Source organism: Agrobacterium genomosp. 2 str. CFBP 5494 (genome assembly GCF_900013495.1).
In the GTDB taxonomy this organism is placed as follows: domain Bacteria; phylum Pseudomonadota; class Alphaproteobacteria; order Rhizobiales; family Rhizobiaceae; genus Agrobacterium; species Agrobacterium pusense.
Genome location: NZ_LT009720.1, coordinates 172,423 through 229,175 on the forward strand (window position 1 = coordinate 172,423; position 56,753 = coordinate 229,175).

Sequence of the window (56,753 nt, forward strand, 5' to 3'; positions counted from 1 at the left end):
GCTCGCCGGCAGCCGACGATTGGAGGCTATGTCACGTCGGCGTCACGCAGAACGGCTCGTCTCCTCGGCCGTATCGTTGGGCGGCCTAGGACGCGCACGGTCGGAAGACTAAGGCATTGTGCCAGTCCTCGGGTCGGCTGGAGCACACGGACAGAACAGGCCGAAGGTGCTCAGATGACCAAGATGGATCGCGGAGGTCGCTTCTGACGACGCAACTCCGCCGATGAGGGCACGGGCGATGCAGCCGGCGAGACTGTCTCGCCGTTCAACGTGCGCCAGCTCCAGGCCGTGTTCAGCGGAGCGCAGAGGAAGCACCCGAGGCTCGACAGGCAGTGACCGCTGTCGCACGGGTGCTCGGCGCCGCGTTGGGTATCGTTGTCGCAGGGCATGCGCACAAGGAGGTCGGCACAATCCCCAGCTTGAGTCATGAGCGCCGGGATGCCCTCCCTTGAAGCAGCACGCGCTTGATGCCCGCCATCTGTGAGAAACGCCGCAAGCCCGAACGCGATGGCGAGGAAAAGGATAAACCCGCGCCGCAAGGCGGTCGCCCAATTATGCGACCTTCTGAACGCCTTGACCATTGTCACGCCGGCGGCCACCACGGCTCATCCTTCGGTTTGCTTGAATGTAGAAACTGGGGGCAAATCTAGCGCAGATCCAGAATGATCACTTTGCGCTGCATCAAACACGTAGGGATCAATGCTTGCGAGGCCGCTCACCGAAACGACCTGCGCGCCAATCTCCGCAAATGAGTGTGCTGCTCGCGCGGAGAAGCGCGCTCGACTAGATAGAATTTACCCGTGGGCTGACTGTCCGGCGCGCTATTTCGTGTTCCTGATCATTCGCCGCAGCACGTCGTCGCGACGCCAGAAGTGATGCCACAGAGCAGCGAGGGCGTGAGTGGTCGCAACGACCAGAAGCATCCAGCTCAGCAGGCTGTGCAGGGAAGCGATGCGGAACGTCACGTACATAGCGATCGTGCCTGTGATCGGCAGTGCGAGCAATAGGCCGTAGAGCACCGCATGAGTGACCCCTGCGATCATGCGCTCAAGCACCGACATGCCCTGGATCGGAGGTGGTCGGCCATATGTGAAGCGCAGAATAAGTTGACTGAGCGCCAGCGCCATAATCAGCCATCCGCTCCAGGCGTGAACCTGATGCAGGAAAAGGTCGAAGGGTTTAGGTTTCAAGAAAAGGTGCGCCATGTGCGTGCGTTGGATCGCCCAGGCCGTGGGGACCTGGATGATACACAGGATAAGGACCATCCAGTGCATCAAGCGCTGGTAGATCGAGAATGCGCCGGCCGAACGGTGCCGGCGTATCCAAATGGACAGCCGCCACGTCAACTTTCGACCTCGAAAAGGTCGCCTGCATGCGCGGCATAGTCCAGTGGGTGGCGTCGCCTTAACGGCCTGTTTGCACCAACGTGATATCGGGCTTTGATGACCGAGACCTCGCTTGCCCACTTCAGACGTCACCGCTTTCCTGCTCAGATCATCGCGCATGCCGTATGGCTCTATTTTCGGTTCCCGCTGAGCCTGCGCGACGTCGAGGATCTGTTGGCGGAGCGCGGCATCAGCGTCTCATTCCAGACCGTCTCGGAATGGGCGGCGAAGTTCGGTTTGAGATTTGCTCATCAGCTCCGGCGGCGCTCGCGGGGCCACTTTGCCGATAAGTGGCAACTCGATGAGATGGTGGTGACGATCAAGGGGAAGAAATACTGGCTGTGGCGCGCCGTCGATGCGAATGGTTACGTTCTTGACGCCCTGCTGCAAAGCCGAAGGAACAAGAGGGCTGCCCTGCGTCTGATGCGCAAGCTGCTCAAGAACCAGGGTACCGCACCGCGTGTGATGGTGACCGACAAGCTGCGTTCCTATTCCGCCGCAAAATCCCAGTTGATGCCGGGCGTCGAACATCGCTCGCACAAAGGGCTCAATAATCGGGCCGAGAATTCTCATCTTGCAGTGCGACGACGAGAGCGGCGCATGATGTGCTTCAAGTCCGCGCGACAATGTCAGCGTTTCGTCTCAACTCACGGGCAGATCGCCAATCTCTTTCTTCTTCACCGGAAATACCTGACCGCCGCCGATCATCGCCAGCTTCGTGCTCACGCCTTCTCCACCTGGCGGGAAATCGCTTTGTCGATTGAAGCCTGAAACACGCGACACACGTCTTCACCGCGCGCTAAAAACGGTTAAGGCGACGCCACCGGAACGAGACATTCGGATCGGAAGACGCAGTGGCAGTCTCTCCTGGCTGACCATGGCCCTGGGTGATCCTGCTAATCTGTGAAGCATCTGGATTGATCGGTTGATTGGCGAGTGCGGTGGACGCCAAGGCTGCGAATGCCAAAGAGAGAGAGAGGATTTTGGACTTCATCGAAGTTTCCTTTTCTGGTGCTGCCGATTGCAGCCCGTAGAGAATGAAACGAGACGTTTTCAAGCCAATTTCATCAGCTTTACAAATTTGTCAGAAATCTCCAACTTCATCGCCGTAACAAAACCCTAATCTCCGTGATGACAGGTACTTGCTATCGAATAACGTCGCGTGTGCCTCGACAAAATTAGTGAGAACGCCATATGAAACTCCTTCTCATCGAGGACGATGACCGAACAGCGGCCTATATTGTAAAGGGCCTGGAATCAGCTGGTCATGTCGTTGACCGTGTGGCAAATGGTCGTGAAGGTCTCTCTGCGGGTTTCGACTCTTACGATATTCTGGTCGTTGACAGAATGGTTCCCGGATTGGATGGTTTGACCGTTGTTAAGAGCTTGCGAAGCGCTTCGGTGCGAACGCCAGTTCTGTTCCTAACAGCCATGAGCGGTGTTGATGATCGGGTTGAAGGGCTTGAAGCAGGTGGTGACGATTACTTGGTGAAGCCGTTTGCGTTTTCGGAGCTGATGGCGCGCATAAACGCGCTTGTTCGCCGTCCCCCAATCTCAGTCGAGAAAACCGTGCTGTGTGTTGGTGATCTCGAGATCGATTTGATGAAAAGAACCGCGAGCCGCGCAGGAAATCCTCTCGACCTATTGCCGCGTGAGTTTTCATTGCTTGAAATATTGATGCGCAATGAAGGGCGGGTACTTACTAAGACGATGCTTCTAGAAAAAATATGGAACTTCAACTTTGATCCGCAAAGCTCCGTGGTCGAGACCCACGTAAGTCGGCTGCGCGCAAAAATTGATAAGCCATTTGACAAACCTCTTTTGCACACGGTTCGCAACAATGGCTACAGCCTTCATGCGCGCAGGTAGCCTTCTAAAAAGCACAGCTATTCGGCTCGCCGTTCTATACATTTCCCTATTCTTCGTAGCCTACCTTGCGGCGAACGTCGTCGCTTACCAAATGGTTTTGAGATTTCTCGATGAACGTCTCAATTCCAATGTTATGGAGCGGTTCAGAGAAATATCTGTGGCGTTCGACACGCGCGGGCTGTCGGGCGCGACCGATATGATCAGGAACCATGGCCCAGCTATACAGGGTGCGGAGACAATCTACACTCTGCGTGGGAATTCCGGCGAAATATTAGCCGGAAATCGACGAATATCTGGTGCTCCAGAAGGTTTTTCGAATCTATCGCCACAAGATCAGCACGATAGCGATAACAACTACAAACTCTTTAGAGGGGCTCTTGGAAATAATGATCTGATCGTAGGGATAAGCTATACAGATACAAATCAGCTGGCCGGTATTGTTCTCGTGAGTTTCGGTTGGACCACAGCCATCGTACTCACGATCGGTCTCGGGGGGGCAGGGATTCTTGCATACAGAAGTCGGCAGAGGATAGCCGCGCTATCAGATACAGCCTACGCCATCGGGCATGGAGAGCTTTCCAAGCGCCTGCGAATATCGAGGAGAATGGACGATATTGACGTTCTCGCCAGTGAAGTCAATGTGGCAATTTCCCGTCTTGAGGCCAGCGTCTTGGCTTTGACACAGGTAACAACTGATATTGCGCACGATTTGAAGACCCCCATCGGGCGGGCCTTCCTAATCCTTGATGATGCGCTGGAGGCTGAAAACTTGGCGGATTCAAAAGCCTCGATCGAGACAGCATTGCTGGAGCTCAGATCGATTGCTGATACTTTTGATGCGCTTTTGAGAATTGCTCAAATTGAGTCTCGCAGTCGGACAGCGAGTTTCAAGATATTCGATCTTTCAATTCTAGCTCGGGACATTTTTGAAATCTACGAGAGTATCGCTGCGGACTCTGGTTATATTCTATCCATTAAAAGCGATACGGAAATATGCTCGATCGTTGGTGATGCAGACCTTGTCAGTCAATTGCTGACTAATTTGTTGGCAAACGCAATGAGACATACCCCAGTAGGATCGCGAATTGAAATGAGCGTGCGCCGGGAAGCGAGTTTCATTGAGCTGACCGTTAGTGACGACGGACCTGGTATACCGGTGAACGAGGTGCCGCGGGTATTCGACCGATTCTATCGATTAGAGAAAAGTAGAACCACATTCGGATCCGGGCTTGGTCTCAGTATGGTAAAGGCCATCGCTGATCTCCACCAAGCGCATACTAGTGTAGCGGACAACTCGCCCGGGCTTAAGCTTACTATTTCATTTCCTGCTGCCTAGAAGATACTAGTTGACATTGATAGCTTAACACACCGCCTCTGATATGAATTTTCGCTGATAGAAGGCGACGGCGATCGTCAACGACATGGCCATCAGCAACCATGTTGGAACTAAATTCATAGCTTGATACTGCGGAGTCTGAGTGAGTTGGCGATCACGCTCACCGATGAAAGGGCCATGGCCGCCGCCGCGATAATCGGAGAAAGCAGAAGGCCGAAGGTCGGATAGAGGAGGCCGGCCGCGACGGGGATGCCGGCCGCGTTGTATATGAACGCGAAGAAGAGGTTCTGACGGATGTTTCGCATCGTCATCCGGCTCAACTGCCTGGCGCGAACGATCCCCTGGAGGTCTCCCTTCAAAAGGGTCACGCCCGCACTCTCGATTGCGACGTCCGTGCCTGTTCCCATCGCTATGCCGACATCCGCGGCCGCCAACGCGGGAGCATCGTTCACACCATCTCCGGCCATGGCGACAATGCGCCCTTCGTTACGGAGGCGCGCGACGATCTTGCTCTTATCTTCCGGCAAGACTTCAGCCTCAACTTCGGCTATGCCGAGCTTCAGTGCGACCGCCTTGGCCGTTGTCGTATTGTCGCCCGTCAGCATGACCACCCGAACTCCTTCGCCCACGAGAGACTGAACGGCCTCGGGCGTGGTCTCCTTGACCGGATCGGCGATTGCGAGAAGACCTGCAAGTGCGCCATCAACCGCCATGAAGATTACGGTTGCGCCTTCGTCGCGTAACTCCTCGGCCTTGGAAGCCATCGCGGACACTTCGACATTGGACTCGCCCATGATCCGATGGCTGCCCAGGATCAGGCTCCTGCCTTCGACCGTACCTGTCACGCCCTTGCCCACCGGGCTGTCGAAGTCCCGTGCGTCGCCGACCGGAATACCCCTCTCATTGGCGGCGTTTACGATGGCCAGCGCCAGCGGATGCTCGCTTGACCGCTCCAAGGTTGCTGCAAGGCGGAGTAGTTCCACTTCGGAAATGCCGTCACTCGGCGCGATCGCCGTCACCTTGGGTCGACCTTCGGTCAAGGTTCCGGTTTTGTCGACGACCAACGTGTCGATCTTCTCGAAGCGTTCGAGGGCCTCTGCATTCTTGATGAGCACGCCTAGCCTTGCGCCGCGGCCGACACCGACCATGATGGACATCGGCGTGGCGAGGCCCAGCGCGCAGGGGCAGGCGATGATCAGCACGGCGACCGCCGCTGTGAGGCCATGGGCGAAACGCGGCTCCGGGCCGATCAGCATCCAAGTGATGAAGGACAAGATGGCGATCGCGATCACCACAGGAACGAACCACCCTGACACTTCATCCGCGAGCCGCTGGATGGGAGCTCGGGATCGCTGCGCCTCCGCGACCATCCGGACTATCTGGGACAGCATCGTGTCGCGTCCGACCTTGCCAGCCTCCATGACGAAGCCGCCAGTCTGGTTCATCGTGCCTCCGATGAGCTTGGCTCCGACTTGCTTTGTGACCGGCATGGACTCGCCTGTGATCATGGATTCGTCCACGGAGCTTCGGCCTTCGAGAAGGGTGCCGTCGACGGGAATCTTCTCCCCTGGACGTACACGCAGCCTGTCTCCCACGACGACCGAATCAAGACCGATGTCCTCGTCGGTGTCGTCGGCCTTAACCCGCCGCGCCGTCTTCGGTGCGAGATCCAGCAGCGCACGGATCGCGCCGCCAGTCTGCTCACGCGCCCGAAGTTCGAGAACCTGCCCCAGCAGAACAAGCACCGTAATGACGGCGGCGGCCTCGAAGTATACTGCGATCGTGCCCTGAGCCGAGCGCAGGGTTTCCGGAAACGCACCCGGCATGACCGTTCCGACGACGCTGTATATCCAAGCGACCCCGGTGCCCATGGCAATCAGGGTGAACATGTTCAAATGGCGCGTCACCAGGGACTGCAAGCCGCGTTCGAAGAAGGGCCAGCCCGCCCAGATAACGACAGGAGTGGCGAGGACCATCTGTATCCAATTCGACGTCTGCGGCCCAAGCAGCATATGCAGGTTCGTCAGATGCCCGCCCATCTCGAGCGCCAGCACGGGAAGGGCCAGCATGAGGCCGACCCAGAACCTGCGCTGCATGTCCATGAGTTCTTCGTTGGGACCCTCCTGAAGCGTTGGCGCTTCCGGCTCTAGGGTCATTCCGCAGATCGGGCAGTTGCCCGGCCCGATCTGCCTGACCTGTGGATGCATCGGGCAGGTGTAAACGGTTCCTTCGCCCGCAGGCGATGTCTTTAGTGGGATCGTCTTTCCCACCTCGCCGGGTTGGACGTGATCGTGATGGTGGGCATGTCCATGATGGTCGTGTGCCATGTCAGGTCTCCTGATCACATCGCGCCGTCGTAGGTAACGTAGGTCATCATGCCTGTCGCCATATGATAAAGGTGATGGCAATGAAGCGGCCATCGGCCAGGATTGATCGTGTCGAACTCTACGGCGACTTCTGCCATCGGAGTGAGAAGGACGGTGTCGCGAACGGCTCCCGCGACATCCTCGCCATTGATGCGCACGACCTGGAAATGGTGCCCGTGCAGGTGCATGGGGTGCGCCATCATCGACATGTTCCGCATCGTCAGGCGAACTCGCTTGTCCTTGGAAACTTTCAGCGGTGCACCCGGCGATATGCTCCAAGTGTATGCGGCCATGTCACCTCCCAGTGTCAGTGTGAACTGATGGTCGGGCACGCGCGGGGAAATAGGTCTCCTTGCGCGGAGCTGCTGCTCGAGACCGAGATCGAGAACAGGCCCTGGGCCTGAAGAGGTGGTGCCGATCTTCGCGACAGTCGCGCCGCTGGTTGCGAGGACAATTCCGGTCTGCTCCGTCGCGCCTTCGCGGAGAGCGAGGATCGGATATGAACCGGAACCTGCTGGAAGCTCGAGCCGGATGTCCAGGCGCTGGCCCATTGAGATCGGGAAGCGGCTTCCCGCCACGGGCTCGACATCGATGCCGTCCACGGCGATCAGATTGCCGACGATCGCTCCCGTATCGACCGTGAATGCAGTGGCAGTCGCTCCGTTGATGATGCGAAGCCGAACGCGCCCCCCTTTCTCGGTTCTGATGACCTCGGGATCGTCCAGCGTGCGGTCGTTGGCGAGATATGCGTCGTATTCGATGTCGTTCAGGTCTGGTGACGACATCCCTTTCATCGGCATACTCATCGTCGACATGCCTATCATCGGCATCTGGTGCCCCTGCATGTTCGTCATAGTCTGCATCATGTTCTGTTGGCCCGACTGCATCCCTCCGTGGCCGGAACTGCCGCCCTTCAAGGTTTCCAACAGCTCCTCGGGTGACTTGAAGGAAAAGTCATGTAGCAGGACCACGACTTCCTGTTCGTCCCGGCTTCTGTCTTCGGCCGTCCGGACGATGAGCGGTGCCGCAAGCAGGCTCTGCTCCTGAAGCGTATGGGCATGCATCCAGTGTGTGCCGCCGGGTCCGACAGGGAAGGCGTATTCCCGACTCTGTCCGGCAGGGAGCGGCGCGGCCGGATTTTCCGGTACGCCGTCCATGTCCCACGGCGGTGTCAAGCCGTGCCAGTGGATGAGCGTGTCCTCCTTGGACTCGTTGATAAGGCGGACATTGAAGTCCGAGCCTGCATCAAGGACCAGACCGGGCCTGCTGTTGCGGTCGGCCAGCCCGTAGACGGTGGCGGCCTTGCCGTTCACCTCCAGGGTTCTGGTTCCGATGATGAGATCCACGGCGGCTGGATTCGCAAACGCACTTCTGGAATTGAGGATGGGAGAGACGGCTGCCGCCCCTGCGGCCAGCGTCTTCAGAAATTGACGGCGATACATGATATGCCTCTTTGTCCTTGTCGGCATGCCGACATTGCTGATGATGGTTTTCCGCTGGAAGGCGGACGGATTCATGAGGCGGCGGACTGCGGGGGCTTAAGGGCAGGCGAGGGGGCTACCCCGGTCAGATGATCCTGCAGATCCGAGGTTCGGGTGAGCAGCATCGACACGGACGACAACTCGGTCGGCGTGGGAAGGATAAGCAGACAAACGGCGCAGATTGTGCTGCAGCAAGCCTGATCGGCAAGCACGGTCTTCGTTTTCGAATCATGGTCGCCGCTATGCTGATATCCGACGGAAACACTGGTCTCGGTAGAGCAGGTGTGATGAGCAGCCGCTTGGGAAGCGGGCGCGCTGAAGAGGACGGCGACGGCAACAAAGACCACGCAAATCCTCAACATCAGCGGTGAAAGCTTCCGCAGGTTCATCTTGTTCTGCCCAGTTTCGCACGGGAACAATCTACCGCGCTAGGATACGCTTGCGTTGATCTTCATCAAGTGGGTCGGAGATGCATCACGGCATCTCCGATTGGCATCAGTTAACAGCACGGGTCACATTGCGTGGCCGCCAATGAAGCCCAGGGTGGCCGCCGCCATCCAGATCGCCATAGCGATCATCATCAAGTTCTCGGTGAGCGAGATGAAACCCAGCGGGACATTGCTGGATCCGCCCACGCATGCGCATTTCAGCTCCCTCTTTTCGATGTAGACGGCCTTGAAGACCGACACTGCGCCAATGGTGCCGATGAAAAGGGCGACGGGGATGGAGATCCAGTTGAGGGCGCCCGCCACCATAAGAATGCCCGCGAGACCTTCCGCATAAGGGTAGACGTAGCCATAGGGAACCCACCGTTTCGCGAGCAGATCATAGTTCAGGAACATGGTGGCGAAGGTCTCGACGTTCTGGAGCTTCAGAAGCGCGAGCACGACCATCGAGAAGGCGATGAACCATTCAGCCGCTCTCAGCGTGAAAGGATCGCCGCTGACCGCATAGCTTGTCGCCATCGCTGTCAGCGCGGTCATGGCAAAGAGCACGATGACTGGGCGGTAGGTCGTCGCCTTGGGATCGGCAACCTTCTTGCCCAGAAACCTGCGCAGGTCATCATGTCCGCCGACGCGCCTGCCGTCGATGAACACTTGCGGCGTGGTTGCGACATCGTGCTCCTTCTTGAACGCGTCGGTCTCCTCGCGCGTCTCTAGGTGATGGTCTTCGACCTCGTAGCCGGAACGCTCGAGCAGATATTTGGCCTTCAAGCCGTAAGGGCACGTATGGCCCGGCATCACCATGCGGTAGATGGCCGCCTTCTTCGTGTTCTGGACCTTGTCCAACATTTCACGTCTCCTTTGTCTTGTGAAACCGTTGGTATGACCATACGTTGCGTACCGTGGTACGGAGTCAACAGCCAATGGACATGACGATTGGAAAACTCGCTGCGGCCGGAAACGTAGGGGTCGAGACGATTCGCTTCTATCAGCGGCGAGGGCTGTTGACGACACCGAAGAAGCACGTGGGTGTCCGGCACTACGGGGAGGATGATCTCCGCCGCCTCAGGTTCGTCAGACAGGCGCAGACCGCGGGGTTCACGCTTGAGGAAATCAAGGAACTCATGGATCTTGATGCCGGAGACGACCGGGAGACAGCGCGGAAGCTTGCTAAAGTCCGGCTCGAAGCTCTTGATGCCCGTATAGCCGAACTGGATCAGGCAAGGAACGCGCTCAAGCGGCTTGTTGGCGAGTGCGTATCCGGAAAGACCGGGCCCTGCCCGATCTTGTCGTCTTTCGGGATCTGACGCTAGGCGGTCACTTCGGCCTGACCGCGAGGTAGACATATGGCGCAGATCCATCCCTCGGGAACGCCATGACATCGTAGGATGCCCCTGGATCGGTGCCCATGCCCAGCGACCCCTTTGGCATTCCTGCGACGGCCAGACCCGCGAGAGCGGTTTTTTGCGCCAATAGTCTCTGGGCGGCTTCCAGAGGAACGTGTCCCTCCAGGAAGTAGCCTTCCACCATTGCCGTATGACATCCTTGCAAGGACGCGGGGATCCTCAGCTTCCTTTTAAGCGCATCCATGTTGTCCTCGTTCCTGAGGTTGACCGAGAACCCGGCATCCCCGAATGCGGAAGCCCAGGCTTCACAGCAGCCACAGTAGGGGTCCTTGTGGACGATCAGCTCGGGCATGCTGGCCCCAGCAGCGCCTGGGAGAAGCGCCGCCGATGCGGACATGCAGATGAATTCCCTACGTTTCATGATCTCTTTCCTCTCTGCCTCCGCAATATGCAGAGCCGCTAACTAGAAGCGGAAATTCTGTCGCGAAGCCGAGCCATGTGTTATACTCTGATTATGGTACCGGGAGGTGCCCATGTGCCGCATCTGTATTCTAGTCGCCGCAGTCGCCACCGTCGTCTCGGGCGCGCAAGCCCAGGAACGTCAGCCGTTCCATATCGCTAGATTTTCCGACAGCCGGACCATTGGTCTCGCAATAACGTCATCGATAACTCCGACCGACACACAATACGATTTCGAAGTCGGTATAGGTCTCACTGAGACATCTCCAGGTGGGGAGATACTCTTCGTTGACCACGGAATGCATTCAGTCCGTGTGCGATGCGAGGCGCCCGGTGTCGTAGAGGTCGGCGGCTTCAACCATTTCATGCCAACGCCCAGTTCGTTGGGAAATTGGATGCAGGACCTTTGGAGGTCGCTATGCCAAACTCCATCTTCATGATCTGTTCTGTCGTAAACTCCAAGATCTTATAAAAAGAAACAAGGTATTTTTGCAGCTGAGACTTTTACGGGAACCGTGCGCTTAGCGAGTCTGCTTGGTATTAAAATCCAAGTCTAAATAGGCGATATCGATCAGTTCCTTGCGTCCATTAAGCCGCACCTTTTCTTTTCGTAACCAGTGAGCGGATTTTTGTGCGCCGGGTACTTGATCTAGAACGATTGTGGAAACGACGAGAGGTGATTGAAGGTCCTTGGCAACTATATCTAGCCTCTTTGCAACATTCACAGGATCACCCATCACAGTAAACTCATCATGGAAACCACTTTCAAGAACTCCGCCTAAGACCGTCCCGTAGTGGAGACCAATTCCTGTAGCAAGCGCTGGCAGGCCTTGCTCAATATTCGCCATACGCCATTCGTGGAGTGCGCCAACTAGTTTCATTGCGCAAGCTAGTGCCCGGCTTACGTCATCTGGTTGCGATTTCGGCTGACCAAAGACGGCCATAACACCGTCTCCGATGAACTTGTCGACAGTACCACCGTAGGCGAATACTGTACCGGCCACGATACGTCGGTATTCCGAAAGGACCTTTGCTAATTCTTGCGCAGTTGCTGTTTCCGAATATCGGGTGAAGTCTCGAACATCGACGAACATGATAGCGGCGTTCCGACGCTCTAGATCCAGAACAGCACTTGCATTCTCAAGATCGGATACTACGGTGGGCGAGAAAAAACGAGACAGATTCATTCGTCGTTCGTCAATCATTAGGGCATGCCTGCAAGTTCGATCGTAATCTAAGACGAGTAGAATGAGCGCCAAAGCCGTAAAGCCGAAGCTGGCATTAAGAATAAATTCCTGGTTAAGCAGATTGTCTAGTAGCATAAGCGGTGTACTAGCCTGATGTCTGGATGCCATTATTGCAAGCATAGTAAGCCATGCTGTAGAAACGATCGTCGAGAACAAAACTATAAGGCGAACATCGAGCTTGAGCGCTGTATGATTTAGAAGAATGAACGCAATAACTAGGCTCGACGTTGTGAGACCATGATTGGCGTTTATTGGGTTTGCTAGAATGTGTTCGTAAAGGACAACCGTCACTAACATCGCATCGAGAATGACAAAGACTGCGTTCAGGCGCCGGTTCGCGGGTAATCGAATCGCGGCAATGACAGAGGCGCCGCTAACGCCAAGATACGATGAGCTGACGATCATATTAAAGGCGAAGCTGGTTTGATTTTCACCGACGATCAAATTCGCGATCAAGATTGAAAGGGCTACAAATCTTAGCGAAGCGGACCGAAGCTCATGCATCGCCTCTCGATCTCTAGGCGTTGTCCTTGGGGTCATCTTACTTTTTCTACGAATTACTAGGAAATTGTACTGAATGGGCCTCTGCCACATCTCACTCATGTAACCTCTAACGACTAAACAAGCTGGAAGGAGACCACTTCGTACTTCTAGGCATAATCTATGTCGATCAACTCAAATCGACCGAAGTCGTTACGGCGGCTGTCGAGGAAGTTCGACTGAATGACGAGCCTTCCTTGGAAGAGACTGCCAGGAACTCTGAAACCGTGTTCGAAATTGAACGCGTCGTTCCAGCCCGCGTAGAGGAAAATTTCTCTATCTGACGCGCCACACAGAGCCGACGTGAGCATTCGAACTGTCTTGTTGTCTGGGGGGCGATCAAGTGTAGTGAAGGTCGCACAGATCAGAAGCAGAGGTACAGACTTTACAACTCTTGGCGATCCAATAATTGCAACATCTCCGCAATGTGCGGATACATATTTATGTATCGGTGAGCTAATTCTGCGCGCTAATTGCTCTGCCGTCACTGTTACGCCGTTCTGTGAAGCCGCATTCGTGCGTGCAGTACAAGCCGCCGCGATCTCATCCACGGTTTCACATATTGTGACATCGCTCTGCTTGGAAGAGCGAAGATTTAAGTGAAGACCTATGTAGGCAGGCAGCTGAGTAGATTCTTCCAAGCCGAGATGCCGACGGTTGAGATACGAAGCTCTTTGGTTCGCGTAGGTGTAGAGCACAGCGATCCCGTCGCGCTCGAGCATATCGCGCATTGTCTTGTAGAGCTTGCCCGCCACTTTCATGCCCCTGAATTCGGGTGAAACAAAAAGATCAACGAGCTCGGCGGCTTGAACAGAGCGACCAGCCAGGCACAAAGTTTTAGAAAAACTCACAAGTTGACCAATTGTGATCCCGTCCGCAAAAGCAGATATTATAGTGACGCGTTCATATCCGCTCTTATACGCCCAAGAAAACCTCTCTGATGAGAGTTCTGGTCCAATTCTGCCGAACGCTTGAAAAGCCAAACGGGACGTCATCCGACCGTCGAACTCGTTCAAGGTCTCAGCTCTTACTTCAATGTTCATAGGGCACCGCCATCATGTCGGCGCGGCCTCGCAGAGGAGACCGCGCCATGTCGAGAGAGCTGAACGACTTCTTTTCACTTCACCTGCGTGACCGTCAGCTTGCCGTTGATGCGCTCAGCGACGAACTGGACCTTCGCGCCTTCCTTAAGCTTCGCAAGCAGCGCATCGTCCGTGACTTGGAAGACCATGGTCATCGCAGGCATTTCAAGCGTCTTCAGCTCCTCATGGATCAGCGTGACCTTCTTCGCCTTTGCGTCGACCTTCTTGACGGTACCATTCGTGAATTCCTGCGCGAACGCGCCGGCTGCGGAGGAAAGGGCGATCGCGGCGGCGACACCAATCTTGATAATGGATTTCATTTGTAAGATTCCTCTTCGGGTTACTTGGAGACAGCTACGTCGCCGTGCATTCCGGCGTCGTAATGCCCGGGAACGAGGCAGGCTATTTTGAACACGCCATCGTTGGTGAACTTCCAGACGATTTCGCCGGACTTGCCTGCGGCGAGACGGATCGCGTTCGGGTCGTCATGTTCCATTTCCGGGAACTTCTCCATCACGGCCTTATGCTCCATAACCTTGTCCTCCTGATCGAGAACGAACTCGTGATCGAGTTCACCTTCGTTCTTGATCGTGAAGCGTACGGTCTGACCCTTGCGGACTTTGAAGTTGTTCGGGGTGAAAACCATCTTGCCGTCCGGTGTCTCCTTCATGCTGACGTGGATGGTCTGCGTGACCTTGGACTTGTCGCCCGGCTCGCCAACGGCCATGGCCTCGCCATGTCCTCCTGCGTGGCTGCCCGATGCGAGAGCAGGAGTAGTGAGGGCGGTTGCCAGAAGCATGCCGATGATTGCATTTCTCATATTTGTTTCCTTTTTGGTTGTTCAGGAGGGGGTGTCAGCCGTGGTTCGAATGCTTCGAAGGTAGCTGCGTCTTCGCGTCTTTTGCCTTAGTCGCGTCGGGCAGGCTGCCCGTCCACTCCCAGGCCTGCGTGCCGGGCGGGTTCTCGTACCAGCCCGGATCGGTGTAATCGCCCGCCGAGATGCCCTCGCGGACCTTCACCACGGAGAACATGCCGCCCATCTCGATGGGGCCATGGGGACCCCAGCCGGTCATCATGGGAACGGTGTTCTCTGGGATTTCCATCGACATCTCGCCCATGTCGGCCATGCCGGCCGTGCCCATCGGCATGTATTCCGGGCGGAACTGTCGGATCTTCTTCGCGACCTCCTTCTTGTCGACCCCGATGAAGGTCGGAATCTCGTGGCCCATCGCGTTCATCGTGTGGTGCGACTTGTGGCAGTGGATCGCCCAGTCGCCGAGATACTTCGCGTCGAACTCGTAGGCTCGCATGGCCCCGACCGGGATGTCGATCGAGACCTCGGGCCAACGGGCCTCCGGCCGTACCCACCCGCCGTCCGTGCAGGTCACCTCGAAATCGTAGCCGTGCATGTGGATCGGATGGTTCGTCATCGTCAGGTTGCCGACGCGCACGCGGACCCTGTCGTTCTTCGACACGACCAGCGGATCGATGCCGGGGAAGACGCGGCTGTTCCAGGTCCAGAGGTTGAAGTCGGTCATCTCCATGACCCTGGGCACGTAGGAACCCGGATCGATGTCGTAGGCGCTCAGCAGGAATACGAAGTCCCGGTCGACGGGCATGAACGTCGGATCCTTGGGATGGACCACGAAGAAGCCCATCATCCCCATCGCCATCTGCACCATCTCGTCGGAGTGCGGGTGGTACATGAACGTCCCGGACTTCACGAGGTCGAACTCGTAAACAAAGGTCTTGCCGACCGGGATGTGCGGCTGCGACAGCCCGCCGACGCCGTCCATGCCCGACGGCAAGATCATTCCATGCCAGTGTACCGTGGTGTGCTCCGGCAGCTTGTTGGTGACGAAGATACGAACCCGGTCGCCTTCGACCGCCTCGATCGTCGGACCCGGCGACTGTCCGTTGTAGCCCCACAGGTATGCGGTCATCCCTTCGGCCATCTCGCGCTCGACGGGCTCGGCCACCAGGTGGAACTCCTTGACCCCGTTGTTCATCCGGAAGGGCAGGGTCCATCCGTTCAGGGTCACCACCGGATTGTAGTCCGGGCCGACCGACGGCTTCACAGGCGTCTGGGTCGCCGCCGATTCCATGACGGCCGCTTCCGGCAGGCCCATGTTCGTCGTCTGGCCCCAGGCCTGGGAGGAGACGAGGGCGGCGGACGCGGCGCCCGCGCCGAGCAATTGTCTTCTGCTGAACATTCTCGTTTCCTTTCTCAATGGCCGCCGGCCGCGGCGGGCTCGGCGGATGCGACCTCGGTCTCGGCTGCGGCAGAACCCGTGCTGCCGCCGTAGATCACGGGGGCGAGGTTCGCTTCGGCCAGCCAGAAGTCACGCTTCGCGTTGACGGCCAGGATGGTGGAGGTGATCTTGTCGCGCGTGTCCGAGATCAGTTCGAACGTGCTGGTGATCATGCCGTTGTAGTTGAGCATCGACTGCTGCTCGATCGCGCTGCGCAGCGGCAGGACGTTGTTGCGGTAGTGGCGGGCGATGTCGTAGTTCGACCTGTAGGCCACGTATGCCGACCGGGCTTCGGAACGTACATTGACCGCGAGCTGCGCCAACTGGTTGGCCGACCGCATGTAGGCGAGTTCGCCCTTGCGCAGCCTCGCCTGGCCGGAGTCGAAGATCGGGATCGTGAACTCGAGAGCTCCGGTCCTCGAGATGTCGGAAACGATCCTGCCGTCCTCCCGCTCGCGTTCCTTCTCCCAGGTGCCGACAAGCTCGATGTCGGTAACGATGCGCGTCGCGTTCGTCAGGTCGTAGGACTTCGCCGCCGCCTGAAGCTCGAGACGCGAGACCTGCAGGTCCATCCGTTTCCCGATGGCCTCGGCCTCGATGTCGTCGCGCTTGATGAGGGCCTTAGGAAGGTTGGGTAGACGGTTCGGTATCTGGAAGTCGATGTCGGTCCCTGACAGCCCCATGAGCCGGACAAGCTCCTCCTTGGCGAGCTTGGCGGCCAGCCGGGCCTTGGCGGTCTCCCCGGTCAGCTCGGCGTAGAAGACGTGCTCGCGGGCCTGGTCGCCCTTCGGCATCGAGCCGGCTTCACCGATCTTCTTCGCGAGCTCGGACGAGGCGTCGGCCGCCGCCTTCGCCTGATTGAGGTAGGCCACATTTTCCCATGCTGCGACAGCGTTGATCCACGCGCGGCGCGTCTCGGCCGCAAGCGAGATGGTGGCGATTGCTGCCTTGAGCTGCGCCTGCCGGAAACGGTTATCGGCGAGCTTGATGTTCCGATCGTAGGTCGCCAGCGCCAGGATGTTGGCGGCGGTGGCACCTTCGAGAACCCGGTAGGCCTCGAGACCCGGCGTACCGATGCCGGACAGCCCCACGGAGAACGTAGGAAACACTGATAACTGCGTCTGCCACGCGTCGGCGGCGCTATCGCCGAGATCAGCGTAGGAAGCCTGGAGCCCCTTGTTGTTCAGGAGCGCGACCTGTACGGCAGTCTCGACATCGATGGTCTTCTTCGCCATCAGCGCCTTCACCCGGTCACGCGTGGCTTGGGCCTGTTTTTGGTTCTGGATCCAAACGGTCTGCTTGGCCGTGGCCTCGCCGCTCTTCGCAGAAGCGTTCGCAAACCCAGCGTCAACTGCCGAGTAGTCGGTCGTCACACAGCCCGCGGTGACGAGAGGAAGTGCGATCGCAGACATCAGTTTGATCGATCTAAGCGTCATCGCGTTCAACCCTTCTTCGGAGCCTGGGCGTCATTGAGACCGCGCCAGGGCTTGGGATCGACAGGCAGCCGATGCGTGTAACCCCCAACAGGGCTCTGATACCGAGCAGGTCTGACGTCGGACACGGTGTCAGGGTTGTCGGTTGAGGCTACGACTTCGGGTAATGTGGAAGCGCATCCGCTCACAATAAGCGGCAAGGCAACCACCAGGAACAAACGTTGCATGGTGAAAATCCGAGAATAAGATCGTGATTGTGCCGCCGCACGTGATCGCGCAAAGACACAGCAAGCCCCGCGGCGCGGGTGCTACCTCTCAGATATTTGGGGGTCGATGAAGGCTCGGCGCTTGACCGACAGTGTCCGTGTCGTCAACGAACTCGCGGATCGCTACGACCGTCGGATGAGACATCGAGGAACCAGAACACGTGATTGCGGCAACGCCACAATAATCCTGACAGCACGAGGTCTTTGACTTCTCCGGCTTGCTGTGATCGTGCTGATCACCGTGATGACCCGCGTCACTCAGTGTGACTTGATCATGACCCTCGTGAGACGAATGTTGATCCAACTGCGAGACTTGAACAGAGGCATCGGGATGCATCGCTGCGTTGACGGTCGAAAAGCTATAGCCAGCCAGTGATAGAACCATCACCAGTCTGAACATCACCGCCAACGCTTTAGATGTGATTCGAAACATCCCGCTCATGCCTAAGAAGATCGCCAGAGCCTTCAAGCTTGTCAATCGTCGCCGCCTCTAACCACGAATTCGCGTCCTTTGTGTGGCATAGGCACAACGCACTTGGGTTGTAGGCGGCGGCCCGCTGCTCTGAGCACAGCGGACCCGATCATACTTAATACTATCGCCGCTCTCTGAATGAGAAGGCGGCAGCTTCCCGATCGTGATCCCGATACGTCCGCTCATGCTCCGCCCAAGCCGTCGGCCCCACCATCACGAAGATCAGTCGCGCAAAGATGTGCACGGCCGATTTGACTTGTCGTGCTGCCATATCGAGTAGCCCCTACGATAGCGTGCTTTGGTTCCGAGGAGAGCGTTGAAGAATCAGCGATTGTTTCGCAATTTCCGAGCTTCTTGCGCCGGATCGATGAAAGATACCGTGCCGTACTTCGTGTTGGTCCGCTTGACGACGCCGTTGTTGAGGACTTCAAATGTTACTGCGTCGGACTTGGCATTGGCCACGTCACCCGGTTTTCCGTGACCCTGAACGATCCTGTCGACGTCTGATGCGCGTGCGCTGAGGGGACCGTTAGCTGATGCGGTGGAGGCGGCTGCAGCGAGTGCTAAGAAGGCGATGGCGAGCTGAAACTTCATGATCTTTCCTCTGTGGGCGCTGCGGAGGTGCAGCACGAGGAAGGTAGATCGCCGGATTGTCAGCTACCTGTCCGGTACTTTACATCTTTGTAAAGTTAGAAGACCCAGATCGCCGCAACAAAGCCTAAATCAATGACTTCGGGTTCCGTATAGCAAATCATCTGGATGCGGCATGAAAATTCTTCTGATTGAAGACGACGAGAAGACGGGCACATACATCTCAAAGGGAATGACATCAGGGGGTAACGTCGTAGACTGGCTTCGCGACGGCAGAGAGGGCCTGAGCGCAGCGCTCGACGCCTCCTATGATGTGCTCGTTGTTGATCGGATGATCCTAGGACTCGATGGGCTGACGATGGTGAAGAGCCTTCGTGCGGCTTCGGTACGAACGCCGATACTATTTCTCACCGCTATGAGCGGCGTTGATCATCGGGTCGAGGGTCTGGAGGCCGGCGGTGATGACTATCTTGTAAAGCCCTTTGCGTTTTCCGAGTTGCTGGCGCGGATCAACGCACTCGTCAGGCGACCACCAATTTCTACAGAAAAGACGAGACTCAGGGTTGGCGACCTTGAGCTCGACTTGGTCAAGCGCACCGCGGAACGAGCGGGAACTCCGCTCGATCTGCTACCTCGCGAATTCGCTCTCCTAGAGCTTCTCATGCGCAACGAGGGCAGGGTGCTAACCAAGACGATGCTGTTGGAGAAAATCTGGAACTTCAACTTTGACCCACAAAGCTCAGTGGTAGGGACGCACGTCAGCAGGTTAAGGGCGAAGATAGACAGACCGTTTGATTTCCCGCTTCTGCATACCGTTCGCAACACCGGCTATTCCCTCCATGCGCGGCGGTAGCTTTCTCAAGAGTACAGCCGTCAGGCTCGCCATCATCTATAGCTCGCTATTTGTTGTCGCGTATCTCGGAGCGAATGTGATGGCTTATCAGATGGTTGTGGGCTACCTTGATGATCGTCTTGAAGCAGCCGTTATGGAACGTTATCGGGAGATCGAAACGGCATTCTTGGCCAGGGGTGTGTCCGGCGCAATCGACATGGTCAACAGCCACGGCCCTGCGATCAGCGGCCAGGAGACAATTTATACTCTCCGGGATGTGGCGGGCCGCGTGATTGCAGGCAACATTCCGCTCGAGAATGTGCCGGCCGGTTTCTCGTTTCTGACACCGGATAGCCAGCATGACAGAACGACCGGCTATAAGCTCTTCAGAGGCCGGCTCGGCGACAATGATCTCATCGTTGGAACGAGCGAGGGAGATACGGAGCAGCTGGCGCGAATTGTCCTCCTCAGTTTCGGCTGGACCACTGCGATTGTATTCGCTGTGGCCCTCCTTGGTGCGGCGATGCTGCGATATCGAACGGGAAACCGGATTTACGCCCTGTCACAGGCCGCTCATGCGATTGGGCATGGGGAACTGTCGCGTCGGCTGGCTGTGTCACAGCGTATGGACGAGATCGACGTGCTGTCCAGCGAGGTAAACGTAGCCCTGGGCCGTTTAGAATCCAGCGTGACCGCGCTCAAGCAGGTTACGACTGACATCGCGCATGATCTTAAAACTCCTATCGGACGCGTTTTCCTTGCCCTCGACGACGCGTTGGACCGCGAGCACCCGGATGAATTGAAACAAGCCGTTGGGTGGGCGCTGCAGGAATTATCATCGCTGGCCGCCACCTTTGACGCGCTACTGCGCATCGCGCAAATCGAGTCGAGAAGCAGGAGGGCGCAGTTCGTCGATATCGATGTCACCGAGTTGGCACTCGACATCCATGAGACGTACGAAGTCATCGCTCTGGAGGAGGGCCACGTTCTTCGTACCGTAACCCCGAACGACGCCTGTCGGGTTTGGGGCGATCTGGACCTAATCAGGCAGATGCTTGCGAACCTTCTTGCTAACGCCATGCGTCACACGCAGAAGGACAGCAGCATCTTAGTTGAGGTCACGTCGCACGAGCGCGGCGTCACCCTCTGCGTCAGCGACAACGGACCGGGCATTCCCGAGGCCGAGCGCGTCCGAGTGCTCGAGCGCTTTTATCGCCTCGACAAGAGCAGGACGACTGAGGGTTCCGGCCTTGGGCTTAGCATGGTGAAAGCGATCTGCGAGCTGCACGACGCCTCGATTAGCTTGTCCGACAACGAGCCCGGCTTAAGGGTGACAATCCTTTTTCCGCACGGCTAACCGGGTGCCGCTGAACGATCAGGGCGCTGCCGGGAGATCGCCGAAGCGGCCGAAGTCGAAGCTCGCCGACGCGGTCACCGGCTTGAATCCATTGTGGGCCGGATATCCCGTAGTGTAGCTCGCGGTGAAGGAACTCCGTGTCATCCGGTCCCCGACCGGCGGCGCCGTCAGGGCAGCCGCGAGCTCCTTGCGCTGCGGCGGCACGACTGGAGCCTGCGCCGTCTGCGCGCCCGTCGGGATGGATGCGGTTGTAATTTTGTCTGCCTGCGTCTCGCGTGGCGCCGTGGGCACCTTCTCCGCCGGCGCACCGCGCGACGCGAACACCGGAACCGGGATGGCATAGGCCGAAAGGTCTTTGAACGCGGCCTGTTCGCCGGTCGTCGGGGAGGGGCTGGCGATCACTGCGGCGAACGCCTCGTGCTCGGCAGGAGACGCCGGACGGAGCGCAGTCAGGAGAGCGCCCGCCTCTGGACGCCGCGCGGGAACCGGGGCGTCGAACTTGGGCGCCGGCTCAGCCGACGCAACGGCCACGGGCTCTTCCGCCTTTGCCACCTTCGCAGCACTCTTTGCGGTTGCCACCGCGGTGGTTTCGGCGACGTCGTCCTCCTCCTCGGAATCATTTCCGCCGAACAGGGCGGCGAGGAAGCCGCCCTTGCGCTTGCTGCCGCCGAAGCTGGCGATCTCGACGGCTGAGCCCGCGCCGCGGCGCTTATACTCGGCAACCGCCGTCTCGTAGCCAGGAAGTGGCCTTCCATCACTCGGAATATGAAGCGTCTTACCGCTCGGGAAGAGCTGCACGAGCTCTTGGCGGCTCATCCGCGGCCAGGCGCGAACTCCACCCACGTCCACGTGGACGAAGGGAGATCCCGAGGTCGGATAGTAACCTACCCCGCCGCCCTGGATCTGCATCGCCAGCGCGCGGAGCGTCGCGAGCTTCACCCCCGGAATAAAGAAGTCGACTGCCTTGCCGCGGGTATGCTGACTTTCCTTGGCGACGCCCGACGAGCGCGTACGCAGCATGGCGTTGGTGCCAAGCGAGCGATATCCGGAGACGACGTTAATGTAATCGCTTGCTCCGCTGCGCTTGTAGACCTCCCACACAATATCGAAGAGCCTGGGGTCCATGCTGGTGCTCTAATCCGCGCGCCAGTCTCGCAGGAAATGGTTGAGCTGGTTCAGACCTGCTTGGTCGAAGACGCCGTTTCTCTTGTACGTGATGACCGCCCGCTCACCCGTGTGCCCGAAGTAGAGCTTCAGTGCGCGGTCTTCCGCGGACGCATGCCCAGCGGAAGCGACGAAGCCGATAAGGCAGCCAATCAGGATGGCTGCGCCAAACCGCTTTAAAGGGCGACCATTTATCTTTGAACCACCCGAGGGTCCGGTCGTCATCTTGTGCTTCAAGGTGCCCTGTCTCCGCCTCCGCCATGGCGCGTCATGTCCTGCCAATACGGCGGGAGGATGTCATAAATGTCACAGTCGTCGATTATTAATCATCATATTCAAGATTTAGTTAATTTAGCTGCGAGATGAACGGCCGATGTTCCCGCGGCTTCTTGGGAATCGGGTCCTTATTTGGCAGGATCGTTAGAACCTGATGCTCAGAGGTCGTAGGAGACGTGGAACCTTTCACCGCGAAAGGATGTTCAGGCAGCAAGCTTGGGAGTTCCGGATGATCTTAAAGTACAGCCTAAGGTACGTCCTCTGCGCTTTCGCCATCGCGACGGTCCTGGTGAGCCTGTTCGGCATGCTTCCAGCAGTCGCTGCGTTGCCTCCCTGCCAGACCGCTCACGTGCACGACATCTCCACCCATCACCACCCTGTCCAGTCCCAGTCGGGCTGCTGTGACGCGATGCACTGCTGCCCTATGCTGCCGGCCCTCCCAGCGCCTGAGTTACCTTCCGAAGCACGGCTGAGTCCCCACGTCTATCTGAAGGCGGAGCAGCCCCTTCTGCTGGTGACCTCAATTGATCCGCCTCCACGATCTCCTGCCTCGCGATCCTCAGAATATGCAACCCCACGAAACAGGAGTTCAAAATGAACAACGTGCTCAAGACCGCCTTTGCCTCTTCCTTGATCGCGGCAGCATTCCTGGCCGCCCCGGTCTCAGCTTCCGCCCAGTCCGCGTCATCGATGGCCTATCCGGATAAGTGCAAATCCGACATGTCATCCGGCGGCGATATGGCCATGCAGGGTCACAACATGCAGATGGCTGACATGACCGACTACCAAAAGGAATCGATGGACGGCATGAAGGCCATGAACATGAACATGATGCAGGGAATGATGAAGAAGGATGCGGACGTATCCTTCGCCTGCGGAATGATCGCCCACCACATGGGCGCCATCAGCATGGCCGAGGTCGAGCTGAAGCACGGCGACAACGCTGAAACCAAGGCAAAGGCCCAAAAGATCATTGACGATCAGACCAAGGAGATCAAGGAACTGACCGCCTGGGTTGAAAAGGAGGCAAAGTGATGCATCACACGTCCTCCGAGATGAAGGAGTGCATCGACAACTGCCTCGCGTGCTACAGCGAGTGCCTGTCGATGGCCATGGGGCACTGCCTGGAGATGGGAGGCAAGCACGTCGAGCCGTCCCACTTCAAGCTCATGATGGCCTGCGCCGAGATGTGCAGGACTTCCGCCCACTTCATGCTGATCGGCACCGAGCACCACAAGCATACGTGCCGCGAATGCGCGGAAATCTGCCGACAGTGCGCCGACGACTGCGAGCGCGTCGGCGACATGCAGAGCTGCGTGGACGCCTGCAGGAAGTGTGCCGAAAGCTGTGACAAGATGGCGGCATGACAAGCTGCCGAGAGGGCGCGTCTCCTCCCGGCACCTGTCGCTACGGGACTGTCGGAGGGGGAGCGATCAATGTCGCACCGCGCTCCGACGTCTTCACAACAGGCCGCGTGTCGTGCAAATATGAAACCATGAAGCCGATCATGGTCATTCAACGCATTGTCTGCGCGTTTGCCATGCTCGCCGTCCTGATGGGGCCGGCGAGCGTGAGCACGGCCGCGGCCGCCATGGCTTCATCGGGCCAGATGGCGGGCATGGCGATGGACATGGCGGACCAGTCTCCGGACGAGGAAGCTATGGCGGACATGCCCTGCTGTCCGGAAGAGAAGAAGCCTGCCATCCCCGACTGCATGAAGTTCTGCCCCCTTGCGCTGGTATGCTCCACGGTGATCGTCGGCAACCTGTCCGCTGCGGCGAGCCTGCCCGTCGTCCTTCCGCTGCCGATGTCTTTCCCGCGCCTTGCGGGAGCAGAATTCGCTTCGGCGCTGGTCGAACCGCCTCCAAGACCTCCGCGCGCCTGATTCACGCTCGTTGGCTGCGTCCGACCGTCCCGCTTGCCGGGAACGCTGAGGCGCGTCCTTATCCTGCGCGCATCCGCGCATTTCGAGATGTGAAATCATGAAGAACAGAAACGTACCCGTGCGGGCGGCGGCCGCCGTGCTCGCCTTCCTTGCCCTATACGCGGGCGCCGCCCTGGCAGGGGCCAGCGACTACGAATTCCAGCCTGTCGCCTCCGAGGTGAAGCACGGTCCGCAGGCAGAAGTGGCCGTCAGGCTGGTCGACAAGCGGTCCGGAAAACCCGTGCCCGGCGCGGTCATCTTCACCACCCGGATGGACATGACGCCCGACGGCATGGAGATGATGACGACCTCGGTCGAAAACCTCCCGGCCACCGAGCCGGGCGTCTACCGCTTCCGCACCAACCTGTCGATGGCGGGCGGCTGGCGCTTCAAGGTGGCCGCAAAGGTTCAGGGCGAACCGGAGACCGTGCGGGGCGAAGTCGTTCTGAAGGCCCTCCCGTGAAGACCGCCGCGCTGATCCTGTCCGCATGCTCCCTCGCCGTCGGTGGCGGGGGAGGATACCTGCTCGGCGCCGGCCGGGTCGCCGTCCCCGACGTCGCCGCTATCAGGCTTTCGATGACGAAGCTGCCCGCCGCCGCGGAAGAAGCCCGGTCTGCAGGAACCGACCCCGTCGTCTACTACAGGCATCCCGATGGAGACCCCGCATGGTCGGCGGGGCCTGCAAAGACGCCGGACGGAAGGGTTTATCTTCCGGTGCGCGCAAGCGAAGACGTCAGCTTCGCCGACAAGCCCGAAGGCGCGCAGCCGGGCAAAACGGCGCAAGGCGCGCAGCCGGATGCGAAGGTCTCCGACGCCGGATCGGGAGGCGCTCCGGCGTCTGGTCGCAAGATCCTGTACTACCGCAACCCCATGGGGCTTCCCGACACCTCGAAGGTGCCGAAGAAGGATTCGATGGGAATGGACTACGTTCCGGTCTACGAGGGCGAGGCCGAAGAGGGGTCGACCGTCCGGGTTCCGCTCGGGAAGCTGCAGCGGACCGGCGTCAGGACCGCGGACGTCACGATGGAGAGCCTGCCGACGACGCTGCGGGTCCCCGGCGTGGTCATGCTCGACGACCGCCGGATCCACACCGTCAGCATGCGCTCCGACTCCTTCGTCGAGGACGTCGCCCCGGTTACCGCGGGCAGCCGCGTAAAGGCCGGCGAAACCCTCTTCAGGTTCTACTCGAAGGACGTCGCGACGGCCGCGTCCGAGTACGCCAACGTCGTAGCCGGCGGCGGCGACACTGCCGGGAGCGCCCTGAGGCTTCGCAACCTCGGAATGTCGGACCGCATGGTCGAGGCCATCCGCAGGGATCGGAAGGTTCCGTCCAGCATCTCGTTCGAAGCCCCCGTGGACGGGATCGTGGTCGAGCGTTCGACCACGCCGGGCAGCATGGCCGAGCCCGGCGACGTCCTGTTCAGGATCGCCGACATCCGCGAAGTCTGGATGGTGGCCGACGTTCCGGAAAGCCAGCTCGCCGCCGTCGCGGTCGGAGCGGAGGCGACCGTGGCGGTCGGCGCCCGGCCCGGCGCGACGGTCCGCGGCGTCGTGGAAGTCGTCGATCCCGAGATCCGCGAGCAGACGAGGACCGCCAGGGTGCGGATCCGGCTGCCCAATCCGGACGGCAGGCTTCTTCCCAACATGTTCGGCACCGTCGTGATAGCGACCGGCCGGCCGGACCCGGTCGTCTCCGTTCCGAACGACGCGATCGTCGACACGGGAAGCAGGCGGGTCGTCTTCATCGACAAGGGCGAGGGGAGGTTCGAACCGCGCGACGTCGAGGTGGGCGTCCGTGCGGCCCAAAGGACGGAGGTGACGTCCGGACTGACGGCAGGAGAACGCGTGGTCGTCGCCGCCAACTTCCTCCTCGACGCCGAGAGCAATCTGAACTCTGCGCTGAACGCGCTTGCCGCGGGAGACGCCCGGCCATGATCTCACACCTGATCTCCTGGTCGGCGCGCAACCTGCTGCTCGTCTTCGTCGGCGCGTTCCTCGCGGCGGCCGGCGGCGTCCACGCGCTGCGGACGCTTCCGCTCGACGCGATCCCCGACCTCTCCGACGTGCAGGTCATCGTCTATACCGACTACCCCGGACAGGCGCCTCAGGTCGTCGAGGACCAGGTCACCTATCCGCTGACGAGCTCGATGCTGACGGTGCCGAAGTCCAGGGTCGTCCGGGGCTTCTCCTTTTTCGGCGTGTCGTTCGTCTACGTGATCTTCGAGGACGGCACCGACCCCTACTGGGCGAGAAGCCGGGTGCTCGAGTTCCTGAACGCCGCCGCAAGCCGTCTGCCCGAAGGCGTCGTCCCGACGCTCGGCCCCGACGCCACGGGCGTGGGCTGGGTCTACCAGTACGCGGTGATCGCCAAGGAATTGTCCCTCGCGGAACTCCGTTCGCTCCAGGACTGGGTCGTCAAGTTCGCCCTGTCGCGGTCCGAAGGCGTGGCGGAGGTCGCGAGCGTCGGCGGGTTCGTGAAGCAGTATTCCGTCGTGGTGGACCCCGTCAGACTGAAGGCGCAGGGCGTCGGGCTGGGCGAAGTCGCTTCGGCGGTGAAGGCGAGCAACCGAGACGTCGGAGGCCGTACGGTCGAGCTTTCCGAGTTCGAATACATGGTGCGCGGACGCGGCTACCTCCATGGCGTCGCGGACATCGAAAACGTTGTGCTGAGGTCCGAAAAGGGCGTGCCGCTGCGGCTGGCGGACGTGGCCAGGGTCGAACTCGTGCCCGACGAGCGCCGCGGCATCACCGAGCTGAACGGAGAAGGCGAGGTCGCCGGGGGCATCGTGCTGCAGCGATACGGATCGAACGCGCTGACGGTCATCGAAAACACGAAGCGCAACATCGACGCCCTGAAGGCCAGCCTTGGGGTCAGAACAAGAGCAGTCCGAAATCGTACGCTAGGGCCGAACGGAACAGGAACAATGTCGTAGTTCGGAAATGCAACATCCAATCTCTGTGGATTGCCAGCTACATGCGCCAATTTTGATTTCTGAGTTCCGCCCGACTCGGCCACGCTCGACGCAGATTGGTCATGAATGGAGTCGGGCGATGCCAAAGCGCAAGCTTCTCAAAGATCAAGATCGCCGGAAGCTTGTCGATATCCCGGCCGACGAGGAGAGCTTAATCCGACACTATTCATTGTCACCAGCCGATCGTCTGGAGATCGAACTGCGCAGACGCAATCACAACCGACTCGGCTTTGCTATCCAGCTATGTCTGATGCGATACCCGGGTCGAGTGCTAGGAGCAGAAGAAACTCCGCCTCGCGCCATGCTGAAGTTTGTTGCTGATCAGATCGGCGCCGCTCCCGCCGAATTTGCCCTTTATGCCCGCCGTGAAGAAACCCGTCGGGATCATATGGCGCGGCTGATGGTGTATCTGGATACGAGAAGCGCGAACCCGCAAGATCGTCGCGCCGCGCTATTGGCGGCAATTCAAGCGGCGAGCCTGTCCGACGACGGAGCTGTAATAGCCAGTTCGCTTGTCACTGCGTTTCGCGAACGCGGAGTTCTTCTGCCGGCGATCGACACGATCGAACGGATCGGCCTTGCCGGCCGTGCCGCAGCCAGGCGCCGGGCGGAAAAAACTCTGCTTGAAAGCATCCCATTCGATAAGCTTCAATCACTGGATAAGCTGTTAGAGGTTGACCTATCGATCGGCCAGACGCGCTTTCACTGGCTGCGCTCGGCGCCAGAAGCGCCGGGTGCGTCGAACCTGGTCGGGTTGATCGAGCGGATAGCCTTTCTGCGTGAGCTGGGAATTGATCCAACGTTGCAGGCGCGCATATCATCAGGACGTTGGGACCAGATCATCCGGGAGGGCAATGCAACGCCAGCCTGGCTTGCCAACGACTTCAACGCCAACCGTCGCCACGCTCTGATCGTGGCTCAGGTCATCAAGCTTTGCCAGAAGCTCACGGATGATGCAGTGACGATGTTCATCAAGCTGATGGGCAAGTTGTTCTCGCAAGCCAACAATCGAAAGAAGCGGCGGCAGATGGACTGCAGAGCGAACACCGCCAAAGCGCTGCGCATGTTCCTCGATACGATCACTGCTCTGCAGTCCGCGAACGATTATGGCCGGAACGCGTTGGAGGTTCTCGACCAGAAAGTCGGATGGCACCGGCTGCTGAGAATGAAGCCTGAACTCGAGTCGATGGTTGATGACAACGAGGCTTCGCCTTTGGTCGTGGCCGGTGAACAATATGCGACTGTTGGCAAGTATACCGGCGCCTTTCTGCAGGCGTTTACGTTCCGCTCAGCGCGTCGCCACGACCCGCTTCTAGCGGCAATTGCGCTGCTGAAACAGTTGTATGCTGAGAGACGGCGGACACTCCCGGATCGCATCCCGCTCACCCACCTCAGTCAGACCGATCGGCGGCTCATCTTCGCACAGGAAAAACCCGATCGCCGTCTCTACGAGATCGCCACGCTCGCGGCTTTGCGAGACCGGCTTAGATCTGCGGACATTTGGGTGGACGGCAGCCGTTCTTTCCGGCCGATTGACGAGCATCTGATGCCGAGGTCGACATTCATCACGATGAAGGAAGAGGATCGTCTCGGATTGGGCGTCCAGGGAGACGGCGCGCAATGGCTTGCAGAAGCGCGTCAGATGCTCGACTTCAACTTCCAGCGTCTGGCGCACAGAGCACGATCCGGAAAGCTCGAAGGAGTTCGTCTTGAAGCCGGAACCTTGGTCGTTACACCAACCGCCAGCGAAGTCCCTATGGCAGCCGAGGAACTGAATGCCGAGATCAGCGACATGTATCCGTTGGTCGAGGTTCCCGACCTGTTAAGGGAGATGCATGAATGGACCGGCTTTGCAGATTCATTCACGCATGTTCGCACCGGCGACGTCCCGAAAAATGTTTCCGCCATGCTCGCCGGTGTACTCGCGGATGCGACGAACCTCGGCCCGAAGCGAATGGCGGGCGCATCCAAGGGGATCAGCGCTCACCAGATTGGGTGGATGCGCACATTCCATGCTCGATCTGAGACTTACCGCGCAGCGCAAGCGTGTATCACCGATGCGCACACCCGGCATCCGCATTCCCGCCTTTGGGGAGATGGCACGACCTCGTCGTCGGACGGCCAATTCTTCCGTGCGAGTGATCGAGCTGCAAAGCGCGGCGACATCAACTTGCATTACGGCAGCGAGCCCGGATCGAAGTTTTATAGCCATCTGTCAGATCAGTACGGCTACTTCAGCATTTTGCCCATCAGTCCGACCGAAAGCGAGGCGGCCTATGTGCTGGACGGGCTCTTCGATCAGGACACGGCCCTCGACATCCAAGAGCACTTTACCGACACGGGCGGTGCCAGTGATCATATCTTCGGGCTGTTCGCCTTGATCGGAAAGCGGTTCTCACCACGACTGCGTAATCTCAAAGACCGGAAGTTCCACACGTTCGACAAGTGCGATGCATATCCGGCGCTATCAAACCACATCGGGGCCCCGATCAATGCCGATCTGATCCTCGACCATTGGGACGACCTGCTCCATCTTGCGGCGTCGATCACGACTCGATCCGTGGTGCCGTCTACCATTCTCAAGAAACTGTCCGCAACTCCAAAGCAAAGCCATCTCGCGAGGGCGCTCCGCGAACTCGGCCGTATCGAAAGGTCGCTCTTCATGATCGAATGGTACTCAAGTCCGGCACTACGGCGGAGATGCCAAGCCGGTCTCAACAAGGGCGAGGCCGCCCATAAGCTGAAACGCGCTGTGTTCTTCCACGAGCGGGGCGAAATCCGCGACCGGTCGTTCGAGAGCCAAGCATTCCGCGCCTCTGGTCTCAACCTCGTAGTCAGTGCGATCGTCCACTGGAATACAGTCTATCTCGACCGCGCAATCACACAGCTGAAGCGAGAGGGTCGAAATATTCCTGATACTCTGTTGAAGCACATCTCGCCGTTAAGTTGGGAGCATATCAACCTTACAGGCATCTACACCTGGGATGCCGAAAATCAGATGTCCAACGGATTTCGACCGCTCCGTCTGCCGGTCGGGCTACGTCGGGCCGCATAAGTTCCCAATCCGTTCGCCCTTAGCGTACGATTTTGCACTCCTCTTGTTCCCGCCCCTGGTTTCCGAGCTTGCCGTTTCAACACAGAGCAGGGGAGGGGCGTCTGTCCGGGTGATACCACTATTGATGAGCCCGTGATTTACCACCGAGGATTCGGCCATTCGGCATTTTCCCAGCCCGCGAATTCTGTCGGAGAGATCAGGTTCTTTTCGCCGTTCTTCAATCGCATAGCGTAGAAGCGGTCATACATCGGATCGAAACTCGAAAGGAGCTGCGCAAAGCCGGCCTTCCGTTGCGCTTTCGTCCATGAACAAAAGATCCCGCCGCGGCTGTCGATCATGTCGAATACCTCAGGCTGAGCTGGGTCAAGGCGCTGCCAGTGATCAATGATGCGTTCCGCTTGCGCACCAAAATCCTCACGCAGCGCATCTTCGATGATGGCTTCCAGGGCGTAGGTGATGGATTGCGTTTTGGCCGTATGGCTGAGGAACGCGAGGGATTGCCTTAATAGCCTTTGCTGAAGAAGAAGGACGGGCCAGAGGATCTGGACACCGTATCGAACACCAATTTCTTCAAAATGCTTTGGCGGCTGAATAACCTCGCGCTGCCGTTCATATGCTTTGCGCACATCGTAGGCCACTCCAAGGAACGAGCCTTCCTTGTCTTTCACAATTGGCGAGCGCTCATTTACGTCATGGACGACCTCATGTAGCCAGCTCAATGACGTATAGTCCCCGACGAGCAGGATGCCGGCGTGATTTTTGAGCAAGCTGTAGGAAAGCACCGGGACCAATCCTTTCAATCGACAAACAAGAACCCAATCAGTCCACCCATGGGTCGATGATGTCTATTCCAAAGCCTTCGAAATCCTTGGTGTTGCGCGTCACAAGCGTTAGCTGATGGGCGACGGCCGTAGCGGCAATCAGACCGTCCATCGAGGCAAGCCCCCGACCATTTCGCTTGGCAAGCGCCATGAGATCGCCCCAAGCCAAGGCGACAGGCCCTTCCACCGGCAAAATCCTGCTTTCGAAGCGTTGAGGCAGATCATGCGCGAGCCATTCGTCCAGGGCATCGCGTTTTCGTCCGCTATCCATCAACGCAATGCCTCGACGAATTTCAGCGATCGACACGATGCTGATGAACGTACGGTCTTCGTCCAGCCCGTGAAGCCACTTAAGAACAGCTTCATCCGGGCGAGGTTTCGTAACTTCCGACAGAACGTTCGTATCGAGGAGCAGCCTCATCACGGCAAGTCACGTGGCTCGTCGTGCTGCCGTTCAAGATCCAGTTCAACGCCGCGCAGAGGCGATGCCAACAGAAATTCCGCGAGCGATCCCCTGCGCCCAGTTTTCCGCTGCCACTCTTCTGCGGAAACGACGACCACGCTCGGCTTTCCGTTGCGTGTAATCGTCTGAGGTGCCAATTGCGCGCGCTCCATGACTTCCGAGAGCTTTGCCTTTGCGCCGGCGACCGTCCAACTCATATCGTCGTGGGTTGATGTTTGCATTGCTTCACCTTTAACCAAAATGACTATAGTGACTATAATGCGCCAACGGCTTTTCTGCAAGCGCTTGAACGGCAGGGGAGGGGATAGCTAGAGCCCTGACGCCTTGGTCAAATTCACGCGGAAGCGGTCCCGTCGCCGTTGATATCTGCGTGTCATCTCTGCTGATGTGTGCCCGAGCTGCTTCTGTACGTAACGCTCATCGACTTCAGCAGAGGAGGCAAGGCCAGCGCGAAGGGAATGCCCGGAAAATTTGAACGCCCGCTCGATCTCGCTGAGATCACCGCGAACGCCGGCCGCCATGGCGGCCCGCTTCACCAGCCGAGCCACTTCCTTGTCATTCAGCCGTTCCGGCCCAACTGCTTTGCCTTGTCCCGTCACGCGACGGAAGAGGGGACCGTGCGCAAGCTTGGCGAACTTAATCCAAGTCTCGATTGCGGCGACCGGGCAGGTCGCATCGGCCGAGCCGCGACCGACCTCGACCTCTCGCCATCCGGTTTTACCGCGCAGCGTAATAATCATACCCTTGTCGAGGATCTCGATCCAACCACGACCATCCTCAGTCTGGTCGGCCTTCAGGTCGAGGCCGACGATCTCGGAGCGCCGAAGGCCGCCAGCAAAGCCGATGAGCAACATGGCCCGATCACGCAGGCCGCGCAGGGAGCCGCGATCGAGCGTTTCGACCATGGCAATGATATCCTCAGCCATGACCGCTTCCTTCTGGACAGGTGGCTTGGCGTGGCTGTTGCGGATGCCGGCCATCACGGTGGCGATATGCCGGTCCTTGCGATCGAGCGAGAGGCCACGCTGGGCATAGTTCCAGGAGAGTGAGGAGAGGCGGCGTTCGATGGTCGAGACAGAGTTCGCTTTTGCACCCCGTTCAGCTGTGCCGGAAGCGCAGGCTGTGATGTAAAGTCCGACGGTTTGCGGATGCGGGGGCAGGGGGGCCAGATTGGAGCGCCTGCACCACGCCGAAAAATGCTTCCAGTCGGCCGCGTAGGCCTTGCGCGTGTTGGCGGAACTGGCCGCCTGGACATAGCCACGAGCGCGATCGGCGAGGCTGGCAAGATGAGCAGGTGTCTCGCCACCGCCGGCGAGAGAGGGGAGGGGGTTTGCGCCTGACACCTCCGGCGCGGAAACATCACGCCCAGCCGCCGTGCTGAGAAACGGAGCTGAGGTCTCCTCGACGTGATTTTTGGTGTTTTGCTCGATGATTTGGGCCATTTCTCTATAATGAGAAAAACGTCCAATAATGCAAGATTATCGGCCGTTTTATATCGCCGACATGGTGTGCGGTTTATGGAGATATCAGTGGTAGAAACTGCGCACTTAGTTTATGCTGCACTGCATGGATTCGCTCACTCCTGCTGCCCCGATTACATCGGCCTGGTCGCCTCGTCTGCCAAGCTGGACGCGGCCGCATGGCCGTGACATCAGCGAAGCTGACGCTGCCTTCGCGGCAGGTATCGCGCTGAAATCTTTGGACGATCTGATCCGCGCCAATCCGCCATGGATCGGCTGCTGGCGCGACCGCCTCGCCCTCAAATCGGCGACGGTGGCCGCCAAGATGCTCGGTCGAAACGAGGAGGAACACGCGTTGCGTGACGCCATCCTGCTCACGACAACAGGCGACGATCCTGGCCCCGGAGGCAAGCTGTTTTTGGCCACACGAATGCTGGCGCGCCAGTCCGCAACAATCACCACACCCTTTGTTAAGGAAGTCGCCGCGCTGCTGGGGATGACGTGGGGCGACAGCCTTGCTTCGATCCCCGACATCGTCGATTCTGCAAATCAGTCCGAGCGAGCAGCACCCTTCGCGGTGGCGGACCTGATAACGGCGATCTCTGCCGTTCGCCCGGACGCCGAGGTGATGGCGCTCGGTCTCGCCGACGTCATGCTGACCTGCAAGCTGAACTGGCCGAAACCGGTGCCGCTGCTGCTGCCCGAGCGTTTTGGCCCGCGTTCCGCACCATCGGCGGTCGCGGGCGTGTCCGGTCGGGCGAGCCGGCCTATCCGAAAGCGATCTGCCTGGCGCTAGTCGACGGCGTCGAGGCCGCACTTCGCTCCGCCGTCGAGATCGACCGCCGTGCCGCGCGACTGCTGGCCGGAGCGCAGAAGGTGCGAACCAAGGGGGCAGAGCCGGTCATCCGCCGGTTGCTGACCGAGCATGCCGTGCCGGCGTCCGCGCCGGGCTCAAAACTGTCGCGCTGGGCGGCCAACCGGCTGTTCGAGCGTCTGGAAAGTTTCGAGGCGGTGCGCGAGCTCTCCGGCCGCTCCTCCTTCCGAATCTTCGGGTTGTGAGGTGGCTGGCATGAGTGCACCAATGCAGCCGCGCCGCAACGGCAAAAAGAATCCCCAGGACGATGTCCTGTTTGATCGTGAACTGGATCAGTTCCCGGCGGAGATGCGCTGGCGGGAATGGATGCTGCGGGTCGAGGCAGTGATCTTTGCCTCGGCCGAGCCGGTCAGCCGAGAGACTCTGGCGCGGGTGGTGGGAAAAGACTGCAGCATCGATCTGTTGATCGACGACCTCATCGAGGAACTGCGGGACCGGCCCTACGAACTGGTGTCGGTCGCCGGTGGCTGGCAGCACCGAACGCGTTCGCGTTACGCGGCCGCGATCCGGGCGTCAGATGCTCCAACGCGCGGCGCGGCAACGCCGCTCTCGGAGTTCGAGGCGATGGTGCTGATGGCGGTGGGATATTTCCAGCCGATCACCCGTGGCGAACTGTCGAAGATTTTCGGGAAAGAGGTCAGCAGAGACGTCATCGGTCATCTTCGTGGTGCGGGTTTCATCGGCTCCGGGCCGCGCAGCCCGACGCCGGGCGCACCGTACACCTATGTGACGACGCCGCACTTCCTCTCGGTCTTCGGCATGGAGACGTTGCGTGATCTGCCGAACATCGAAGCGCTCGAGGATGCCGGCCTGCTCAGTCGACATGCGGTGCAAAACGAAATCGCTGCCCCGGGAGGCGGCGAGAACGAGCCGGACGACGAAGCGTCCTTTATTGAATGATGCCTGTCGTCTGCAGCCGCTTCGTCATCGCGATCGGGCTGACGAGCATCGCCGTCGAGGCCAGCGCCATCGACAGGCCGAGCTTCATCGGGAACAGAAGCAACTGATCCAATAGCGGGCTGTCGGAATAGGCGGCCGTCATAGACCGCCCGAACGGCCGTATGACCGCGTCGGCGGCCTCTTGCACCTCTGCGCTGCTGACCGGCTCAATGCCGGGAATGCCTGTGGGGATCGGTTCACCAAGCTGCAGGTCTGACATGGTCGCGTCCTTTCGCGGTTGACGATCGATAAGTGCTGCAGCGCACAAAAGTTCCGCGTGGGCGTCCACCGCTGGACGCTTTATGCGCCACCCGGTTGATGCGTCATTCCAGGTCGAGGGACTGCTTGAGTTCGTCGATGCGCTTCGACGCCTCTGCCTTGGTCAAATCCTCGGCGTAAGCATCGGGCTGATGCGCCTGCTCTGATAAGGTTTTCAGATAGGAGCGCTGGGCGCCAGTCATCGGCTCGTCGCCGCTGACCCAGTCGTCCGGGTCCTTCTGCGTATTGGAGGAGGTATCGGTTTTCGGGTTGTCACTCATAACTGTCTCCTGAATTCGTTCTCCAAACGTTCTCGGCTGGTTGATGGTTCCGGTGTCTGCTCGATCGGCGCACGGAACCCGGCTGTCGCACCCTTCGTTTCGCTCGTGCATTTGCACGCCGAGGAGAAGACGATTGCCGATCATTGCCACCGCCGCGTGGTCCATCCCGAAAAAGGTGGCCGACCGGTTTGCGAACGAGGGGAGCGGCCTGACTCGATACGCATCGGTCTTCCACGGGGTTGAGATCAATTCCACCTTTTACCGACGACATAAGACATCGACCTTTGCGCGCTGGGCGGAGTCCGTCCCGGACAGCTTTCGGTTCGCGGTCAAGATTCCCAAGGAGATCACCCACACCCGCGCGATGAAAGACATTGCCGAGCCGTTCGACACGCTCCTTGCGGATATCGCACCGCTCGGAGAGAAATGCGGGCCGCTGCTCTGTCAACTGCCACCGTCGCTGGCGTTCGACGCTGACGTGCTCGGAACTGCATTCAAGAGACTAAGGGATGCCGATGACGGTCCGATCGTCATCGAGGTGCGGCACAAGAGCTGGGCATCGGTTGAGGCGCTAAACCTGCTGAAAAGTTATGGGATCGACCGGGTCTGGGCCGATCCTGCGCCGGTGTGGCCGGCGGAAGATTTCGCAACGTCGCCAAAATACGTGCGCCTGCATGGCAAGCCAAAAATCTACTATTCAAGCTACACCGACGAGGCGATCAGGTCTTTCTCAGCCCTGTTGGCGCCGGACGGCTGGTGCGTGTTCGACAATACAGCCTCGGGCGCCGCGATCGAAAACGCGCTGGCCATGCTGGATATGCTATGAGGCTTTCGGCTTCAGCATTAGCCCAAGCAGACGTTGAACCATCCGTGGAAACTGGGAACAGGAGCGTGGGCCCCGGGACCAAACCCTCCGCATCGGATTTCCTCATCGTGATCGGATTCCCGCCTTGAAGAGGCGCACATGTGCGCCCCTGAGTGGATCTGCAGCGCGGCTCGGCCCTTTTGTCAGCGCGAGGAGAGTAGCCCGTTGGAACGATCTCGCCTCGATTGGCCTCTCGTATCGTCAACAGGCGTACTCACAACACCTAACCGAACATCAGGATCATTGCAGTCGCCCAGCAATTTTCAGCAACTCACCGGTTAGAAGATCCACGCCTGTATACGGTTGGTCGCCTTCGTGCGGTGAGTGTTGTTCTCTGAGTGCTGCCGCTCGGTCACTGGCCACAGGAATTCGGTCCTTTGTGTCCGTATAAACCGTGGTGCTGCTCTTCGTGTAGGTAGGATAGTGGTCAGCTCTGCGCAGTTCAGCGTAGACTTGGTCGCGATGCATGAACTCGAACATGTCACGGAAGTGCAACAGAAGCCACAGCTCGAAGTTCGGAACAGAGGGCACGGCTTCAAAGGGTATTTTGGCCCCTTCGTCATTTTTCAGGGTTTTGTCCGTCGCGGCCGCTTTCGACAGGGCATTATGATAAGTAGCGTGGTCATCGCGATCGAAGACTGCGTATACCCGGTCAAACGATCTCAGTTCGATGAAGTGATCGATTGCGTATTGAACGATCTGCAGCGGGGCTGTGCCGTACTCGGCCGGCACAATCTCGATATCAGCGGTCGGAAGACGTTTTTCACGTCGAATGGCCGTGAAATAATTGACCTCGGTTTTTTCACCCTCGCACACGATCAGCATACGGTCGTAAGGCCTCTTCTTGCCCTGCCGTCGGGAAAGGCGCGCCTCTGAGCGCTCGCGCTTATGCTTTTTCGCCACGGACTAGCCTTCCACTTCACCCAGGATCGGAATCCCGCCGTAACGACCACCGAGATACCCTTTCTCGAGGGCTTCCCCCTTGCGGGGTGAAAACTCTAATAACGGGAAAAGATGTGAGACCTGCTCGTTGTCTTTTTCCGTAAACCAGATCTGATCGCGACGAAGCTTATTACCATCCAGCAGCGATACATCGTGCGTCGAGAAGATAAGCTGTGCTCCATTCTTGTTCAGGTCGGCATCATTGAACATTTGCACGATCTTATGCACCAGCAGTGGATGCAGACTGCGGTCAAGCTCATCGACGATAAGAAGTCGACCTTTTTGCAAGATGTCGAGGAGAGGACCGGCGAGGCCGAAAAGGATCTGCGTGCCAGCAGATTCCTCGCCATGGTCGAACTCATATAGCTCGCCTCCTGCCCGATGTCCGAACTTAGGTATCATCATCTCCGCATCCCGCACCTCGGGCGTTCCCCCGGGGAAAGCGAAACTCACCTGACGGGCTTGCCGGCTTTCGAGCGAGAACCCGGAAATTCCGGTATCAGCAGCGGCGATCAGCGAAACGACTTTTTTCTTGTTACGACTATCTTGGGAAAACCCAGCGGTGAACTCGAAGCCGACATCCGGACCGAAAGGAAATATAGCCATCTCCTCGGAAAACTGCTGGTAAAGCGGGCGAAGCAGGTCGCTGTTCAACTGGACTGCGTTCGTCAAGAAGAGGACCTCTTTGCGGGTTGCCTGCTCCCAAAGCTTTTTCGGGCCTGTGAAGTAATCGCTAAAAGTGAAGGCGTATTTGCCCTTTTTGGAATCGTAGGTTCGGTTAAACCAGACCTGCGGTTTTGCCTTCTCGTAGACCAGTAGCCATTCTTCAAGGACTTGGCGCGAGGTCATTTCAAACCCGTATTGAAAACGCCGGCCTCCAATCAGGAAAGTCGCCTCGAATAGCGACGGCTGGTCCTTCGCATCCGGCCGCAATAAGAAAGGCGCCATGGCGCCATGTTCCTGGTCAGGCTGGATCTGGGTGGACGTCATGACCATGGCCTGCATAAACTGCAGCGCGCGCAGGAGGTTTGACTTGCCGCTTGCGTTGGCACCGTAGAGAGCAGCCGTATTAAGCACGCGTTTCACCTTATCCATGCCCGTGATGCGGGTATGGGTTTCTTCCAATGTAGCGTCGTTGCTGGCAGCAAGGCTTAGCACCGCCTCGTCCCGGAAAGACCGAAAGTTTCTGACGCGAAAATCTAAGAGCATTTTGGCTGTATTCCCGTTAATACCGCATAGTGCGCATATATTCTGCATAACCTCAACCTATTTCGGAGAGCTCCGTGGTTTTGGGCCGAGATATCGGAACAAGAAGGTCTGAGGAGTGGGAAAGTGGCGTGAGCGAGAAATGGATCGAGAAATGTGTGTCAATCGGCATCAGAGAGCCGGAAACAAGGATGTTCCTTTTTCAAGAACCTCAATCATCTCGCTTTGCGGAATCAAATCAAGCACAGCTAAGCATTACTTAGCGAGGGGAATGGACCCCGGCATCAATTCTGGGATGTGACGAACAATAACTCTCCATTGGCGTTCGCTTAGGAGATCCATCATAATTTCAATGGCTTACGATCTTTCGAAAACCAGCATTTCAAACTTGGTTGGGCCCGCTTTCGACGCCGGCGTCGCCCTGACCCGTCTTGATGAGCGCATTGCCCGCTCACTCGTCGGCGTAGGCTTCCTCGAGCGGCAGAATTTTGCCGACACCTGCGCCTCACTGTGGATCGACGGCGAGTTGGTGCATCTCGAAGACCTCGTCCTTCACGACGCCTTTCGCGATACCCGCACCCCGACCCACGAACTCACCATCGCCCGCGACGTTCTTCGCACTCGCCGGCGTATCGCCGCGCAGGCCCCGGAAAGGGCTCTTTCTGCCGACGGTCTGCGGACGCTGAGGCAGACGCCGGAGATCACGCCGGTTGGTACAGACGAGCAGGGAACGGCCGGCGGTATTCGTACTGCGGTTTTGATCCATGCAGAAGTGGAGGGGGACGACGGTGAGACTGAAAGCCTCCCCGGGGTCGATTATGCCGCCATCGATGCTGTATTGGCCCGATCAGAGGCTGCGATCGAAAGTGCCCGACGACCGCGGCGCGGCAGCGTTCTAGACAAAGATCCGATGATCTATGATCTCGACTAGGACGAGGATGTCCGGCTCGATGAACGGCGCGGCGTGCTGCGACAGGCCTAGGAGCTGCCGAATGTGCTGCAGGCGATCATTGCCCTCAATGCATGGAATGAACTGTCGGTGCTTCAGCGCGCGCCCTGGCTTGGCCGGCTGTTTGCCGCTTCCATCTTACGGCAGGCCAGCATCACATCCGGTGCCCATCTCGTTGCCATCAATCTCGGTCTCAAAACCATTTCCGTGGATCGGCGCCGGCATCGCGATCGAGAAACCCGGCTGCTCCCAATCGCCCAGGGCCCTTTGTCGGCGACCGAGATCGGCATGAAGGAACATGACCGTCTGGTTTTGGCGCGCACGTCCAGCTGCTCCTGGCTCTTGAGTTCAACGAACCGCATCGTTGGCCGAGAGGCGGCTTCAGCGATCCCCTCCGCATCGCGGTCATCGTTCTTCTGGGCCTTGATATACGGCCGAACATATTCCGGCGACATTAAGCGGACCTCGTGACCCTGTTCAGTAAACAGCCGACCGAGATGATGCGCGCCGCAGCATGCCTCCATCGCAACCACACAAGAAGGAAGCTTCGCAACATAGTCGATCAGCGTCTGTCGACGCATTGTTCGACGAACGGTCACTGCTCCCGCCGTATTGACGCCGACCACGCTGCAGGAGTTCTTGCCCAAATCAATTCCAAGAATAGCAATAGACATCGGCTGGTCCTTTCCCTTTCCCGATATGAGCATTGTACTCAATGCTGGGTGAAAGGGCGGGCCCTCCCATAAAGCCGATGTCTCTCTTGGCGGATTTGGTTGGCGAAGGTGCGGACAAATTTCTCTGCCCATAGCCGGATCGCCTGATGCGAAACGATGATCCCTCGCGCCGCCAGCATGTCCTCGACCATACGCAGGCTGAGCGGAAACCGGAAATACAGCCACACGGCATGGGCGATGATTTCGGCGGGAAAACGATGTCGGCGGCAAAGAGGATCTCGGTCAGTCATGGCCAAGCATCCCACTTGTAAGTCCATGCTTCGTTAAGTTGACGATGCCCTCGTGAGACCGGCGGGCCTGTCATAGGTCTCAACAAACTGATCGCTACAGATCGAGGCTTCAAACGTGCGCGCAGGGCGCATCCAGCGTTAGGCCAAATCCAACTCGATAAAAAACTTCAGGAAGACACAAGCAGCGGGATTGGTTTGATGGCTCTGCGGCCATGCTACACTGATATGTTGCCGACCAACGGCAAACCTCATGCGTATTAGATACTTGGGCCGCGAGACCTATTTCAACTCTCAATCCTTTCTCAACCCATCGTAAGCGCATTGGGCCTCTGCGAGCTTGTGTCCGTTTACAAGTGACCAGTTGTAGAGTGCCGCGAAGGGATCTCGCAACGATTCGCCAAGAGCGGTGATTGCGTACTCGACGCCAACCGGCTGCGTCGGGAGTACTCTGCGACTGATGAAACCATCACGCTCCAACCGCTTCAAAGCATCCGACAAAGCCTTGTGGGTGATCCCATCGAGGCGTCGTTTCAGGTCGTTGAATCGCGCCGGTTGCGTGCATAGGACGCTGAGGATCAACACCGTCCACTTGTTAGCAATCTGTTCGAGGATGGGCCGCGTTGCGGCAACGTCCAAGGGCAATTCCAGAGCATCAGCGGGCATAGGTATAGACCTCTATATTTAGGTTATATCAGGTGCGTTCTTGCGCCTAGATATAGAATCTATATCTCTTTGTCATCACCATATTTGTGAGGACACATGAGTAAACTTTCAGAAAAAATTGCGGTCGTCGTCGGCGGCCATGACGGCATAGGCGGCGCGATCGCGCGGCGTTTTGCAGTTGAGGGCGCGACGGTCTATGCGACCAGCCGCCGTTCAGAAGAAGACGACATAGACCACGGCTCCGGCACATTACGGACCCGCCGTGTCGACGCTTCCGACGTGGCGGCAATCGCGGCCTTCTTTAATGCGGTGCGCCGCGAGGCCGGACGGGTTGACGTGCTCGCCGTCAGCGCCGGCATCTCAGAGTTCGCAACTTTGGACTCGGTCAGCGAGGATCACTTCGATAGAGCGTTCCATCTCAACGTTCGCGCGCTCCTCTTCGCCACAAAGGCCGCAGCCGGGATCATGCCGGATGGCGGCTCGGTGGTTCTGGTAGGCTCGATCGCCGATGAGATCGGCACCAAGGGCTACGGCGTCTATGGAGCGACCAAGGCGGCGGTGCGCTCATTCGCGCGCACTTGGGCCAATGAGCTTGCTCCCCGCAACATCCGCGTCAACGTCGTGGCGCCGGGTCCGACAGACACCGCCATGTTTGCTGCGGCGTCCAACGAGGTACGCGAGACGCTGACGAGATTGATCCCGCTCGGACGCATGGGTCGGACGGACGAAGTGGCCTCCGCCGCGCTGTTCCTTGCCAGCGAGGAGGCGAGCTTCATTACTGGAGCCGAGCTGCCGGTCGATGGCGGCATGGCGCAGATCTGATCTCTCAAAAAGAAAGACGCAAAATGACCCATTCCCTACTCCGGTCGGCTACGCTTTTGGCGGTCGGCTTACTCACCCTCGTGCTTGGCACTGCCGACCTTTCTCCGCTTTCTGCGACCGACGTTGGCACCTCGACGATCGCATTGCAATCGACAAATGCCCATCCGGAAATCCCTGGTGTAAATGCCGATATCCATCTCCTGCACCACACCATGCTTGGAGTCGGTGGACAGCCTGTACCCGCCACCACGCTGCTGCTTACGCCAAAGGGCACACCCCCGGCGGAGGGCTGGCCAGTGATAGCCTGGGAACATGGAACGACCACGCCAGGTCAGAAGACATGCGCGCCGAGCCAAACCTCCGAACTGGACGGCGGCCTTACCCGCGATGGCTTCAAGAGCGATTATTCCTGGCAGATCAGCCAGTTCATCGACGCTGGCTATGCCGTAGTCGCGCCTGACCTCGAAGGGCTTGGGCCCGACGCGAGCACGCCCTACCCCTATTACAACCTGTCGAGCCTTGCCCGGTCGCTCATCGCTGGCGTTGTGGCGGCGCACACGGCGAATCCGCATCTGTCAGGCCGCTGGGCGGCCGTTGGGCATTCTGATGGTGGCCACGGCGTCCTGGGTGTTGAGGCTCTGGCGAGCGAAGCGAAAGGTCTAACCTTCGTCGGCACGGTCGCCTTGGCTCCCTATGTAGCGATCGAAGCCCACGCCGCCCGCTTCGGAGCGGAAGGCAGGAGTGCATCGAGCGAAGCGGGTGCCAAACAGGGGCTGATGATGCAACAGTTCCAAGGGGCATTGATGGCGACCGGCCTCAGGGTCGTTGAGCCATCCTTTCAGGAGGCATCGATCATGGGACCGGACTTAGCCAGCACACTGACACGCTTCCGCTCCCTTTGCTCGGTCGCTGCAATTGGGACGATTGACGCGGCGGTGAAGTCGAAGGGCGCGGCCTTTCAGGGCTTGGACAGCAATTGGGCAAGCCAGCCCCTCATGCAAGCCTTCCTTGCCACGAACGATCCGGCGGTCACGCCTGGGTATACGCTGCGCAAGCCAGTCCTCATCGCCCAAGGCAATGCCGACCCGTTCGTGCTTGAGGCACTTCAGACGCCGTTCGCGGAGAAGCTGCAAGCCAGCGGCGCCCCCCTAACCTACCGGGTTTACGAGGGTGCGGACCATTTCAGCATCATCCGCCGTGCCGACGCGGACGCGCTGGACTTCCTGCGTCAGCAGTTCGCCCGCTGATCCCGCTCGCACTGGCGTCGATGCCGGTGCGCCACCCCAAGTTATGGAAAAATCGATGAGCACAACAACAAATCGTCAGGTGCACCTTGTCAGGAGACCGCAGGGCGCTCCTGTGGCCGCCGACTTTCGCATCGTGGACCGCCCCGTGCCCGCGCCCAGCGAAGGTGAGCTGCTGCTGCGTAACCTCCACCTGTCGCTGGACCCGTACATGCGGGGCCGAATGAACGACAACCGCGACTCCTACGCGCCGCCCTATGAGCTTGACGCACCGCCCGGCGGCGGGACGGTTGCGCAGGTCGTCCGGTCGCGTCACTCCGACTTCTCGGAGGGCGAGATGGTGGTAATGCCTGACGGCGGGTGGCAGACGTTCGCAGTGTCGGATGGCAGCGGCCTACGTCGTCTGCCGAGCGACATGACGCGACCGTCGGAGGCGCTCGGCGTCTTGGGGATGACTGGCTTTACCGCCTGGTGGGGACTGACCGCGATCGGGCGGCCACAAGCCGGCGAAACGCTGGTCTTGTCGGCGGCGGCGGGGGCTGTCGGTTCCATCGTTGGCCAAGTCGGCCGGTTGCTTGGTTGCCGTGTCGTCGGCATCGCGGGCGGGGCCGAGAAGTGCCGTCGTGTCTTACAAGAGTTGAGGTTTGACGATTGTATCGATTATCGCGCGCCGGACCTCACCGATCGGCTGCGCGAGGCCGCACCCGATGGGATCGATATCTACTTCGAGAACGTCGGCGGCGGCGTCCGAGAAGCCGTTTGGCCGATTCTCAACAAGGACGCGCGTGTGCCAGTATGTGGTGTGGTTTCGGGCTACAACACCGTCGCGGAGGGAGCCGCCAGTGTCCACGACTTACTCATGTCTCTGATTGTCAAGCGCATCCGTCTGGAAGGCTTTCTCAACGCCGACCACCTCGACTGCTTTCCCGCGTTCGAAGCGCAGATGCGCGACTGGCTCGACAGTGGACAACTCCGGGCGCCGGAAACAGTCGTGAAAGGCCTGGAACAGGCGCCTCGCGCTTTTATCGGGCTGTTCGAAGGGGGAAACATCGGCAAGCTGGTGGTAAGCCTGCAGGCTTAGGTTGATCGCATCCCGCAGGCGACGTACAGCGAGGCAGCCAAGGCACCTTATTGTGCCCGAGGCGTCGGATCGCGCCGCGTTACCGGAACATGTCCTCGACTGAGCTTTCCAAGACGCGATTGACGCGGAACTTGCGGGTTTCAAAAATTCGCGGACAGGGTTTCCATTAAATCCCGAACAGCGATTTCACTAAATCCGGGACAGCATTTCCGCTAATTCCCGGACAGCGATTCCGGTAAATCCCGGACAGTCTTTCGGCGATTAAAACATCGACTTTCGCACGCGCCTTTTTGCCATTCTGGACCCCGATTTGAGAGGGGTGCGGGAATGGCGAGAAGGAAGCAGGCGAGACTTACTGACGTGAAGGACATTCGATCGATATTGCGACTGACGCACGAACAGGGGCTTTCGGTTCGTGCGATATCGGAACGGCTGAAGATCAGCAAAACGACCATTTCGACCTACCTGTTGCGGGCGCGTGAGGCCGGGCTGACGGGCTGGCCGTTACCGCCTGGGCTTGACGAGGACGCTGTGTTGCAGCGTCGCCTGTTCCATCGTCGCGGCCGCCCACCCCAGGATATGCACGCGCCCGAATGGGGCCAGATCGCCAGCAACTGAAGCGAAAGGGCGTGAAGCTGACGCTGTTGTGGCAAGAATATCGCGAGCGGCACCCGAACGGTTATGGATATACATGGTTCTGTGAGCGTTTCGCCGCTTTCGAACAGCGCGCCAGCTCCACTTTCCGCAATCGCCACACCGCCGGCGCGGCGATGCAGACCGACTATGCTGGCCAGACCGTCCCCGTCATTGATCCGGCGACGGGCGAGATCCGGCCGGTGCAGATCTTCGTCGCGGTTCTGCCGGCCTCTTTGTACACCTTCGCCTATGCGAGCTTCACTCAACGGCTGCCAGACTGGATCGAGGGTCAGCAACGGGCTCTGAGCTTCTACGGTGGCGTAACGAAAGCTATCGTCTGCGACAACCTCAAGGCTGGCGTTGCCAAGCCCTTGTGGTTTGAGCCGACCATCAACGCCACTTTTGCGGCATTCGCCGAACATTACGACACGACGATCCTACCGACCCGCCCAAAACGGCCGAAGGACAAAGCCAAGGTCGAAGGCAGCGTTCTGATCGTTGAGCGCTGGATCCTGGCGCGACTGAGGAATGAGCGCTTCTTCAGCCTCGTTGATCTCAACGTGCGGATCAGCCAGCTCCTCGACGATCTCAATAACCGGCCGATGCGGCGTGTTGGCAAATCCCGACATCAACTCTTCGAGGCGATCGAACGCGAAGCGCTCGCCCCCTTGCCAGCAACGCCATTCGAATATTCCGAATGGAAATCGGCAAAGGTTCATCCCGAGTATCATGTCGAGGTCGATAAGGCCTTCTACTCCGTGCCTCACCGCCTGATTGGCCGCCAGGTCGATGTCCGGCTCACAAGCCGGATCGTCGAGGTCTTCCATGATCACCAACACGTCGCCAGTCACCGCCGGACGTCGCAGCGGGCTGGTCACGTCACCGTCAACGAGCACATGCCCAAGACGCATCAGCACTATGCCAACACCACCCCGGCGAGCCTGATCAAGCAGGCCGCAAAGATTGGCCGCAACGCTGCGATCCTGATCGAACGGCTGATGCGCGACAGGCCCCATCCCCAGCAGGGATACCGCGCCGCTCAAGGCGTTCTATCACTCGCGCGCCGGTACGGACCTGAACGTCTTGAAGCCGCGTGCGATCGGGCGCTGACGATAAATGCGACCAGCTATTCCTCCGTCAGCACCATCCTCAAATCCGGCCTCGATCAAGCTCCACCAGCCGCCGAGCCGGTCAAGCCAGCCCCGCCGCATGGCAACATCCGCGGCAGTTCCTATTACCAGTGAAGAAAGGAAGACACTTGAATGCTCACACATCCAACCCTCGACCAGATGCACGCACTCGGTCTATCCGGCATGGCAGCAGCTTATCGTGAACTGGCCAATCAGCCCGAGGGCAGCGATCTGAACCGCGACGAATGGCTGGGTCTGATGCTCGACCGGGAGATGGCCGTGCGCGGTGACAAGCGCCTGACCAACCGGCTTGCAATCGCCAAACTGCGCTTCCCCGACGCTTGCATCGAGAACATCGACTTCGCCGCCCATCGTGGCCTTGACCGCAGACAGCTTCTCTCCCTGGCACAAGGCTAATGGCTCAAAGCCCATGAGCACTTGATCCTGACCGGGCAAACGGGAACCGGCAAAACCTGGCTTGCCTGTGCCATCGGACGGCAGGCAGCCCGCCTCGACTATTCCGTTCTCTATGTCCGGATGCCCCGTCTCTTCGAGGATTTGGCCCTGGCGCGCCTCGACGGTCGGTTCCCTCGATTGGTCGACAAGCTCGCACGTGTTCAACTGCTCATCTTGGATGACTGGGGAACCCATGCGCTCAGCGATCAGCAGCGGCTGGATTTCCTGGAAATCTTCGAAGAGCGCTACCGCAGGAAATCAACTCTGATCACCGCCCAACTCCCCGTGGCGCAGTGGCGCGAGATGATCGGCGAACCGACTATCACTGACGCCATCCTCGATCGCATCGTTCACAACTCTCACCGAATCGCGCTCGAAGGCGATAGCATGAGGAAGCAAAAGCAAACCTCGCTCTTGACCGAAACGCAAAACGTCGAAATCAATAACAAGTGACATCAACCAGGCAAACGAAGGTCGATCCCGCGAGATTGTCCGCGATTTAGTGAAACGACTGTCCGGGATTTACCGGAATCGATGTCCCGTTAATCCGAAATCCGCACGGAACTGGTTGTCAGCATGCTCACCGATGGTTATGGCTCACTGAGCGCTCTTTCATTCGCCGCATCGAATTTCCGGATGTCACCGCGCATCTTGCCCTCCCACTTGCTGACAAATGCCATTGTGTCTGTAGCCTGAAGATGGGCGTTAAGTGATGCCTGGTCCGCCCAACGTTCCGAAACGAGCACTTGGCCCGTTTCGGCGTCTTCCACGGCGGCATGGTAGGCGATGTTGCCGGCGCGTAACCGCGTGGCAATGGCCAGCGTTTTCAGATCAGCGAGAAAAAGCGCGAGCTGGCTCGGTTCAATATATACGTGCCCGGTGATAATGAGCATAGCGCATTCCTTTTTGTGAAAGCCTCAGCCCCGCGATGGGTATCAGGGCCATTTTGATCATCAAACCACGGTCAGCACGACCTTGCCCTGGATCCCGCCACGGGATGCACGCTCATGTGCTGCCGATGCCTCTGCCAGCGGAAAAGTACTGTCGACCACGATGCGAATGGTGCCGTCATCAAGCAGACGACCAGCCTCGGCAAGCTGAGCCCCGTTGGAACGCACCTGTGTCGACGACACGGTGATGCCGCGCCTTGTCGCTTCATCGTGGCCGCCGAAACCCAGCGGATTGACCAGATAGAGTGCGCCACCCGGCTTGATGACGGTCAAGAACCGTTCCATGTTCGCACCGCCCACGGCGTCTATGACTAGATCGACGTCGCGAGTGATCCTTTTGGCTTTCTGCTTGGTGTAGTCGATGAAGGTGTCCACGCCGAGATCGCGCAAAAGCGCTTCGTGCTTGCCGGATGCGACAGCGATCACGTTAGCTCCCTTCCATTTTGCGACCTGGACCGCCAGATGTCCGACGCCACCGCCGGCGCCATTGACGAGAACCGCCTTCCCTTCGAGCGGGACAGGTGCATGAGCGATCGGCTGGAATGGGTTGGGCGAGTGATGACCGAGATCGACGAGGAATTGCCATGCAGTCAGCAAAGACATCGGTGCGCCGGCGGCATGGATATGGTCGATATAGCGTGGCTTCAGCGCCAGTTCCGACGCAGGTACGCCGACGTACTCGGCATAAGCGCTGCTCCCCGTCATCAGGTCGTCCGGGAACCGCACCATCGCATAAACCCGTCGCCGACCTTGAATCCCGAGACGTCCGCGCCGACCGTATCGACGACACCGGAGATATCGGTGCCCAGGATTAAAGGGAAGATCGGATCGGGTTGCCATTCCGGGGGCAGCGCTCTGTAGCCGTCACGGAGATAGAGATCCGGCGGGTTGAGGCTTGCCGCGTGTACGCGGATAAGCACCTCACCCTTGCCTGCTACCGGCTTCGGGGCATCCTCATATCGCAGAACTTCCGGGCCGCCGAATTCGTGCAGGCGAACGGCTTTCATCATCTGGGTCATCTCAGCCTCTTATCCAAATTGGTTTCGTTGACCCGATATAGACCCCGCTATCGAGATTGATAATGGCTCTGAAACTCGGTTTAATAATGCCATGACGGAACAAATTGGAATTGAACGGCTAGCAGGGTTGGTCGCGTTCGCACGCGCCGGCTCTCTGGGCAGCTACTCGGCCGCGGCCCGTTCGCTGGCCATTTCACCCTCCGCGGTCAGCAAGAGCATCCAGCGACTGGAGCGTCAGCTGGGCGTCTCGCTTTTTATCCGAACCACCCGATCGCTGGCCCTCACGAACGAGGGCCGCGATCTGCATGAGCGGACGCTCCGCCTCTTGCGCGACGCCGAAGGGATCGAGCAGGCAGCCAAGACCGCTCGTGGCGAACCGGCCGGCACGCTGCGGATCGCGGCATCGCTGCCGATAGGCCTGCATTTGATCGCGCCCGCGCTTCCAGGATTTCTCAAGCTCCATCCCAAGGTATCGATCGACCTCAAGCTGAGCGATCAGAGGATAGACCTGATCGAGGAGGGCATCGACCTTGCCGTTCGCATTGGTAACCTACCCGATTCAAGGCTTCTGTCGCGGCGCCTCTCGCCACATCGGCTTTGCTGTTATGCCTCGCCGGATTATCTGGCCGCGAAGGGCATCCCGAGGCATCCTGATGATTTGCGGGCCCACGATACGGTGAATCTGCGCTATCAAAGCACCGGCCAGCTGTTCCGTTGGCCATTCCGGTTGGGCGATCGGGATATGGAGATTGTGCCGTCCTCTGCGATCATCGTCGATGCGAGTGAAGCCGTTCTGGCATCTATTGCGGCTGGCGCAGGGATTGGCATGGCCACGAGCTTCATGGCAGCACCCTGGGTCAAGCGGGGGGATCTGGTCCCCGTTCTTTCCGAACTTGCCGTCGAGCGCCACGACATTACCGCCGTCTGGCCAGAAAGCCGTCGGACCAACCCGGCGGTTCGCGCCTTCCTGGAAATATTGATTGAGCTGCCCTGATTAATTTGTCTTCCAAGATCGAAGGAGTTGTCGTGGCAATCCATAATCAGGGAGTGGATATAAGCCTGAATTGTGCCTGGAGGAATTTCTCGCAGCTGGAAGGGTTTGACTCTTTAGAATCTTGAGAAAGCCAAGCGCTGGGATTGTGACCGACGCTTGACCTTGATCATAGCCTCCTCGAACCAAGCTCCGGTCTCGCTCCAATGATCGCGCCGGAAATCCCGAGATTGTCTCGACATGGAGTGGCCGAGCAGCGCTCAAGCTCTTTGATAGGCCCTATATGAAGGAGAACGGATATTCATCGTTTAGGTAACTGGTGTCGATGCCGCAAGGGATCGACCGGGAGGCGATCTCCCTGGGCGGGCTACCAAGAGGCGTCGGCAATAGCTTGTGCGAGGCCGTGCGGGTTTTCCAATCCCATAGAGTGGCCCGCGTCGGGCACGACGATCACACGGATGCCTTGGGATGACAGAATTTCCATGTCGGGATCCGGAAGGCTGCGCTCGCCGAATATGAAGCCTTTCCGGGCTGGATGACGCAGAAAGCGGGAACGCCAGTCGGGATTACTGCGATCGTGTCCCGGGGAGTGGTGTAGCTTAGACGACCACGGCTCATCCCAGAGGGGCGGATGAGTGTCAGCTTGCGGCTGGCAGGCTGATGAGCGGATCATCGCTCATTGTGGCGATGGTCTCAAGTGTCATGTAGCGGGATCGCTGAACAGCCCACTCGTCGTTTTGCTCGAGGAGCAAAGCGCCGACGAGCCTGATGATGGCGTCGTCGTTCGGAAAGATACCGACGACTTCGGTGCGCCGCTTGATCTCGCCGTTGAGACGTTCGATCGGGTTTGTTGAATGAAGCTTTGCCCAGTGCTGCTTGGGAAAGGTCATGTAGGCGAGCACATCCTGCTCGGCACTATCCATCAGGGTAGCGAGTTTCGGCACTTTCGGCCTGATCTGGTCGGCGACATTACGCCATTGGGTGCTTGCAGCCTCCGGAGTATCCTGGGCAAACGCCGTGGCGATGAAGGCAGAGACGACACGCCGTCCGCTCTTCCCGGCATGGGCAAGCGCATTGCGCATAAAGTGGACCCGGCACCTCTGCCATGTGGCGGACAGCACCTTCGACACCGCTGCCTTGATGCCCTCATGCGCATCGGAGACAGCAAGGCTTCACGCCGCGCAGGCCTCGCCTGGTCAGCTTGCGCAGGAACTCAGTCCAGATCGCTTCTGCTTCTGAAGTGCCGATCTCCATGCCGAGCACCTCGCGTCGACCGTCGGTGTTGACGCCGACAGCGATGATGACAGCGACAGAGACGATGCGTCCGCCGCGACGAACCTTCAGATAGGTGGCATCGATCCAGAGGTATGGCCACTCGCCCTCGATAGGACGGTCGAGGAAGGCCTTCACCTTCTCGTCGATCTCCTCGCAGAGCCGCGATACCTGGCTCTTGGAGATGCCGCTCATGCCCATGGCCTTGACGAGATCATCTACGGATCGGGTCGAAACGCCTTGGATGTAAGCCTCCTGATGACCGCCGTCAGAGCCTTCTCCGCCATCCGGCGCGGCTCCAGGAAACTCGGGAAGTAGCTGCCTGTGCGAAGCTTGGGAATGCGCAGCTCGACGGTCCCTGCTCGTGTCTCCCAGTCTCGATCGCGGTAGCCGTTGCGCTGGGCAAGTCGAAAGCCGTTCTTCTCGCCATATCCCGCGCCAGTCTTCGCCCCGACTTCCAGTGCCATCAACTTCTCGGCAGCAAAGCCGATCATATCCCGGAGCAAATCGGCGTCGGCACTCTTCTCAACGAGTGAGCGCAGGTTCATCATATCGTCGGTCATCGGTGGTGTCCTTCAGGTTGGATCTAAGCAACCCGACCCTACCGGAAATCACCGATGGCTATGAAATCCAGCTACACCACGCGCTGGGACACGATCATTACTGCCTTCGACCAGAGACTTGGCACCGTGATAGACGGCACGAGGAGATGCCACCCGCATGGTTGCTGACCATTCTGCGTCGCCGGCTGCCGCTGCGGCCTCGCATGTTCTGAGGTGTCCGTTTTCAAAATAGTCGACCTGTGCAGAGGAAGCGATGGGACTGCTGAATTCTCCCCCTCCGCTGTCAAGGTTTGCTTCCGATAGGATTAGACGCCGAACCTTGTTTGCGAGAAGATCCGCCGTTTCGATCGCGATGGAACCACCCATGCTGTGTCCATAAATATCGAGTTGCTCCAAGCCAAGCTCCTCAACAAACCTGCTGATTTCGAAAGCGTGGTCTTCTACCCGATATCCGAATTCTTCGGGATGGTCGCTGAACCCGAAGCCCAGCAGATCGAGAAGGATTGTGTGACGGTCATGGAGAGCAGGAGAGGTCGCGACATGGGGATATTCGAAGGACGACGCGCAGCCGAGGCCATGGATCATCAACAAAGGTATGCCTTGTCCTTCGAATTCGAGATAACGCATGCAAGCGTCTGGGACCGAAGTTTGAAAGCTGCGCATAGAACCATTCCGAAGCAGAGGCAAACATCATAGCTGAACGAAGGCTACCACGTAATCAATGGTGATTTGCGCACCCATTGCCCCGCGGTGACTTCATTGAGCATGAAGCGTGCCACGTCCTCTCTCGCGATCGAACCGCCGTGAAAGTGGCTCAGATCGGTGAGCGCTCTGATTGTTTTGCGTCCGAGCTTGTTGTTGAGGATTGAAGGCCGGACGATGGTCCAGTCGAGCTTGCTGCTCCTGATGATCGCCTCCTGGCGGTTTTTGTCCGCGTAGACCTTCCGCAAGAGCAAAGGGAAGATCAGAAGGTCGAAGACGAAACCACCGTGGCCGACGCTGTCGCCCGCACCAATGCCGGTGATGGCGACAAGGCGCGAGACTTTCTCTGCTTTCATGGCGTTGATCAAAGCGCTCGTTGCTTCTGAAAGAAAAGTGACTTCGCGAAACGGGCTTGCGGGCGTGCCGAGAGCGCTGATGACCGCGTCGCGGCCTTCCAAGGACTGACGCAGCGTCGCCTCGTCTCTAGCATCCCCGATGATGAGCCTGGCACCGGTCAGACCGGCTGCCTTTTCGCGTGAGCGCACCAGCGCAGTGACATCGTAGCCGCCTTCCACGGCCTGGCTGACGATGTGGCGACCAGTTGCGCCGGTTGCCCCGAGGATGAGGAGTTTAGGGCGAGCGGCGAGATCGGTTGCTGTGACTGAGGGGTTCATGGTTTTGATCCTTTTGAAGGGCGACCCTTCGAGAGGGCGCCCGGTTGGGGTGCTGCCAGTGATAATCAGAGCTGTCCTTCGGCGAGCAGCTCTCGGGTCCGCTTCAGTGTCGAGATCAAAGCTGATTTGTAGTCCTTGTCGCTGTCGAACTGTGTCTGTTCCGCCTGCTCTTCGGGGCCGCTTGGCTGCTTGTCCCGCAGGCCAAGATAGCAATAGAACCGAAGCTGGAGTTCGCCGGCTTCATCCGCGAACAGCTCGTTGATAATCGCGCCTTCGCGCGGCCCGGTGGCCTGGAAGAATGTCACTTTTCTCTGTGGCTCGAGGCTGATGATTTCCCGGATGCTGGCGCCGGCAATGACGGCTTCCCGCACGAAATGGGTGGTGCTCTCCTCCACCACATCGCAACGCGTGCAAAGTCCCGGCGGCAGGAACAGGCGCGCATCACGCGCCTTCAATTCGAGACCCTTCCAGGCCTGTTCCAGTGTGAGCTTGGTTTCGCCGTCCGGGTTCACCGGAACGGTGGCAGTCGAATAGATCATGACAGTAGTCCCTTCTTGAGATGTAATTGATTTCGGGAGGCGTCCCGGTCACCTTAGGCGGAGGCGGTCGTGTCCACGGCAAAGTCGCGGTAGGAGCGCAGTGGGCGGCCCAGTATGGCTTTCAGCCGCTCGACGTCGCCGCCTTCTGGCAACATCCCGTCGATGAGGAACCGCTCGCCCATCAGGCGCATGTCAAAGGCCATCCATGCCGGCATGAACTGCTTGAGATTCTCTTCGAAGGCCTGCGTGTCGCCACCCACATAATGGATCGGACGTTCCAGCACCTGCGACCAGACGGCGGCGATATCCATCCCGGTAAGAATGTCGGGACCGACCAGGTTGATGCGGTTCGGCGCAAGCGGCTGTGCTGCCTCTTCACGGCGTAGAAGTTCGAGGGCCGCGATCTCGGCGATATCGCGCACGTCGATCATCGCCAGTCCCTTGTCGCCTATCGGCATCGGGTAGACGCCATGGCCGGTGATGGTGTCCCTGATCATCAGGTCATTCTGAATAAAGTAGGCGGGGCGCAGGATCGTGGCATGTAACCCCATTTGCTCGATCATCCGCTCGACCCCGAACTTGCCGGCGAAATGCGGTACGTTGACGTACACATCCGCATGAATGACCGACAAATAGACGATCCGTTCGATCCCGGACGCGCGGGCAAGATTGAGCGCGATCAAGGCCTGGGTGAATTCGTCAGGGCTGACGGCATTGAGCAGGAACAGGGTGGAAATACCATTGAAGGCACTGCGGAGCGAGTCTACGTCGAGAAAGTCACCTTTCGCGACGGAAACGCCCGCCGGAAAATTGGCCTTCGACGGATCGCGAACAAGTGCGCGCACATCGGCGCCGTGGTTCACAAGATGCTGGACGACCTGGCTGCCGATATTGCCGGTCGCGCCGGTGACGAGAATGGTCATGGTATTTTCTCCGGGTTGGTTTTGCTTGACACCCGGAATATCGTTGGCTCACTATCGATCCGATAGACAACGAATTTAGACGCATCGTCTCACCAGTGGAACAGATATGGATCTCGTCGCACTTGCCGATTTCAATCTCGTCGCTCGTCACGGAGGCTTTGGAAAAGCGGCGCGCGCCGCTGGTCGTCCAAAGGCGACCTTGTCGCGGCGCGTCACCGAACTGGAGGCTGCTCTGCAGATCCGACTGTTCGAACGTAGCACCCGCAATCTGAAACTGACCGACGAAGGGCGGGCGCTTTATGAGCGGACAGCCGCACTCCTGACAGAGCTTGACGAGACGGCTGTCACTATTTCATCCGGCGCACAAAAGCCGCGCGGGCGCTTGAGGATCAGTGCTCCGCTGCTGCTATCGCAGACGGCTATGGGCAGGATTGCGGCGGGTTTTGCGCTGAGGTATCCCGACGTGCGGCTGGAGATATCCACGGAAGATCGGGCTGTCGACATGATCGAGGAAGGGTATGATCTGGTCATTCGTGTCAATCCCGATCCCGACGAGACGCTGGTCGGAAAGGCATTTCTCCGCGATCGCCTTGTCGTCGTGGCCCACCCTGATCTCGCCAAACCGGCGGCTGGCAATTCGGCGCCCGGCGTCATTCGTGGGCCTGCCAACTCTCAGAGCTGGAATGTCATGGCACCGGACGGACTGTCGGCAATTCGGATCGAACCCATTCTTGCTCTGTCGTCGCTCATCATGGTTCGTGACGCGGTTCGCGCGGGTGTAGGGGCTGCCCGTTTACCGATATCGCTCGTGGCTCGCGATCTTACCGACGGAACCTTGCGGCATTGGGGGGATGTCGAAGGATCAGACATTGCACTCTGGGCGCTTTACCCCTCGCGACGGCTGCTCAGCGCCCGCGTATCGGCATTCATGGATTTTTTGAGGGAAACGTTCCCGAATGGGACGCCAGACGAACTGGCAGCTTATTGCTGAACCTGGGGGCCCGTGGGCATTTCTGCAATAATACCCGCTAAGGGAAAGCGAAGTTGTTTGGATTGAAGCGGTTAGCACGGATCGGCCTGAAGCGTTCGAGGGGTCGGTCAATTTCGTTCCAGAGGTAGTCGCCGGTGAGTGCGATATGCGTCCAGGGAAGCGGTGCGACTTGGGAGAGCAGTTCGGCGGTAATATCGATGCCCTGGGCGGGTGATGTCACGTTGTTTGGCTGAAGCCAGGTGAAGGGTTTGCGGCTGAAATCAAGCTACCGCGCCGGTCACAGCCTTCCACTGCGCCATTGCGCGGATTCGATGAATGTGTGTTGCGAGGGCGGAGTGCTTCTGGTGTGGCGGGACGAAGTGATTTCTGATTGCTGAAAAGACCGAGATGAACCGTTGCAATCCGCCGGCGGATCGAAAGCCTTGCATCACCCGCTCTCGTTTTCGCAGAGGCAGATGTGAATTTTCCGCGCGATTGTTCAGGCCTTTGTGCGATCGATGTTCAACGGTAGGCATCACGTCGCGCTTTGCCGCTCCATATGAACGCAGCTTGTCCGTGATGATCCGCTTCGGCGCGAGGCCTTGCTTCTTCAGCAGCCGGAGCAGTAATCGCTTGGCAGCCTTCGTATTCCGGCACGCCTGAACGATTTCATCGAGAATGTATCCCATCCTGGTCAACGGCTCGCCAAAGCCAGTGCTTGCGGCCGCCGATGGTGATCACCACCTCGTCCAAATGCCAGATATCCTTTCGCGACGGGCGTTTTCTGCGTAGCTGCTTTACATAGGCTGCACCAAATTTGCGGCCCCACCGTCGGATCGTCTCATAGGACACAACGATGCCGCGCTCCAACAGCATTTCCTCGACCAGCCGCAAGCTAAGGGGAAACCGGAAATAAAGCCAAACGGCATGGGCGATGATCTGCGATGGAAAACGGTGGTTCTTGTAGCTGATGGCCGATGTGTTCATTGCGCCCGATTAGCCAGCAACGGTTAAGCCACCAACAACGTGACATCACCGGACGGTCAGCTTTCGACCACACCTCTTGCAACGGAAAAGGCCGGCAAGCAGAGCGTCGCCGTGCTTCGGCGCCCCGTGGTGGCGGCTGGCTGGCACATTGTCGCTCAACATCTTGCGGATCTCCTCCGCCCGTTCCCAACTGACGTAACCTTCATGTGCATCCGGGATCAGCGCCAACCATTCATCACGCGCCTTGTGACGAATTCCAGATCGGCCATCGTATCGGGGCACGGAGCGACTCTTACCATAAGCGTACGCTCCGCCGTAGATCGGGTTCGCAATCATCCGGTGGATGGTGGCATAATTTGGCCTGCGCCAGATGACCTCACCATTGGTGTACCTGACCGGCAGGTCCAGCCCCTGCTCGAGGAACCATAGCAGAGCCTGCCGCGCACTGCCGAGTTCGGCAACCTTGTCGAAGACAAGTGCGATGGCTTCCTGGATGCGTCGGTCGGGATCCTTCTCGATCCTGTCACCCGCCTTCACGAAGCCGGCCGGGACGCTGACGATGAGTTCACCGCGGCGAGCCTTCTCATAGCGGGCGGAAAGGGAGCGCTGACGCAAGAGATCGAGCTCATACTCGTTGAGGCTGCCCTTCAAACCCAAAAGCAGACGGTCGTTGCTCTGGCGGGGCGCATAAACCGCTTCCTGGTCGATTAGGATGGTATCGACAACGCGGCACATCTCGATAAGTTGCTGCCAGTCCCGGCTGTTGCGGGCGAAGCGCGATACCTCACGCGCGGCCACGGCGCCAACCTTTCCAAGGCAGACTTCCGCCACCATGCGGTCAAATCCAGCACGGGTCACGCCGCCGGCGGCCGAGCGACCAAGGTCGTCATCCACCGTGTCTATTTGTGACCATCCAAGCGCTGCCAGCCGGTCGCGCATGGCCTACTGGAGGGCGCTGCTT

Annotated in this window: 49 protein-coding genes and 11 pseudogenes; 24 read left to right on the forward strand and 36 right to left on the reverse strand. The window is 58.9% G+C overall.

What is annotated here, in order from left to right; translation table 11 throughout:
- Positions 1–821 precede the first annotated feature (821 nt).
- Positions 822–1,346, reverse strand: coding sequence for a cytochrome b (locus AGR2A_RS25270; RefSeq protein WP_052114352.1), 525 nt, complete (start codon positions 1,344–1,346; stop codon positions 822–824).
- A 96-nt stretch (positions 1,347–1,442) separates the two neighbouring features.
- Between AGR2A_RS25270 and AGR2A_RS25275 the strand changes: the two genes are divergently transcribed.
- From AGR2A_RS25275 to AGR2A_RS25285, 3 genes are all read left to right on the forward strand, one after another.
- Positions 1,443–2,156 (forward strand): IS6 family transposase, encoded by a 714-nt coding sequence (locus AGR2A_RS25275; RefSeq protein ID WP_072492784.1) that lies wholly within the window; start codon positions 1,443–1,445, stop codon positions 2,154–2,156.
- Between the two features lie 423 nt (positions 2,157–2,579).
- Positions 2,580–3,254, forward strand: a complete 675-nt coding sequence (locus tag AGR2A_RS25280) for a winged helix-turn-helix domain-containing protein (protein ID WP_072492785.1) — start codon at positions 2,580–2,582, stop codon at positions 3,252–3,254.
- Entirely contained in the window at positions 3,226–4,590 is a 1,365-nt protein-coding gene (locus AGR2A_RS25285) for a sensor histidine kinase (protein WP_234797296.1), read from the forward strand. The genes AGR2A_RS25280 and AGR2A_RS25285 overlap by 29 nt, the downstream gene beginning before the upstream one ends.
- Positions 4,591–4,706: 116 nt before the next feature.
- Here the strand turns inward: AGR2A_RS25285 and AGR2A_RS25290 are convergent, their stop codons facing one another.
- The 3 genes from AGR2A_RS25290 to AGR2A_RS25305 all read right to left on the reverse strand — a co-directional run bounded on the left by AGR2A_RS25290 (position 4,707) and on the right by AGR2A_RS25305 (position 9,729).
- On the reverse strand, positions 4,707–6,917 hold the full coding sequence (locus AGR2A_RS25290; protein ID WP_080823508.1) for a copper-transporting P-type ATPase: 2,211 nt from the start codon (positions 6,915–6,917) through the stop codon (positions 4,707–4,709).
- Positions 6,918–6,931: 14 nt separating this feature from the next.
- On the reverse strand, positions 6,932–8,398 hold the full coding sequence (locus AGR2A_RS25295) for a multicopper oxidase family protein (protein ID WP_072492838.1): 1,467 nt from the start codon (positions 8,396–8,398) through the stop codon (positions 6,932–6,934).
- A 551-nt stretch (positions 8,399–8,949) separates the two neighbouring features.
- Complete coding sequence (locus AGR2A_RS25305) at positions 8,950–9,729, reverse strand: MauE/DoxX family redox-associated membrane protein (protein ID WP_072492787.1); 780 nt, start codon at positions 9,727–9,729, stop codon at positions 8,950–8,952.
- Positions 9,730–9,782: 53 nt separating this feature from the next.
- Between AGR2A_RS25305 and AGR2A_RS25310 the strand changes: the two genes are divergently transcribed.
- Complete coding sequence (locus AGR2A_RS25310; RefSeq protein WP_072492839.1) at positions 9,783–10,187, forward strand: MerR family transcriptional regulator; 405 nt, start codon at positions 9,783–9,785, stop codon at positions 10,185–10,187.
- A 10-nt stretch (positions 10,188–10,197) separates the two neighbouring features.
- On the opposite strand, the gene AGR2A_RS25315 is transcribed toward AGR2A_RS25310, so the two are convergent.
- From AGR2A_RS25315 to AGR2A_RS25360, 10 genes are all read right to left on the reverse strand, one after another.
- Positions 10,198–10,647, reverse strand: a complete 450-nt coding sequence (locus AGR2A_RS25315; RefSeq protein WP_072492788.1) for a DUF411 domain-containing protein — start codon at positions 10,645–10,647, stop codon at positions 10,198–10,200.
- A gap of 559 nt (positions 10,648–11,206) precedes the next feature.
- Entirely contained in the window at positions 11,207–12,472 is a 1,266-nt protein-coding gene (locus tag AGR2A_RS25320; protein WP_072492790.1) for an adenylate/guanylate cyclase domain-containing protein, read from the reverse strand.
- A gap of 110 nt (positions 12,473–12,582) precedes the next feature.
- Positions 12,583–13,515 carry a GNAT family N-acetyltransferase gene (locus AGR2A_RS25325; protein WP_072492791.1) on the reverse strand — a complete coding sequence of 311 codons (933 nt, stop codon included), beginning with the start codon at positions 13,513–13,515 and terminating at the stop codon, positions 12,583–12,585.
- Positions 13,516–13,589: 74 nt separating this feature from the next.
- A complete protein-coding gene (locus AGR2A_RS25330) occupies positions 13,590–13,874 on the reverse strand; it encodes a copper-binding protein (protein ID WP_072492792.1) in 285 nt (94 codons plus the stop codon).
- A 20-nt stretch (positions 13,875–13,894) separates the two neighbouring features.
- Positions 13,895–14,374, reverse strand: coding sequence for a cupredoxin domain-containing protein (locus tag AGR2A_RS25335; protein WP_072492793.1), 480 nt, complete (start codon positions 14,372–14,374; stop codon positions 13,895–13,897).
- 34 nt (positions 14,375–14,408) lie between these two features.
- Positions 14,409–15,767 carry a multicopper oxidase family protein gene (locus AGR2A_RS25340; protein ID WP_072492794.1) on the reverse strand — a complete coding sequence of 453 codons (1,359 nt, stop codon included), beginning with the start codon at positions 15,765–15,767 and terminating at the stop codon, positions 14,409–14,411.
- A gap of 14 nt (positions 15,768–15,781) precedes the next feature.
- Positions 15,782–17,242 (reverse strand): TolC family protein, encoded by a 1,461-nt coding sequence (locus AGR2A_RS25345; protein ID WP_072492840.1) that lies wholly within the window; start codon positions 17,240–17,242, stop codon positions 15,782–15,784.
- Positions 17,243–17,247: 5 nt separating this feature from the next.
- Positions 17,248–17,466 carry a hypothetical protein gene (locus AGR2A_RS30200; RefSeq protein WP_072492795.1) on the reverse strand — a complete coding sequence of 73 codons (219 nt, stop codon included), beginning with the start codon at positions 17,464–17,466 and terminating at the stop codon, positions 17,248–17,250.
- Positions 17,467–17,554: 88 nt separating this feature from the next.
- A complete protein-coding gene (locus AGR2A_RS25355; RefSeq protein WP_234797297.1) occupies positions 17,555–17,983 on the reverse strand; it encodes a hypothetical protein in 429 nt (142 codons plus the stop codon).
- 318 nt (positions 17,984–18,301) lie between these two features.
- The gene (locus tag AGR2A_RS25360; protein WP_072492796.1) at positions 18,302–18,571 is read right to left on the reverse strand and encodes a hypothetical protein; all 270 of its coding nucleotides are present in this window, start codon (positions 18,569–18,571) and stop codon (positions 18,302–18,304) included.
- 172 nt (positions 18,572–18,743) lie between these two features.
- On the opposite strand from AGR2A_RS25360, the gene AGR2A_RS25365 reads away from it, so the two are divergent.
- Both AGR2A_RS25365 and AGR2A_RS25370 read left to right on the forward strand, forming a co-directional pair.
- The gene (locus AGR2A_RS25365; RefSeq protein WP_072492797.1) at positions 18,744–19,421 is read left to right on the forward strand and encodes a winged helix-turn-helix domain-containing protein; all 678 of its coding nucleotides are present in this window, start codon (positions 18,744–18,746) and stop codon (positions 19,419–19,421) included.
- The gene (locus AGR2A_RS25370; protein WP_072492798.1) at positions 19,408–20,757 is read left to right on the forward strand and encodes a sensor histidine kinase; all 1,350 of its coding nucleotides are present in this window, start codon (positions 19,408–19,410) and stop codon (positions 20,755–20,757) included. The genes AGR2A_RS25365 and AGR2A_RS25370 overlap by 14 nt, the downstream gene beginning before the upstream one ends.
- 701 nt (positions 20,758–21,458) lie before the next feature.
- Here AGR2A_RS25370 and AGR2A_RS30205 read toward each other — a convergent pair.
- Positions 21,459–22,146: pseudogene (locus AGR2A_RS30205) on the reverse strand (DUF882 domain-containing protein); the annotation flags it as partial.
- A gap of 645 nt (positions 22,147–22,791) precedes the next feature.
- Between AGR2A_RS30205 and AGR2A_RS25380 the strand changes: the two are divergent.
- The 7 genes and pseudogenes from AGR2A_RS25380 to AGR2A_RS25410 all read left to right on the forward strand — a co-directional run bounded on the left by AGR2A_RS25380 (position 22,792) and on the right by AGR2A_RS25410 (position 30,148).
- Positions 22,792–23,232 carry a DUF305 domain-containing protein gene (locus AGR2A_RS25380; protein WP_072492799.1) on the forward strand — a complete coding sequence of 147 codons (441 nt, stop codon included), beginning with the start codon at positions 22,792–22,794 and terminating at the stop codon, positions 23,230–23,232.
- Entirely contained in the window at positions 23,232–23,564 is a 333-nt protein-coding gene (locus tag AGR2A_RS25385) for a four-helix bundle copper-binding protein (RefSeq protein WP_072492800.1), read from the forward strand. Before AGR2A_RS25380 ends, AGR2A_RS25385 begins: the two co-directional genes overlap by 1 nt.
- The gene (locus tag AGR2A_RS25390) at positions 23,561–24,082 is read left to right on the forward strand and encodes a hypothetical protein (RefSeq protein WP_139786415.1); all 522 of its coding nucleotides are present in this window, start codon (positions 23,561–23,563) and stop codon (positions 24,080–24,082) included. Before AGR2A_RS25385 ends, AGR2A_RS25390 begins: the two co-directional genes overlap by 4 nt.
- Positions 24,083–24,179: 97 nt before the next feature.
- On the forward strand, positions 24,180–24,584 hold the full coding sequence (locus AGR2A_RS25395) for a FixH family protein (RefSeq protein ID WP_080823509.1): 405 nt from the start codon (positions 24,180–24,182) through the stop codon (positions 24,582–24,584).
- A complete protein-coding gene (locus tag AGR2A_RS25400) occupies positions 24,581–26,056 on the forward strand; it encodes an efflux RND transporter periplasmic adaptor subunit (protein ID WP_072492802.1) in 1,476 nt (491 codons plus the stop codon). Before AGR2A_RS25395 ends, AGR2A_RS25400 begins: the two co-directional genes overlap by 4 nt.
- Positions 26,053–27,000 (forward strand): annotated as a pseudogene (locus AGR2A_RS25405) (efflux RND transporter permease subunit); the annotation flags it as partial. The gene AGR2A_RS25400 and the pseudogene AGR2A_RS25405, both read left to right, overlap by 4 nt.
- Before the next feature lie 172 nt (positions 27,001–27,172).
- Positions 27,173–30,148, forward strand: a complete 2,976-nt coding sequence (locus AGR2A_RS25410) for a Tn3 family transposase (RefSeq protein WP_080823510.1) — start codon at positions 27,173–27,175, stop codon at positions 30,146–30,148.
- Between the two features lie 137 nt (positions 30,149–30,285).
- Here the strand turns inward: AGR2A_RS25410 and AGR2A_RS25415 are convergent, their stop codons facing one another.
- From AGR2A_RS25415 to AGR2A_RS25430, 4 genes are all read right to left on the reverse strand, one after another.
- Positions 30,286–30,930 (reverse strand): DUF6904 family protein, encoded by a 645-nt coding sequence (locus tag AGR2A_RS25415; protein WP_080823580.1) that lies wholly within the window; start codon positions 30,928–30,930, stop codon positions 30,286–30,288.
- Between the two features lie 37 nt (positions 30,931–30,967).
- Positions 30,968–31,390: a type II toxin-antitoxin system VapC family toxin gene (locus tag AGR2A_RS25420; RefSeq protein ID WP_072492806.1), complete on the reverse strand. Its 423-nt coding sequence runs from the start codon at positions 31,388–31,390 to the stop codon at positions 30,968–30,970.
- The gene (locus AGR2A_RS25425) at positions 31,390–31,653 is read right to left on the reverse strand and encodes a type II toxin-antitoxin system Phd/YefM family antitoxin (protein WP_037094653.1); all 264 of its coding nucleotides are present in this window, start codon (positions 31,651–31,653) and stop codon (positions 31,390–31,392) included. The genes AGR2A_RS25420 and AGR2A_RS25425 overlap by 1 nt, the downstream gene beginning before the upstream one ends.
- A gap of 87 nt (positions 31,654–31,740) precedes the next feature.
- Entirely contained in the window at positions 31,741–32,874 is a 1,134-nt protein-coding gene (locus AGR2A_RS25430; protein ID WP_072492807.1) for a site-specific integrase, read from the reverse strand.
- A gap of 124 nt (positions 32,875–32,998) precedes the next feature.
- On the opposite strand from AGR2A_RS25430, the pseudogene AGR2A_RS25435 reads away from it, so the two are divergent.
- Positions 32,999–33,951 (forward strand): annotated as a pseudogene (locus AGR2A_RS25435) (DUF1403 family protein).
- A gap of 22 nt (positions 33,952–33,973) precedes the next feature.
- Positions 33,974–34,666: an SMC-Scp complex subunit ScpB gene (gene scpB / locus AGR2A_RS25440; protein ID WP_234797298.1), complete on the forward strand. Its 693-nt coding sequence runs from the start codon at positions 33,974–33,976 to the stop codon at positions 34,664–34,666.
- Here scpB and AGR2A_RS25445 read toward each other — a convergent pair.
- Both AGR2A_RS25445 and AGR2A_RS25450 read right to left on the reverse strand, forming a co-directional pair.
- A complete protein-coding gene (locus AGR2A_RS25445; protein WP_234797299.1) occupies positions 34,656–34,925 on the reverse strand; it encodes a hypothetical protein in 270 nt (89 codons plus the stop codon). The genes scpB and AGR2A_RS25445 overlap by 11 nt on opposite strands.
- A 103-nt stretch (positions 34,926–35,028) precedes the next feature.
- Positions 35,029–35,244 carry a DUF3072 domain-containing protein gene (locus tag AGR2A_RS25450; protein WP_072492810.1) on the reverse strand — a complete coding sequence of 72 codons (216 nt, stop codon included), beginning with the start codon at positions 35,242–35,244 and terminating at the stop codon, positions 35,029–35,031.
- Positions 35,245–35,377: 133 nt separating this feature from the next.
- Between AGR2A_RS25450 and AGR2A_RS25455 the strand changes: the two genes are divergently transcribed.
- Positions 35,378–36,070 carry a DUF72 domain-containing protein gene (locus tag AGR2A_RS25455; RefSeq protein ID WP_072492811.1) on the forward strand — a complete coding sequence of 231 codons (693 nt, stop codon included), beginning with the start codon at positions 35,378–35,380 and terminating at the stop codon, positions 36,068–36,070.
- A 279-nt stretch (positions 36,071–36,349) separates the two neighbouring features.
- On the opposite strand, the gene AGR2A_RS25460 is transcribed toward AGR2A_RS25455, so the two are convergent.
- Together AGR2A_RS25460 and AGR2A_RS25465 are read right to left on the reverse strand one after the other, a co-directional pair.
- On the reverse strand, positions 36,350–37,012 hold the full coding sequence (locus AGR2A_RS25460; protein ID WP_072492812.1) for an RloB family protein: 663 nt from the start codon (positions 37,010–37,012) through the stop codon (positions 36,350–36,352).
- A 3-nt stretch (positions 37,013–37,015) separates the two neighbouring features.
- A complete protein-coding gene (locus AGR2A_RS25465; RefSeq protein WP_072492813.1) occupies positions 37,016–38,260 on the reverse strand; it encodes an AAA family ATPase in 1,245 nt (414 codons plus the stop codon).
- Positions 38,261–38,600: 340 nt separating this feature from the next.
- Here AGR2A_RS25465 and AGR2A_RS25470 point away from each other — a divergent pair.
- Positions 38,601–39,599, forward strand: a pseudogene (locus AGR2A_RS25470) (RHE_PE00001 family protein); the annotation flags it as partial.
- On the opposite strand, the pseudogene AGR2A_RS25475 reads toward AGR2A_RS25470, so the two are convergent.
- The 3 genes and pseudogenes from AGR2A_RS25475 to AGR2A_RS25485 form a co-directional block, all read right to left on the reverse strand.
- Positions 39,512–39,880, reverse strand: a pseudogene (locus AGR2A_RS25475) (IS110 family transposase); the annotation flags it as partial. The pseudogenes AGR2A_RS25470 and AGR2A_RS25475 overlap by 88 nt on opposite strands.
- An 86-nt stretch (positions 39,881–39,966) precedes the next feature.
- Positions 39,967–40,170: pseudogene (locus tag AGR2A_RS25480) on the reverse strand (IS6 family transposase); the annotation flags it as partial.
- A gap of 291 nt (positions 40,171–40,461) precedes the next feature.
- Complete coding sequence (locus tag AGR2A_RS25485) at positions 40,462–40,833, reverse strand: winged helix-turn-helix transcriptional regulator (protein ID WP_072492814.1); 372 nt, start codon at positions 40,831–40,833, stop codon at positions 40,462–40,464.
- Positions 40,834–40,929: 96 nt separating this feature from the next.
- On the opposite strand from AGR2A_RS25485, the gene AGR2A_RS25490 reads away from it, so the two are divergent.
- The 5 genes and pseudogenes from AGR2A_RS25490 (at position 40,930) to istB (ending at position 46,655) form a co-directional block, all read left to right on the forward strand.
- Positions 40,930–41,655, forward strand: a complete 726-nt coding sequence (locus tag AGR2A_RS25490) for an SDR family NAD(P)-dependent oxidoreductase (RefSeq protein ID WP_072492815.1) — start codon at positions 40,930–40,932, stop codon at positions 41,653–41,655.
- A gap of 23 nt (positions 41,656–41,678) precedes the next feature.
- The gene (locus AGR2A_RS25495) at positions 41,679–42,902 is read left to right on the forward strand and encodes an alpha/beta fold hydrolase (protein ID WP_080823512.1); all 1,224 of its coding nucleotides are present in this window, start codon (positions 41,679–41,681) and stop codon (positions 42,900–42,902) included.
- A 55-nt stretch (positions 42,903–42,957) separates the two neighbouring features.
- The gene (locus AGR2A_RS25500; RefSeq protein ID WP_072492817.1) at positions 42,958–43,980 is read left to right on the forward strand and encodes an NADP-dependent oxidoreductase; all 1,023 of its coding nucleotides are present in this window, start codon (positions 42,958–42,960) and stop codon (positions 43,978–43,980) included.
- Positions 43,981–44,307: 327 nt separating this feature from the next.
- A pseudogene (istA, locus tag AGR2A_RS25505) lies at positions 44,308–45,860 on the forward strand (IS21 family transposase).
- A gap of 18 nt (positions 45,861–45,878) precedes the next feature.
- Positions 45,879–46,655: pseudogene (gene istB / locus AGR2A_RS25510) on the forward strand (IS21-like element helper ATPase IstB).
- A gap of 137 nt (positions 46,656–46,792) precedes the next feature.
- Here istB and AGR2A_RS25515 read toward each other — a convergent pair.
- Together AGR2A_RS25515 and AGR2A_RS25520 are read right to left on the reverse strand one after the other, a co-directional pair.
- Complete coding sequence (locus AGR2A_RS25515) at positions 46,793–47,095, reverse strand: putative quinol monooxygenase (protein ID WP_072492818.1); 303 nt, start codon at positions 47,093–47,095, stop codon at positions 46,793–46,795.
- 60 nt (positions 47,096–47,155) lie between these two features.
- Positions 47,156–48,171, reverse strand: a pseudogene (locus tag AGR2A_RS25520) (NADP-dependent oxidoreductase).
- Between the two features lie 91 nt (positions 48,172–48,262).
- On the opposite strand from AGR2A_RS25520, the gene AGR2A_RS25525 reads away from it, so the two are divergent.
- On the forward strand, positions 48,263–49,165 hold the full coding sequence (locus AGR2A_RS25525) for a LysR family transcriptional regulator (RefSeq protein WP_072492819.1): 903 nt from the start codon (positions 48,263–48,265) through the stop codon (positions 49,163–49,165).
- Positions 49,166–49,800: 635 nt separating this feature from the next.
- On the opposite strand, the pseudogene AGR2A_RS25535 reads toward AGR2A_RS25525, so the two are convergent.
- The 5 genes and pseudogenes from AGR2A_RS25535 to AGR2A_RS25555 form a co-directional block, all read right to left on the reverse strand.
- A pseudogene (locus AGR2A_RS25535) lies at positions 49,801–50,997 on the reverse strand (IS256 family transposase).
- 48 nt (positions 50,998–51,045) lie between these two features.
- A complete protein-coding gene (locus AGR2A_RS25540) occupies positions 51,046–51,624 on the reverse strand; it encodes an alpha/beta fold hydrolase (protein ID WP_072528634.1) in 579 nt (192 codons plus the stop codon).
- 80 nt (positions 51,625–51,704) lie between these two features.
- Positions 51,705–52,373, reverse strand: coding sequence for an NAD(P)-dependent oxidoreductase (locus AGR2A_RS25545; RefSeq protein ID WP_072492821.1), 669 nt, complete (start codon positions 52,371–52,373; stop codon positions 51,705–51,707).
- A gap of 65 nt (positions 52,374–52,438) precedes the next feature.
- The gene (locus AGR2A_RS25550) at positions 52,439–52,912 is read right to left on the reverse strand and encodes an AtaL-like protein (protein ID WP_072492822.1); all 474 of its coding nucleotides are present in this window, start codon (positions 52,910–52,912) and stop codon (positions 52,439–52,441) included.
- Between the two features lie 53 nt (positions 52,913–52,965).
- On the reverse strand, positions 52,966–53,835 hold the full coding sequence (locus tag AGR2A_RS25555) for an SDR family oxidoreductase (RefSeq protein ID WP_072492823.1): 870 nt from the start codon (positions 53,833–53,835) through the stop codon (positions 52,966–52,968).
- 106 nt (positions 53,836–53,941) lie between these two features.
- Here AGR2A_RS25555 and AGR2A_RS25560 point away from each other — a divergent pair, with 106 nt between their 5' ends.
- On the forward strand, positions 53,942–54,826 hold the full coding sequence (locus tag AGR2A_RS25560; protein WP_072492824.1) for a LysR family transcriptional regulator: 885 nt from the start codon (positions 53,942–53,944) through the stop codon (positions 54,824–54,826).
- Positions 54,827–54,863: 37 nt separating this feature from the next.
- Here the strand turns inward: AGR2A_RS25560 and AGR2A_RS25565 are convergent, their stop codons facing one another.
- The 3 genes and pseudogenes from AGR2A_RS25565 to AGR2A_RS25575 form a co-directional block, all read right to left on the reverse strand.
- Positions 54,864–55,046 carry a hypothetical protein gene (locus tag AGR2A_RS25565; RefSeq protein WP_072492825.1) on the reverse strand — a complete coding sequence of 61 codons (183 nt, stop codon included), beginning with the start codon at positions 55,044–55,046 and terminating at the stop codon, positions 54,864–54,866.
- Positions 55,047–55,086: 40 nt separating this feature from the next.
- Positions 55,087–55,838 (reverse strand): annotated as a pseudogene (locus AGR2A_RS25570) (IS6 family transposase).
- Positions 55,838–56,731 carry a recombinase family protein gene (locus AGR2A_RS25575; RefSeq protein ID WP_234797454.1) on the reverse strand — a complete coding sequence of 298 codons (894 nt, stop codon included), beginning with the start codon at positions 56,729–56,731 and terminating at the stop codon, positions 55,838–55,840. Before AGR2A_RS25575 ends, AGR2A_RS25570 begins: the two are co-directional and overlap by 1 nt.
- Positions 56,732–56,753 lie beyond the last annotated feature (22 nt).

Bases quoted from the DNA above. Each gene is read 5' to 3' on its own strand.
- AGR2A_RS25275 (WP_072492784.1), top strand. From the start codon at position 1,443: ATGACCGAGACCTCGCTTGCCCACTTCAGACGTCACCGCTTTCCTGCT.
- AGR2A_RS25280 (WP_072492785.1), top strand. From the start codon at position 2,580: ATGAAACTCCTTCTCATCGAGGACGATGACCGAACAGCGGCCTATATT.
- AGR2A_RS25285 (WP_234797296.1), top strand. From the start codon at position 3,226: ATGGCTACAGCCTTCATGCGCGCAGGTAGCCTTCTAAAAAGCACAGCT.
- AGR2A_RS25290 (WP_080823508.1), bottom strand. From the start codon at position 6,917: ATGGCACACGACCATCATGGACATGCCCACCATCACGATCACGTCCAA.
- AGR2A_RS25295 (WP_072492838.1), bottom strand. From the start codon at position 8,398: ATGTATCGCCGTCAATTTCTGAAGACGCTGGCCGCAGGGGCGGCAGCC.
- AGR2A_RS25305 (WP_072492787.1), bottom strand. From the start codon at position 9,729: ATGTTGGACAAGGTCCAGAACACGAAGAAGGCGGCCATCTACCGCATG.
- AGR2A_RS25315 (WP_072492788.1), bottom strand. From the start codon at position 10,647: ATGAAACGTAGGGAATTCATCTGCATGTCCGCATCGGCGGCGCTTCTC.
- AGR2A_RS25320 (WP_072492790.1), bottom strand. From the start codon at position 12,472: ATGACCCCAAGGACAACGCCTAGAGATCGAGAGGCGATGCATGAGCTT.
- AGR2A_RS25325 (WP_072492791.1), bottom strand. From the start codon at position 13,515: ATGAACATTGAAGTAAGAGCTGAGACCTTGAACGAGTTCGACGGTCGG.
- AGR2A_RS25330 (WP_072492792.1), bottom strand. From the start codon at position 13,874: ATGAAATCCATTATCAAGATTGGTGTCGCCGCCGCGATCGCCCTTTCC.
- AGR2A_RS25335 (WP_072492793.1), bottom strand. From the start codon at position 14,374: ATGAGAAATGCAATCATCGGCATGCTTCTGGCAACCGCCCTCACTACT.
- AGR2A_RS25340 (WP_072492794.1), bottom strand. From the start codon at position 15,767: ATGTTCAGCAGAAGACAATTGCTCGGCGCGGGCGCCGCGTCCGCCGCC.
- AGR2A_RS25345 (WP_072492840.1), bottom strand. From the start codon at position 17,242: ATGACGCTTAGATCGATCAAACTGATGTCTGCGATCGCACTTCCTCTC.
- AGR2A_RS30200 (WP_072492795.1), bottom strand. From the start codon at position 17,466: ATGCAACGTTTGTTCCTGGTGGTTGCCTTGCCGCTTATTGTGAGCGGA.
- AGR2A_RS25360 (WP_072492796.1), bottom strand. From the start codon at position 18,571: ATGAAGTTTCAGCTCGCCATCGCCTTCTTAGCACTCGCTGCAGCCGCC.
- AGR2A_RS25365 (WP_072492797.1), top strand. From the start codon at position 18,744: ATGAAAATTCTTCTGATTGAAGACGACGAGAAGACGGGCACATACATC.
- AGR2A_RS25370 (WP_072492798.1), top strand. From the start codon at position 19,408: ATGCGCGGCGGTAGCTTTCTCAAGAGTACAGCCGTCAGGCTCGCCATC.
- AGR2A_RS25380 (WP_072492799.1), top strand. From the start codon at position 22,792: ATGAACAACGTGCTCAAGACCGCCTTTGCCTCTTCCTTGATCGCGGCA.
- AGR2A_RS25385 (WP_072492800.1), top strand. From the start codon at position 23,232: ATGCATCACACGTCCTCCGAGATGAAGGAGTGCATCGACAACTGCCTC.
- AGR2A_RS25390 (WP_139786415.1), top strand. From the start codon at position 23,561: ATGACAAGCTGCCGAGAGGGCGCGTCTCCTCCCGGCACCTGTCGCTAC.
- AGR2A_RS25395 (WP_080823509.1), top strand. From the start codon at position 24,180: ATGAAGAACAGAAACGTACCCGTGCGGGCGGCGGCCGCCGTGCTCGCC.
- AGR2A_RS25410 (WP_080823510.1), top strand. From the start codon at position 27,173: ATGCCAAAGCGCAAGCTTCTCAAAGATCAAGATCGCCGGAAGCTTGTC.
- AGR2A_RS25420 (WP_072492806.1), bottom strand. From the start codon at position 31,390: ATGAGGCTGCTCCTCGATACGAACGTTCTGTCGGAAGTTACGAAACCT.
- AGR2A_RS25425 (WP_037094653.1), bottom strand. From the start codon at position 31,653: ATGCAAACATCAACCCACGACGATATGAGTTGGACGGTCGCCGGCGCA.
- AGR2A_RS25430 (WP_072492807.1), bottom strand. From the start codon at position 32,874: ATGGCCCAAATCATCGAGCAAAACACCAAAAATCACGTCGAGGAGACC.
- scpB (WP_234797298.1), top strand. From the start codon at position 33,974: ATGCAGCCGCGCCGCAACGGCAAAAAGAATCCCCAGGACGATGTCCTG.
- AGR2A_RS25445 (WP_234797299.1), bottom strand. From the start codon at position 34,925: ATGTCAGACCTGCAGCTTGGTGAACCGATCCCCACAGGCATTCCCGGC.
- AGR2A_RS25450 (WP_072492810.1), bottom strand. From the start codon at position 35,244: ATGAGTGACAACCCGAAAACCGATACCTCCTCCAATACGCAGAAGGAC.
- AGR2A_RS25465 (WP_072492813.1), bottom strand. From the start codon at position 38,260: ATGCTCTTAGATTTTCGCGTCAGAAACTTTCGGTCTTTCCGGGACGAG.
- AGR2A_RS25485 (WP_072492814.1), bottom strand. From the start codon at position 40,833: ATGCCCGCTGATGCTCTGGAATTGCCCTTGGACGTTGCCGCAACGCGG.
- AGR2A_RS25490 (WP_072492815.1), top strand. From the start codon at position 40,930: ATGAGTAAACTTTCAGAAAAAATTGCGGTCGTCGTCGGCGGCCATGAC.
- AGR2A_RS25495 (WP_080823512.1), top strand. From the start codon at position 41,679: ATGACCCATTCCCTACTCCGGTCGGCTACGCTTTTGGCGGTCGGCTTA.
- AGR2A_RS25500 (WP_072492817.1), top strand. From the start codon at position 42,958: ATGAGCACAACAACAAATCGTCAGGTGCACCTTGTCAGGAGACCGCAG.
- AGR2A_RS25515 (WP_072492818.1), bottom strand. From the start codon at position 47,095: ATGCTCATTATCACCGGGCACGTATATATTGAACCGAGCCAGCTCGCG.
- AGR2A_RS25525 (WP_072492819.1), top strand. From the start codon at position 48,263: ATGACGGAACAAATTGGAATTGAACGGCTAGCAGGGTTGGTCGCGTTC.
- AGR2A_RS25540 (WP_072528634.1), bottom strand. From the start codon at position 51,624: ATGCGTTATCTCGAATTCGAAGGACAAGGCATACCTTTGTTGATGATC.
- AGR2A_RS25545 (WP_072492821.1), bottom strand. From the start codon at position 52,373: ATGAACCCCTCAGTCACAGCAACCGATCTCGCCGCTCGCCCTAAACTC.
- AGR2A_RS25550 (WP_072492822.1), bottom strand. From the start codon at position 52,912: ATGATCTATTCGACTGCCACCGTTCCGGTGAACCCGGACGGCGAAACC.
- AGR2A_RS25555 (WP_072492823.1), bottom strand. From the start codon at position 53,835: ATGACCATTCTCGTCACCGGCGCGACCGGCAATATCGGCAGCCAGGTC.
- AGR2A_RS25560 (WP_072492824.1), top strand. From the start codon at position 53,942: ATGGATCTCGTCGCACTTGCCGATTTCAATCTCGTCGCTCGTCACGGA.
- AGR2A_RS25575 (WP_234797454.1), bottom strand. From the start codon at position 56,731: ATGCGCGACCGGCTGGCAGCGCTTGGATGGTCACAAATAGACACGGTG.